The sequence below is a fragment of the Komagataeibacter ossonobensis genome, assembly GCF_057359305.1.
Window position 1 is genome coordinate 1 of the sequence record NZ_JBXAYQ010000016.1, and the last position, 56,686, is coordinate 56,686.

55 protein-coding genes, 1 tRNA gene, 1 pseudogene and 1 riboswitch (1 of these 58 cut by a window edge) are annotated in these 56,686 nt (G+C 61.8%); of the genes and pseudogenes, 26 read left to right on the top strand and 31 right to left on the bottom strand.

From position 1 onward, the window contains the following. The first annotated feature begins 50 nt into the window (after positions 1–50). On the top strand, positions 51–656 hold the full coding sequence (locus AC1RQ9_RS10335; protein WP_193732771.1) for a DUF1643 domain-containing protein: 606 nt from the start codon (positions 51–53) through the stop codon (positions 654–656). Positions 657–698: 42 nt separating this feature from the next. On the opposite strand, the gene AC1RQ9_RS10340 is transcribed toward AC1RQ9_RS10335, so the two are convergent. Continuing rightward, the gene (locus tag AC1RQ9_RS10340) at positions 699–1,394 is read right to left on the bottom strand and encodes an SDR family NAD(P)-dependent oxidoreductase (protein WP_193732772.1); all 696 of its coding nucleotides are present in this window, start codon (positions 1,392–1,394) and stop codon (positions 699–701) included. Between the two features lie 206 nt (positions 1,395–1,600). Further along, complete coding sequence (gene dinB / locus AC1RQ9_RS10345) at positions 1,601–2,644, bottom strand: DNA polymerase IV (RefSeq protein ID WP_485986802.1); 1,044 nt, start codon at positions 2,642–2,644, stop codon at positions 1,601–1,603. Positions 2,645–2,650: 6 nt separating this feature from the next. Between dinB and AC1RQ9_RS10350 the strand changes: the two genes are divergently transcribed. The 4 genes from AC1RQ9_RS10350 to AC1RQ9_RS10365 all read left to right on the top strand — a co-directional run bounded on the left by AC1RQ9_RS10350 (position 2,651) and on the right by AC1RQ9_RS10365 (position 4,978). Further along, positions 2,651–2,794: a hypothetical protein gene (locus AC1RQ9_RS10350; protein ID WP_485986803.1), complete on the top strand. Its 144-nt coding sequence runs from the start codon at positions 2,651–2,653 to the stop codon at positions 2,792–2,794. A 307-nt stretch (positions 2,795–3,101) separates the two neighbouring features. Beyond that, on the top strand, positions 3,102–3,791 hold the full coding sequence (locus AC1RQ9_RS10355; RefSeq protein WP_193732774.1) for a YfdX family protein: 690 nt from the start codon (positions 3,102–3,104) through the stop codon (positions 3,789–3,791). A 109-nt stretch (positions 3,792–3,900) separates the two neighbouring features. Beyond that, complete coding sequence (locus tag AC1RQ9_RS10360; protein ID WP_485986855.1) at positions 3,901–4,512, top strand: hypothetical protein; 612 nt, start codon at positions 3,901–3,903, stop codon at positions 4,510–4,512. A gap of 223 nt (positions 4,513–4,735) precedes the next feature. Further along, the gene (locus AC1RQ9_RS10365; RefSeq protein WP_193732775.1) at positions 4,736–4,978 is read left to right on the top strand and encodes a hypothetical protein; all 243 of its coding nucleotides are present in this window, start codon (positions 4,736–4,738) and stop codon (positions 4,976–4,978) included. Between the two features lie 43 nt (positions 4,979–5,021). Here AC1RQ9_RS10365 and AC1RQ9_RS10370 read toward each other — a convergent pair whose 3' ends face one another. The 19 genes from AC1RQ9_RS10370 to secA all read right to left on the bottom strand — a co-directional run bounded on the left by AC1RQ9_RS10370 (position 5,022) and on the right by secA (position 24,922). Then, positions 5,022–5,468 carry a hypothetical protein gene (locus AC1RQ9_RS10370; protein WP_485986805.1) on the bottom strand — a complete coding sequence of 149 codons (447 nt, stop codon included), beginning with the start codon at positions 5,466–5,468 and terminating at the stop codon, positions 5,022–5,024. 309 nt (positions 5,469–5,777) lie between these two features. Continuing rightward, on the bottom strand, positions 5,778–6,503 hold the full coding sequence (locus AC1RQ9_RS10375; protein ID WP_485986806.1) for a response regulator transcription factor: 726 nt from the start codon (positions 6,501–6,503) through the stop codon (positions 5,778–5,780). A 138-nt stretch (positions 6,504–6,641) separates the two neighbouring features. Then, positions 6,642–7,445: a bifunctional hydroxymethylpyrimidine kinase/phosphomethylpyrimidine kinase gene (gene thiD / locus AC1RQ9_RS10380; RefSeq protein WP_485986807.1), complete on the bottom strand. Its 804-nt coding sequence runs from the start codon at positions 7,443–7,445 to the stop codon at positions 6,642–6,644. 3 nt (positions 7,446–7,448) lie between these two features. Then, complete coding sequence (gene glmM, locus AC1RQ9_RS10385) at positions 7,449–8,807, bottom strand: phosphoglucosamine mutase (RefSeq protein ID WP_193732782.1); 1,359 nt, start codon at positions 8,805–8,807, stop codon at positions 7,449–7,451. A 51-nt stretch (positions 8,808–8,858) separates the two neighbouring features. Next, on the bottom strand, positions 8,859–9,896 hold the full coding sequence (gene folP, locus AC1RQ9_RS10390) for a dihydropteroate synthase (RefSeq protein WP_485986856.1): 1,038 nt from the start codon (positions 9,894–9,896) through the stop codon (positions 8,859–8,861). 232 nt (positions 9,897–10,128) lie between these two features. Then, complete coding sequence (gene ftsH, locus AC1RQ9_RS10395) at positions 10,129–12,069, bottom strand: ATP-dependent zinc metalloprotease FtsH (RefSeq protein ID WP_193732786.1); 1,941 nt, start codon at positions 12,067–12,069, stop codon at positions 10,129–10,131. 144 nt (positions 12,070–12,213) lie between these two features. Further along, positions 12,214–13,476 (bottom strand): tRNA lysidine(34) synthetase TilS, encoded by a 1,263-nt coding sequence (gene tilS / locus AC1RQ9_RS10400; protein WP_485986809.1) that lies wholly within the window; start codon positions 13,474–13,476, stop codon positions 12,214–12,216. Between the two features lie 17 nt (positions 13,477–13,493). Beyond that, positions 13,494–14,228, bottom strand: a complete 735-nt coding sequence (locus tag AC1RQ9_RS10405) for a tol-pal system YbgF family protein (RefSeq protein ID WP_485986811.1) — start codon at positions 14,226–14,228, stop codon at positions 13,494–13,496. Positions 14,229–14,339: 111 nt separating this feature from the next. Next, a complete protein-coding gene (pal, locus tag AC1RQ9_RS10410) occupies positions 14,340–14,810 on the bottom strand; it encodes a peptidoglycan-associated lipoprotein Pal (protein ID WP_141261093.1) in 471 nt (156 codons plus the stop codon). Positions 14,811–15,057: 247 nt separating this feature from the next. Beyond that, the gene (gene tolB / locus AC1RQ9_RS10415; protein WP_485986812.1) at positions 15,058–16,422 is read right to left on the bottom strand and encodes a Tol-Pal system beta propeller repeat protein TolB; all 1,365 of its coding nucleotides are present in this window, start codon (positions 16,420–16,422) and stop codon (positions 15,058–15,060) included. A gap of 30 nt (positions 16,423–16,452) precedes the next feature. Then, positions 16,453–17,445 carry an energy transducer TonB gene (locus AC1RQ9_RS10420; RefSeq protein ID WP_485986813.1) on the bottom strand — a complete coding sequence of 331 codons (993 nt, stop codon included), beginning with the start codon at positions 17,443–17,445 and terminating at the stop codon, positions 16,453–16,455. A gap of 30 nt (positions 17,446–17,475) precedes the next feature. Beyond that, positions 17,476–17,910, bottom strand: coding sequence for a protein TolR (gene tolR / locus AC1RQ9_RS10425; RefSeq protein WP_193732791.1), 435 nt, complete (start codon positions 17,908–17,910; stop codon positions 17,476–17,478). 2 nt (positions 17,911–17,912) lie between these two features. Continuing rightward, the gene (gene tolQ, locus AC1RQ9_RS10430) at positions 17,913–18,578 is read right to left on the bottom strand and encodes a protein TolQ (protein WP_227672621.1); all 666 of its coding nucleotides are present in this window, start codon (positions 18,576–18,578) and stop codon (positions 17,913–17,915) included. A gap of 201 nt (positions 18,579–18,779) precedes the next feature. Continuing rightward, positions 18,780–19,199: a YbgC/FadM family acyl-CoA thioesterase gene (locus AC1RQ9_RS10435; protein WP_010509098.1), complete on the bottom strand. Its 420-nt coding sequence runs from the start codon at positions 19,197–19,199 to the stop codon at positions 18,780–18,782. After that, a complete protein-coding gene (ruvB, locus tag AC1RQ9_RS10440) occupies positions 19,200–20,246 on the bottom strand; it encodes a Holliday junction branch migration DNA helicase RuvB (protein WP_193732793.1) in 1,047 nt (348 codons plus the stop codon). Further along, positions 20,243–20,863: a Holliday junction branch migration protein RuvA gene (gene ruvA / locus AC1RQ9_RS10445; protein ID WP_193732794.1), complete on the bottom strand. Its 621-nt coding sequence runs from the start codon at positions 20,861–20,863 to the stop codon at positions 20,243–20,245. The genes ruvB and ruvA overlap by 4 nt, the downstream gene beginning before the upstream one ends. Then, positions 20,860–21,366, bottom strand: coding sequence for a crossover junction endodeoxyribonuclease RuvC (gene ruvC, locus AC1RQ9_RS10450; RefSeq protein ID WP_193732795.1), 507 nt, complete (start codon positions 21,364–21,366; stop codon positions 20,860–20,862). The genes ruvA and ruvC overlap by 4 nt, the downstream gene beginning before the upstream one ends. A gap of 8 nt (positions 21,367–21,374) precedes the next feature. Further along, on the bottom strand, positions 21,375–22,124 hold the full coding sequence (locus tag AC1RQ9_RS10455; protein ID WP_485986816.1) for a YebC/PmpR family DNA-binding transcriptional regulator: 750 nt from the start codon (positions 22,122–22,124) through the stop codon (positions 21,375–21,377). A 56-nt stretch (positions 22,125–22,180) separates the two neighbouring features. Further along, entirely contained in the window at positions 22,181–24,922 is a 2,742-nt protein-coding gene (gene secA / locus AC1RQ9_RS10460) for a preprotein translocase subunit SecA (protein ID WP_485986817.1), read from the bottom strand. Positions 24,923–25,205: 283 nt separating this feature from the next. Here secA and AC1RQ9_RS10465 point away from each other — a divergent pair, with 283 nt between their 5' ends. The 11 genes from AC1RQ9_RS10465 to AC1RQ9_RS10515 all read left to right on the top strand — a co-directional run bounded on the left by AC1RQ9_RS10465 (position 25,206) and on the right by AC1RQ9_RS10515 (position 37,119). Next, positions 25,206–26,087 (top strand): peptidylprolyl isomerase, encoded by an 882-nt coding sequence (locus tag AC1RQ9_RS10465; RefSeq protein ID WP_193732797.1) that lies wholly within the window; start codon positions 25,206–25,208, stop codon positions 26,085–26,087. 106 nt (positions 26,088–26,193) lie between these two features. Next, on the top strand, positions 26,194–27,429 hold the full coding sequence (argJ, locus tag AC1RQ9_RS10470; protein WP_485986818.1) for a bifunctional glutamate N-acetyltransferase/amino-acid acetyltransferase ArgJ: 1,236 nt from the start codon (positions 26,194–26,196) through the stop codon (positions 27,427–27,429). A gap of 115 nt (positions 27,430–27,544) precedes the next feature. Further along, positions 27,545–28,138, top strand: a complete 594-nt coding sequence (locus tag AC1RQ9_RS10475) for an RDD family protein (protein ID WP_193732799.1) — start codon at positions 27,545–27,547, stop codon at positions 28,136–28,138. 191 nt (positions 28,139–28,329) lie between these two features. Beyond that, positions 28,330–30,888 carry a mechanosensitive ion channel family protein gene (locus tag AC1RQ9_RS10480; RefSeq protein WP_485986820.1) on the top strand — a complete coding sequence of 853 codons (2,559 nt, stop codon included), beginning with the start codon at positions 28,330–28,332 and terminating at the stop codon, positions 30,886–30,888. After that, the gene (locus AC1RQ9_RS10485) at positions 30,881–31,615 is read left to right on the top strand and encodes a 2OG-Fe dioxygenase family protein (RefSeq protein WP_485986822.1); all 735 of its coding nucleotides are present in this window, start codon (positions 30,881–30,883) and stop codon (positions 31,613–31,615) included. Before AC1RQ9_RS10480 ends, AC1RQ9_RS10485 begins: the two co-directional genes overlap by 8 nt. Continuing rightward, a complete protein-coding gene (locus AC1RQ9_RS10490; protein WP_485986824.1) occupies positions 31,612–32,685 on the top strand; it encodes a hypothetical protein in 1,074 nt (357 codons plus the stop codon). The genes AC1RQ9_RS10485 and AC1RQ9_RS10490 overlap by 4 nt, the downstream gene beginning before the upstream one ends. A gap of 205 nt (positions 32,686–32,890) precedes the next feature. After that, positions 32,891–34,027, top strand: a complete 1,137-nt coding sequence (locus tag AC1RQ9_RS10495; protein ID WP_485986826.1) for an MlaE family ABC transporter permease — start codon at positions 32,891–32,893, stop codon at positions 34,025–34,027. Positions 34,028–34,032: 5 nt separating this feature from the next. Further along, complete coding sequence (locus tag AC1RQ9_RS10500) at positions 34,033–34,845, top strand: ABC transporter ATP-binding protein (protein WP_193732805.1); 813 nt, start codon at positions 34,033–34,035, stop codon at positions 34,843–34,845. Beyond that, entirely contained in the window at positions 34,845–35,810 is a 966-nt protein-coding gene (locus tag AC1RQ9_RS10505; protein ID WP_485986829.1) for an MlaD family protein, read from the top strand. Before AC1RQ9_RS10500 ends, AC1RQ9_RS10505 begins: the two co-directional genes overlap by 1 nt. After that, positions 35,807–36,484 (top strand): PqiC family protein, encoded by a 678-nt coding sequence (locus tag AC1RQ9_RS10510; RefSeq protein WP_193732807.1) that lies wholly within the window; start codon positions 35,807–35,809, stop codon positions 36,482–36,484. Before AC1RQ9_RS10505 ends, AC1RQ9_RS10510 begins: the two co-directional genes overlap by 4 nt. A 134-nt stretch (positions 36,485–36,618) precedes the next feature. Continuing rightward, a complete protein-coding gene (locus tag AC1RQ9_RS10515; protein WP_485986830.1) occupies positions 36,619–37,119 on the top strand; it encodes a hypothetical protein in 501 nt (166 codons plus the stop codon). A gap of 57 nt (positions 37,120–37,176) precedes the next feature. Here AC1RQ9_RS10515 and AC1RQ9_RS10520 read toward each other — a convergent pair. After that, positions 37,177–37,250 (bottom strand) — tRNA-Gly (locus tag AC1RQ9_RS10520). 111 nt (positions 37,251–37,361) lie between these two features. Continuing rightward, a riboswitch (SAM riboswitch) is annotated at positions 37,362–37,442 on the top strand. A 127-nt stretch (positions 37,443–37,569) separates the two neighbouring features. On the opposite strand from AC1RQ9_RS10520, the gene metZ reads away from it, so the two are divergent. The 3 genes from metZ to folE all read left to right on the top strand — a co-directional run bounded on the left by metZ (position 37,570) and on the right by folE (position 39,930). Then, positions 37,570–38,772 (top strand): O-succinylhomoserine sulfhydrylase, encoded by a 1,203-nt coding sequence (metZ, locus tag AC1RQ9_RS10525; RefSeq protein WP_485986831.1) that lies wholly within the window; start codon positions 37,570–37,572, stop codon positions 38,770–38,772. A gap of 84 nt (positions 38,773–38,856) precedes the next feature. Further along, positions 38,857–39,267, top strand: coding sequence for a Co2+/Mg2+ efflux protein ApaG (gene apaG, locus AC1RQ9_RS10530; protein ID WP_193732839.1), 411 nt, complete (start codon positions 38,857–38,859; stop codon positions 39,265–39,267). Between the two features lie 57 nt (positions 39,268–39,324). Next, positions 39,325–39,930, top strand: coding sequence for a GTP cyclohydrolase I FolE (gene folE / locus AC1RQ9_RS10535; protein ID WP_010509068.1), 606 nt, complete (start codon positions 39,325–39,327; stop codon positions 39,928–39,930). A gap of 75 nt (positions 39,931–40,005) precedes the next feature. On the opposite strand, the gene AC1RQ9_RS10540 is transcribed toward folE, so the two are convergent. Both AC1RQ9_RS10540 and moaB read right to left on the bottom strand, forming a co-directional pair. Beyond that, the gene (locus tag AC1RQ9_RS10540) at positions 40,006–40,581 is read right to left on the bottom strand and encodes a DJ-1/PfpI family protein (protein WP_193732809.1); all 576 of its coding nucleotides are present in this window, start codon (positions 40,579–40,581) and stop codon (positions 40,006–40,008) included. A gap of 25 nt (positions 40,582–40,606) precedes the next feature. After that, positions 40,607–41,161 (bottom strand): molybdenum cofactor biosynthesis protein B, encoded by a 555-nt coding sequence (gene moaB / locus AC1RQ9_RS10545; protein WP_485986832.1) that lies wholly within the window; start codon positions 41,159–41,161, stop codon positions 40,607–40,609. Between the two features lie 262 nt (positions 41,162–41,423). On the opposite strand from moaB, the gene AC1RQ9_RS10550 reads away from it, so the two are divergent. The 3 genes from AC1RQ9_RS10550 to AC1RQ9_RS10560 all read left to right on the top strand — a co-directional run bounded on the left by AC1RQ9_RS10550 (position 41,424) and on the right by AC1RQ9_RS10560 (position 44,394). Next, positions 41,424–42,902 (top strand): carbohydrate porin, encoded by a 1,479-nt coding sequence (locus AC1RQ9_RS10550; protein WP_193732811.1) that lies wholly within the window; start codon positions 41,424–41,426, stop codon positions 42,900–42,902. A 45-nt stretch (positions 42,903–42,947) separates the two neighbouring features. Further along, on the top strand, positions 42,948–43,931 hold the full coding sequence (locus tag AC1RQ9_RS10555) for a phosphotransferase enzyme family protein (protein WP_485986834.1): 984 nt from the start codon (positions 42,948–42,950) through the stop codon (positions 43,929–43,931). Between the two features lie 277 nt (positions 43,932–44,208). After that, entirely contained in the window at positions 44,209–44,394 is a 186-nt protein-coding gene (locus AC1RQ9_RS10560; RefSeq protein ID WP_485986835.1) for a hypothetical protein, read from the top strand. 57 nt (positions 44,395–44,451) lie between these two features. Here the strand turns inward: AC1RQ9_RS10560 and AC1RQ9_RS10565 are convergent, their stop codons facing one another. From AC1RQ9_RS10565 to budA, 5 genes and pseudogenes are all read right to left on the bottom strand, one after another. Continuing rightward, positions 44,452–44,886, bottom strand: a complete 435-nt coding sequence (locus AC1RQ9_RS10565) for an NUDIX hydrolase (protein ID WP_485986836.1) — start codon at positions 44,884–44,886, stop codon at positions 44,452–44,454. Positions 44,887–45,108: 222 nt separating this feature from the next. Beyond that, positions 45,109–46,803, bottom strand: coding sequence for an alpha-keto acid decarboxylase family protein (locus AC1RQ9_RS10570; protein WP_485986837.1), 1,695 nt, complete (start codon positions 46,801–46,803; stop codon positions 45,109–45,111). 139 nt (positions 46,804–46,942) lie between these two features. Continuing rightward, positions 46,943–48,676 carry a D-lactate dehydrogenase gene (gene dld, locus AC1RQ9_RS10575; protein WP_485986838.1) on the bottom strand — a complete coding sequence of 578 codons (1,734 nt, stop codon included), beginning with the start codon at positions 48,674–48,676 and terminating at the stop codon, positions 46,943–46,945. Positions 48,677–48,880: 204 nt separating this feature from the next. Further along, positions 48,881–50,366 (bottom strand): annotated as a pseudogene (locus AC1RQ9_RS10580) (thiamine pyrophosphate-dependent enzyme). Positions 50,367–50,445: 79 nt separating this feature from the next. Continuing rightward, positions 50,446–51,249 carry an acetolactate decarboxylase gene (budA, locus tag AC1RQ9_RS10585; protein ID WP_485986839.1) on the bottom strand — a complete coding sequence of 268 codons (804 nt, stop codon included), beginning with the start codon at positions 51,247–51,249 and terminating at the stop codon, positions 50,446–50,448. A 239-nt stretch (positions 51,250–51,488) separates the two neighbouring features. Here budA and AC1RQ9_RS10590 point away from each other — a divergent pair, with 239 nt between their 5' ends. Next, entirely contained in the window at positions 51,489–51,893 is a 405-nt protein-coding gene (locus tag AC1RQ9_RS10590) for a hypothetical protein (protein WP_485986841.1), read from the top strand. Positions 51,894–51,938: 45 nt separating this feature from the next. On the opposite strand, the gene AC1RQ9_RS10595 is transcribed toward AC1RQ9_RS10590, so the two are convergent. Continuing rightward, entirely contained in the window at positions 51,939–52,268 is a 330-nt protein-coding gene (locus tag AC1RQ9_RS10595; protein ID WP_485986842.1) for a chaperone modulator CbpM, read from the bottom strand. After that, positions 52,265–53,206, bottom strand: coding sequence for a DnaJ C-terminal domain-containing protein (locus AC1RQ9_RS10600; protein ID WP_485986843.1), 942 nt, complete (start codon positions 53,204–53,206; stop codon positions 52,265–52,267). Before AC1RQ9_RS10600 ends, AC1RQ9_RS10595 begins: the two co-directional genes overlap by 4 nt. 281 nt (positions 53,207–53,487) lie before the next feature. Here AC1RQ9_RS10600 and AC1RQ9_RS10605 point away from each other — a divergent pair, with 281 nt between their 5' ends. The 3 genes from AC1RQ9_RS10605 to AC1RQ9_RS10615 form a co-directional block, all read left to right on the top strand. Beyond that, positions 53,488–55,254: a Na+/H+ antiporter gene (locus AC1RQ9_RS10605; RefSeq protein WP_485986844.1), complete on the top strand. Its 1,767-nt coding sequence runs from the start codon at positions 53,488–53,490 to the stop codon at positions 55,252–55,254. A gap of 64 nt (positions 55,255–55,318) precedes the next feature. Next, positions 55,319–55,675: a hypothetical protein gene (locus AC1RQ9_RS10610; RefSeq protein WP_485986845.1), complete on the top strand. Its 357-nt coding sequence runs from the start codon at positions 55,319–55,321 to the stop codon at positions 55,673–55,675. 143 nt (positions 55,676–55,818) lie between these two features. Next, on the top strand, positions 55,819–56,686 hold the 5' portion of the coding sequence (locus AC1RQ9_RS10615; protein WP_485986857.1) for a DUF2272 domain-containing protein. Its footprint extends 26 nt past the window's final position; only the first 868 of its 894 coding nucleotides appear in the window; its start codon is at positions 55,819–55,821; its stop codon lies beyond the right edge, outside the window.

Consider the following 56,686-nt stretch of genomic DNA (forward strand, 5'->3'; position numbering starts at 1 on the left):
AAAAAGGCGGCATTCTTTTTATCCGATGACATGATGCATGGTCGCATGGGATGGACCTTCACGCGGCCATGCGTATGAATACGGGCATGGATACCAAGCCGTCCTCCACCCACCATGTGGGATCTTCCCGTCCGCTACGCCTGGCCGATGATGTGGTCAGCCATGCCGTCTATGGCGGCCCGGACAGATGCTACCGCTATGAACTGACGCGCACGTGGAATGCGGATCGCCCCGCTGTCATGTGGCTGATGATGAACCCGTCGGTCGCGACCGAGGACGGGGATGACCGCACCGTGGCCAAATGCCAGCGTTATGCCCGCGCATGGGGCTACGGCACGCTGCTGGTGGGCAACACGTTCGCCTATCGCTGCACCGACCAGAAACGCCTGACGGAAGTGCCCGACCCGGTTGGTCCCGATAATGACCGCCACCTGCTGGACATGGCGCGCCGGGCCGATCTGGTGATTGCCGCCTACGGCTCCCCCCAGATCAGGAGCCTGCTGCCACGCGGGCCGGAAGTGGTGCGGATGCTCCAGCAGCATGGCATTACCGTCAGCGCCATGCGCCTGAGCCGCCGTTCGGACCGGCCGGAACACCCGTTATACCTGCCCGCCGACCTGCGCCCTGAACCCCTGCCCGCCTATCCACCCGCCTGAACATCCCGAAGGGCATGCGGCGGGCAGTGGCAGGCCGGCCGGTCAGAAGCTTTCTTCCGCCCGGCAGTTGACCGGCACTTCGGAAATGCTGACCTCGTTGGGGGATGTGACAAGGAAATGGGCAATGCGGCCGATTTCCTCTGGCGGGGTCATTTTCAGGTCTGGCATCATACCGGCCACCATATCCGTCTTGACGAATCCGGGGCAGATGACGGTGGAACGGATGCCATGGTCAAAACCTGCGTGGCGGATGGCGTGCGCCAGCGCCAGCGACCCGAATTTGGACACGGCATAGGCCCCCGAATCCGCATCATAAACCCGCTTGCTAGACAGTGAGCCGATAACGATCACCCGTCCCTGCCCACAGGCCACCAGCTGGTCCCACGCGGCGGCCACAAGCCTGCGGGGGCTTTTGATATGGACTTCCAGCATGTCGTCCATATCACGTTCGGAAATGTCGATGACGCTTTTCCACGTGCCAATGCCCGCATTGGCCACAACGGCATCAATCCGTCCGAAGCGGGCCTGTGTTTCCTTTACCCATGCCGCTTCGGTCATGGCATCAAGTGCGTCATAGCTGGAAACCAGCACACGTTCCCCATCCGCCCACGCGGGCATGTGGGGGGTGCGCATGCCAAGGCTGACGCACCAGCCTTCATCATGAAATTTGCGGGCGATGGCGGCCCCCATGCCACGCGCGGCACCTGAAACCATAATGACCCGTCGGGACTCTACCATTTAGGTTTTTCCTGCATCCTGTTTGTTATCGATACAGGTTCCATCCTTTCACATGATGAACGATCTGACGAATTCATATGCATTACGCAATGAACGCGAAGCCGTCATTCCCTTAAGTAAATAAAAGTTTTGGGTGTCATCTTTGTTCAAAAAAGGCGACGTTCTTTGAAGCTTTTTAAAAAGAGCTTCATCAAAAAACTTCTTTATTATCCGAACAACGCCAGTTGCCGGGGCGCAGGCTGCGTATTGCGCGCACGCAGTCCCGATACGGTAATGCCCAGCAGTCTTATGCCCCGTGGCGGGGGAAAGCACGGGGCCAGCAGCGCCTGCGCGCGATCTGTCAGGTCGGTCGTATCCCGCACCGGTTCCGCAGCCGTGCGCCCGCGCACAATCTGGCGGAAATCGTTGTATTTCACCTTTATGGTCACGGTAACACCCGTCAGGCTGCGGGCAGTGCAGCGGTCCCAGACCCGTGCCGACAGGTCTGCTACAATATTGCATGCCGCAGGCCAGTCATGGATATCGGCTTCGAACGTTTTTTCAGCCCCTACCGAACGGCGCGGGCGGTTGACCTCGACAGGACGTTCATCAATTCCGCGCGCAATGCCGTAATAGAAATCTGCCGCCTTGCCAAAATGCCGCAGCAGGCGGGACAGTGGCTGCTGACGCAGATCCAGCCCCGTGCGAATGCCCAGCGCATGCATCCGCGCCGCCGTGGCCGGGCCGATGCCGTGGAATTCCTCCACCGGCAGCGCTGCTACAAAATCAGCACCCATGCGCGGCGTTATGACAAACTGCCCGTCCGGTTTGCGATAATCCGATGCCAGCTTGGCCAGGAATTTATTGTAGGACACGCCTGCGGATGCGGTCAGGCCCGTCTCTTCGCGAATAAGGTCACGAATGGCCTGCGCAATCGCCGTGGCGGATGGATAGGGCTGCAAGGGATGCGTGACATCCAGATAGGCTTCATCAAGTGAAAGCGGCTGGATAAGCGGGGTAAAACGCGAAAAAATGTCATGAACCTGTGCCGAGACCGCACGATAGACATCAAAGCGTGGTGGTACGAACAGCAGGTCGGGACATTTACGCAGCGCGGTCACGGATGGCATGGCCGAACGGACACCGAAACGGCGGGCTTCGTAACTGGCGGCGGCAACCACGCCACGGCGGCCCACGCCCCCTACCGCAAGGGGCCTGCCCCGCAGGGCGGGATCATCGCGCTGTTCAACCGAGGCATAGAATGCATCCATGTCCACATGGATGATACGGCGGTAATCTGGCTGCTGCGTCACGGCGCACCACAGGCCCGGCAGCAGGGCGTGCCGCGCGCGACCACGCCCCGATGGGGCATGGTCGGCGCGACATTACGGCAGATCAGCCGTTGCACTTCTTCTTCTTAAGGAAATACGCGATAACACCGGCAATCGCGCCAAGAACCAGGATGCCCTTGAGGCAAGGGGACTTGGAAGGGCACTTGGTTGTACATTCAGACATAATTCATTCCTTGATAGACAGGTCCGTTCCAGACCGGAACGGCACTGTATTCATACTAACGCATGGCTGAAACATGACCATACCGCATTTTTACATGATTGCGCCCGGTCAGGCCTGACATGCGAAGACAGGGCAGCGGCATTGCGTTGCTACATCTTTTGTTACATCTGGCGCCGCGCGATGATGCAATGACAGAGACCGGAGATATGAACCATGAAGAAATTTGCCTTACTGCCCGCCGCCGCCCTGGTGATGGGATCCGCGCTGGGTGTTGCCCATGCCGCCCCTTCCAACGGCCGTGCCGTCAACCGTGACTTCGCCAAGCTGTCGGCTGATGGCAGCCGCGCGTTTGACGATATCGCCATGGCCCGCACCGCGCTGGCCAATAACGACCCCGCCGGTGCGGCCAAACTGCTGACCGACGCCAACAATGCCCTGACCCGCGCCAAGAGTGACAACAAGGTGTTCATGAAGGCTGAAGCCCAGCTGACCCCGCCCAAGAAGGCACCGGCCGGCGCGCCCGCACCCTCCGCCTCGGCTTCCACCCAGCCTGTCGCATGGCTGCCGGTTGATGGCGAATATATCGTGACCGAAGACCTTGAACCCACATCCACCAAGGGTTCGGCCGTGGCGTCCGCCAATACCAGCCTGAACAAGGGCCAGACCGCACAGGCGGCACAGAACCTGCAGATCGCGGCCGTGGACGTCGACTTCGTCCTGGCCATCGCCCCGCTGGATCTGAGCGCAAGCGATGTCTACCGTGCATCCAACCTGCTGGCAGGCAAGGACACAAAGGGGGCTGACAGCGCACTGCAGGAAGCCCAGAACAGCATCCGCTTCGTATCCGAAGACATGGTCGGTTCCCCTGCGGGCCAGGGTAGCGGCAAGAAATCCGCCCACTGATACGCGGTCGTTTCCGGTCGTTTTCATGCATCGCATGCTTACGTCACATGCTGCTTCCCTGACCGGGAAGCAGCATCGCCTGCCTGACCGGCCGCGGGCCGCCTGGCGCATCGCCGCATATGTCGGCCTGGCCTGTGCCGCCCTGTCGGCCCGGCCCGCATGGGCAGGTGGCGAAATCGAACTGTGCCTGCAACAACACGCGGTCGAAAATGCCTTTGTGCAGGATGCCCCGGCGCGGGGTCCGGTCCATGTGCCCGCGGGTACGGCACTCAGTTATGCCGGGCATGCCTTCGGGCCAGCATCTGATCCGCTGGATCGTGCCCATGCCGCCCCGGACGGGGATGGATGGCGCAATATCCCGCCTGCGGAAGAAACCCGCCGCCGGCAGCTGCAGATGGAAGATATCGGGGGGGATGGCGATTATCACCGTCCGCAGGCAGCCCTTATGACCACGACGGCGGTGACCCTGTCCCATGCCCATCCCTGCGCGCGCGTTGGTGCGACGGCCCTGCTGTCCGATGACTGGACATGGACAATGGATACCATTCCGGCCCGTCCCGACATGTATTTTCAGGTCTATGGCACGGTCACCAATAACCAGCTTGACCCGACATTCAACAATGATGCCGACCCGTTCCAGTGGACCGCAGCCCACGGCGGCCTGAACGCCATTGTTACCCAGACCATTGACCAGTCACTGACCCTGCGTTCAGGGGGATAGGTGTTACGCGAATTTAAATAATATACTGCCTTATACTCTGGCTGTCCTGAACCGTTCCTTAACCGATGCCATATGCCCCATCCGGGCCGTTGCATTCAGTTACCGAAAGGATGGATGACCGAAGAGGGTGGCGTAACATAACATGCATGCTAAATGTTGCTTTAACAGCACTTCTGACAGGTTGAACAACCTTGGCAGCCGATGGGAAAGTATGGAGAACGGGATGGCCCTCTATCAGTCCGCACAGTTTGTTGATACGTGGACCGATCCTGAATTCGACAAGATCCATCCCCCCCGCACCGTGGCACCCCATTCCGGCATTTACCGCTGTGTTGGCTGTGGCGTGGAAATTGCCGCAAGCGAAGGACATCTCCTGCCCCCCGCCCACGCCCATCCACACCGGCTGGGCACACGGGAAGCGTGGCAGATGATAGTCTATGCCGACCACCGTCCCAAACTGGTGTGAGCCGTTACTGATCGGGTGCGGTACATGGATGTACCGCCACCTCTTACCACCAGCCACCGCCCCACGGGCCGCCCCAGCCGCCACCCCAGCCCCACATGCCCCAGTTCCATGAGGCATCCTGATACATGTCAGCTGTCATCTGCTGCTGATCCGCCAGGTTCTGGGCCTGTACATAGGACATGTAGCGTCCATAGGCCGCCTGGTTACCCACATACAGGCAATTGCATACCTTGGGATCGGAATAGACATACAGCATGTGATCCCCGAACGATTTCTGAAGAAACCGGTTGGCGGGAAGTTTCTGCAACATTTCCTGACGTTCCGGCGTATTGGCCGGACGTGCAACGAACCCTGCCGCGGCAAGGCTGTTTTCCTTGTCCACGATCTGGTCATGCACGCTTTCACACGCAGTCAGGCCACCTGCCGCCGCGACCAGCAATACGCCGCCAGTATATAGGTGCCTGAACCTTTTCCGGTGTCCCATCGACATTCTGCCTGTTTCCATCCTGTTAATTTCCGCATCCTGTCCCATGCGTGGAACGGAATAAAGATGTGACAGAAAAAACATATGCATTATTCCGACCGACTTTGATTTATCTCATGTCCGGGGATGGAATACCAATGCAATAACAGCAGGGCGATGGGGGCATCGCATATCGAATCATCACTTTAAAACTCAGGCAGGCTTACCATATGGTAGCCTGCCTTTTTTTACCTGTTACCAAGTATTCCCTGTAATCCATGTCTTTTTCAAGGCATGGAGTGCCAGTATCCTCGCCAGACGTCAACCGGGATACAATCAGAAAACGGCGACCTGCGCCTTGGTCCGTTCAGGGGGGATGGCAAGCGGGCTGCCATCATCACGCAGGACATAACCCTGTCCCCATACGGTGGCGATAAGCTGCCCTGCGCCGGCGACCTGCAGTTTCTTGCGCAGCTTGCAGATGAAGACGTCAATGATCTTCATTTCCGGTTCATCCATGCCGCCGTACAGGTGGTTCAGGAAGGCATCCTTGGTCAGCACCATGCCCTTGCGCAGCAGCAATAGCTCCAGGATCATGTATTCCTTGCCGGTCAGATGCACGTTCTGGCCGTGTACCGTCACTTCGCGGCTATCCAGGCTCAGTTCAAGCGCCCCCGCGCGCAGCGTGGGTTCGCTATATCCCTTTGATCGCCGGATGACCGCCTGCATCCGTGCGGTCAGTTCCATGGATTCGTAGGGACGTGTCACATAATCGTCCGCACCGATGGAAAATGCCTTCACCTTGGCCATAGGAGTCCGCTCTTCCGACAGGATCAGCACCGGAGTCGGTACACGTGCGGCCCGGCTGATACGCAGGACTTCATACCCATCCACATCAGGCAGCCGGACATCAATGACGGCAAGGTCGTAATTATACGATTTCAGCATTCCCAATGCATCATGTCCCGTATCGACATGATCTACCGTAAAGCCACCTTTTTCCATATGCCGGGTGGTCTCTTCGGCTTTTCGTGCAACAGGCTCAACAAGCAAAATCCGCATATCGACCATCCAGTAGATATTTAACAGTGCAACTACCTATAGGTGCATTGTAATTCCGGGACAACCTAAAGTTGATAATATATTACCGCCCTGTTATAATCTTTATGAATTAATATCATTTATTTCATTAATTAAGCATTAAGGCGCCCACGTCGCCATTCCAGCCGTATGGTCCAGTGGCCCCGCCCCGCTACCATAACCGGGCGCCCCGGCAATCGCCTTATGTACATATGCGCGTGCCCGCATCACCGCATCACGCAGGGACATGCCCTGCCCCAGACCGGTCGCAATCGCACTGGCCAGCGTGCAACCGGTACCGTGCGTATGCCGGGTATGGATGCGGCGGGTCATGAATTCTTCCGCCACGCCACCGCGTTCCAGCAGCACATCCACCAGTTCGTCGCCTTCCATATGCCCGCCCTTGAGCAGTACGGCACGCGGCCCCAGCGCCAGCAGGTCATGTGCTGCGGCAACCATTTCCTCCCGGTTCCCGATCCGCCGACCCAGCAGGGCCTCGGCTTCGGGCAGATTTGGGGTCAGGACGGATGCAAGTGGCAACAACCGGGATTTCAGGGAGGACAGCGCACTATCCTGCAATAATGCAGCCCCTCCCTTCGCCACCATAACCGGGTCAAGGACATAGGGAATATCGACGGATGTTATCAGCACGCCGGCGATTGCTTCGATCACTTCCGGGCGGTCCAGCATGCCACTTTTGAACGCATCCACGCCAAGGTCATCCATGACACAGCGCATCTGGGCAATGACGAAGGCGGGCGATACCGGCATCACCTCATGCACGCCCAGCGTATTCTGCGCGGTCAGCGCCGTCACGGCGGTCATGGCGAAACCACCCAGCATGGTGACGGTCTTGATATCCGCCTGGATACCGGCCCCGCCCCCGCTGTCGCTGCCAGCCATGATCAGGATACGTCCATTCATGGATCAGCCTGCCATCTGGATCGCGTTGATCGCGTCGCACATGTCCTCGACCACTTCTTTCACCAACAGTTCATCTTCCGCTTCCGCCATCACGCGCACCAGCGGTTCCGTCCCGCTTTCACGCAGCAGCAGCCGCCCGCGGTCCCCCAGGCGTTTTTCCGCGGCCTTGCGGGCTTCATGCACCTGCGGGTCCTGCAACGGGCTTTTCCCGGCAAAGCGGACATTCTGCAAAAGCTGGGGATAGGGCTTGAACATGCGGCAGACCGCACTGGCGGGGCGACCGGATTCCACCACTTCCGCCAGGACCTGCAGGGCGGCGATCAGTCCGTCGCCCGTGGTGGCGAAATCGGACAGGACCATGTGTCCTGACTGCTCGCCCCCGATATTCGCACCCAGTTCGCGCATCTTTTCCACGACATAGCGATCACCCACCGCCGTGCGGACCAGTTCCAGCCCCTGTGTTTCCAGATAGCGTTCCAGCCCCATGTTGGACATGACCGTGGCCACGATATACCGGCTGGACAGTCGTCCCTGCCGCGCCCATGACTTGGAAATCAGGGCAAGGATCTGGTCGCCATCAATCAGGCGGCCCTTTTCATCGGAAATCAGCACCCGGTCCGCATCCCCATCCAGGGCAATGCCGATATCCGCCCGGTGCCGCAGCACGGCGGCGCACAGGGCTTCGGGGCGGGTGGACCCGCAACCTTCATTGATGTTGATGCCATCCGGGTCGCACCCGATCCGCACGACCTCAGCCCCCAGTTCCCACAATGCCGTCGGCGCGACACGATAGGCCGCGCCATTGGCGCAGTCGATCACGATACGCAGCCCATCCAGCCGCAATCCACGCGGAAAGGAGGATTTGGCATTTTCCACATACCGTCCCGCCGCATCATTCAGGCGGGACGCCCGACCGATCTGGTCCGGGGCCGCCAGCATATGGGTCAGGTCGGAATTCATCGCCGCCTCGATCCCGGCTTCCGTCTCATCCGACAGCTTGAATCCATCCGGGCCGAACAGTTTGATGCCGTTATCACCATACGGATTGTGCGATGCCGAAATCATGACCCCCAGATCCGCGCGCAGCGAACGGGTCAGCATGGCAATGGCGGGTGTCGGCATCGGCCCCACCAGCGTCACATCCATGCCTGCCGACAGAAAGCCGGACACCAGCGCGCATTCGATCATGTAACCCGACAGGCGCGTATCCTTGCCCAGCAGCACGCTGTGGCGGTGCGTTCCCTGAATGAAGCGGAGACCGGCTGCCTGTCCCAACTTCTGCGCCACTTCGACCGTCATGGGAAAACGGTTGGCAGTGCCCCGAATTCCATCAGTGCCGAACAGCTTTCTTGTTTTTACCATTACTGGGGATCTCCGGATGCATTCAGGTCGTACATCGACCTACCTTACCTGTCAGTGTCGATCCAGCCCCTGGCTGACCCGCATGGCCTGCATCATCGCCGTAACATTGTGAACACGTAGCACAGTACCTGCAAAAACCAGTCCCGGCAGGCTGGCGGCAATGGTGGCCGGATCACGACGGGCGGCATCTGGCTGGGCACAGATTTCACCCAGCATGCGCTTGCGTGAAACACCCAGTACCACCCGGCAGCCCAGATTGGCCAGTAATGGCAGACGGGCCAGTAGGTCCAGGTTGCCCTCCACCGTCTTGGCAAAGCCGATGCCAGGGTCAACCAGTATGCGTGCCCTGTCGATGCCGGCAGCCACCGCTTCATCCACCCTGTGCGCCAGTTCGCGCACTACATCCACCGCAACATCATCATAGGCCGTATGGTCGTGCATGGTTGCAGGCGTACCCCGCATATGCATGAGCATGACCGGGCAGCCATGCCGCGCCACCACCCCGCGCGCCGCCGGATCATATGTCAGGGCCGAGACATCATTGATGATATTGGCCCCGGCTCCCAGTGCATGATCCATGACCATGCCCTGTCGTGTATCAATGGACAGGTACAGGTCATCGAATGCAGAATTTTCCCGCACCGCACGGATAACCGGCCCGATACGACGCCATTCTTCTTCCGCCGTTACCGGCGGGGCACCGGGACGGGTACTCTCACCACCAATATCAACAATCCGGCATCCGGCCGCATACATCGCCCCTATGGCATCCAGCGCAGGCGCGGCACGGTAATGCCGCCCCCCATCGCTGAAGCTGTCGGGCGTGACATTGATGATTCCCATAACCTGCGGGCCAGGTGGCAGACCGGCATCAGGAAATGGCGCGCCAACCCGATCTGCAGCCTGTACCCATTGCGCGGGAATGGCACAGGCAGACACGATACGCCCGTCTTCCCCCCCGCCCCACAACCGCGCCAGCGTATAGGCTGACGGCCCACCCGCCAGCCAGCGGGCCAGGCCGGCCGTTACAGCCTGCAGGGCGGCAGGGCCATGCAGCAGGGCGAGGGGCTCAATCAACCAGTCTTTCATCGTCATCTGTCTCAGCGGGTATCCTGAAAACGGTCCATGAAAAACGTCCTGCAAAAGCTGTTTTTCCAGAACGTTTCGGGGAACGCTGCCTTTTTGAAAAAGGTGGCACCCAAAAGCTTTTATTACTTTCCTATCAAGAAATTATTTTAAAATAATTTCTTATGATTCAAATACAAATATGGCGGGATAGCCATAGGCTACCCCGCCATATTTTACATCCGGATCAGCTATCCTAGCCAGCCGGTGCGGTACCAACGCCACCGCCACCTTCCGGCGCAGGCAAAGGCGCCACCGGGGCCGAGGGCGCCGAAGGCGGCACGGACGGACGCCGGTTTTCCGGCATCGGATCGTCAACCACCACGCGCTCGATCTTCTCGCCACGCAGCACCTGCCGGATTTCTTCACCCGTCAGGGTTTCATATTCCAGCAGGGCGGCACCCAGACGATGCAGCTGGTCAATATGTTCCAGCAGCAGGCTGCGGGCACGGTCGTAGGCAGCGTCGATCAGCTTGCGGACTTCATTATCGATCTCACGGGCTGTTTCCTCCGACACGTTCTTGTTCTGCGTGACGCTGTGACCAAGGAACACTTCCTGCCCGTTGCCACCATAGGCCACCATGCCGAGCTTTTCGCTCATGCCCCATTCAGTCACCATGCGACGGGCTACATCGGTCGCCATCTTGATGTCACCCGACGCCCCGGTGGAGACATTGTCCGGGCCAAAGATGATTTCCTCCGCCGCACGCCCGCCCATGGCCAGCGTCAGCTTGCCAATGCACCATGACCGGCTTTCGGAATAACGATCCTTTTCCGGCAGGCTCATCACCATGCCCAGCGCACGGCCGCGCGGAATGATGGTCGCCTTATGCACCGGATCGGAACCGGGGGTCAGGATGCCGACAAGGGCATGGCCACCTTCATGATAGGCGGTCATCTTCTTTTCATCTTCGGTCATGACCAGAGACCGGCGCTCGGCCCCCATCATCACCTTGTCCTTGGCGTTCTCGAATTCCAGCATGGCGACAGTACGCTTGCCAAGACGGGCAGCCATAAGGGCTGCTTCATTGACAAGGTTGGCCAGATCGGCACCGGAGAAGCCGGGTGTGCCACGGGCGATCACCTTGGGGTCCACATCGGATGCCAGCGGCACCTTGCGCATATGGACACGCAGGATCTTTTCACGGCCTGCCACATCGGGGTTGGGCACCACGACCTGACGGTCAAAACGGCCGGGACGCAGCAGGGCGGGATCAAGTACGTCGGGACGGTTGGTCGCGGCAATCAGGATCACGCCCTCATTGCTGTCAAACCCGTCCATCTCGACAAGCATCTGGTTCAGGGTCTGCTCGCGCTCATCATTTCCACCACCAAGGCCCGCGCCACGATGGCGGCCAACGGCGTCGATTTCGTCGATGAAGATGATGCACGGTGCGGCCTTCTTGCCCTGTTCGAACATGTCACGCACGCGGGATGCACCCACACCCACGAACATTTCCACGAAGTCGGAACCGGAAATGGTGAAGAACGGCACGTTTGCCTCACCCGCAATGGCACGCGCCAGCAGCGTCTTACCCGTGCCGGGGGGGCCGACCAGCAGCACGCCCTTGGGGATCTTGCCGCCCAGACGGGTAAACTTCTGCGGATCGCGCAGGAAGTCGACAATTTCCTGCAGTTCGCCCTTGGCTTCATCAATGCCCGCCACGTCGTCAAACGTCACACGACCCTGCTTTTCGGTCAGCATCCGTGCGCGCGACTTGCCAAAGCCCATGGCGCGCCCGCCACCAGACTGCATCTGGCGCATGATAAAGATCCACGCACCGACCATAAGCAGCAGCGGCGCATAGTTGATCAGGTAACGCAGGAAGGGGTTGGTGTCGCTTTCCAGCGGCTTGGCCGCGACCTCGACGCCCTTTTCCGTCAGGCGGGAAATCAGGGTCGGGTCCTGTGGCGCGTACGTGTCGAACGAGGTGCCATCCGTCAGCGTGCCGGTAATGTTATGTTCCTGCACCACGACAGACCGGACATGCCCGCTGTTCACGTCTCCGATGAAATCGGAATATGCCAGTTGCTGCGATGCGTGCTGCACGCTTCCCGGCTGGAAAACGTTAAACAGCAGCAGCAACAGGACGATGATGATAACCCACAGGGCCAGGTTACGGCCGAAATTGTTCATCTTGCCTACTGTTCCATCCGCTGGCCCCTTCGCCATCACCCCACGCGGGCAGACGAACAGACGCCACGTTCACTACGTCCTATCATACATAGGACGATCAAGGGACATTCACACCCCCAATCCGCCACCTTTTATGACAATGGATCAGTAAGGTCCGTCATCGGGCGCATAAAACATGGCTCCGGGCAGTACGGGATGGGGTGGCTGGTTCACAAAAACCGCATTGGCCACGCAATCCTGCGTGCGCAGCCCCATATGCGGAACGGCCATGACCCGCCCATCATGCCACAACGCGGGCAGCGTACGCAACACGCGTGCGGGCCAGACTGAACGCGACCGGCCAGCAGGCCACCATGATGCCACGGCACCCGCCGCCCCCATCATCCACCCCGGCGGCAGGGGCTGCGTCCGCAGCACGAACCGTCGGTCCCATACACCGCCCGCACGAGCAGGCATGGGGGGAGCAAGCGCTGATTCCTCGCGCGCGACAATCCATTGCTCATCACGCCACGGGATGATGGCCGCCCCCGCCAAGGTCGCAGGCCGGGGCGCATGGACCAGCCGTCCGACGGCCTCACGCCCCGGTGGATAATCCCGTCCGCCAATCACGCGGATCAGGGCGGAAAGCAGTCTTGCAGGCGCCAGCCCCGCAGGCAGCACCACCCATCCCCCACAATGAAACCGTGCATGGGCCGCAAGCCATTGCGCATCCGCCGCATCATGCGCCATGCGCGCCGCCCCCGCATTACGGGCCGCGGCCAGCAACCCCGTGACCTGAGCCCCATCATGGGCCAGCGCCTGCCGCGCGCGCGCGCGTTCCGTACGCAGGTCATGGTTTGATGGATCTTCCACCCATGCCGCCCCCGCCGCGCGAACGGTGGCATACAGGGCGGACTTGGCAACCCCCAGCAATGGCCGGACAATGCGTACATCAGCCACGGGCATCGCTGTTGCCATGGCCGCCAGCCCGTCATCACCACTGGCGGCGCGCCTGCGCATCATGACCGTTTCCGCCTGATCCCCCGCATGATGGGCCACCAGCAAGTCCAGCGCCCCAATTTCCCGACAGGCCGCAAACAGGGCCTGATAGCGCATGCGCCGGGCACGTTCCGCCATGCGGGGACCGCGTTCCAGTCCCGTCAGGGTCAGCAGGCGACCGGGAATACCAAGTGTGGACAGCCGGGTCAGGGTCTGCATGGCTTCGGATCGGGATTCGGCACGCAGGCCATGATCGACCACCAGCGCCACCACGTCACGTCGCCATTGCCGCGCAAGGATGGCCAGCGCCATGCTGTCCGCCCCCCCCGATACGGCAATCGCCACCGGCACGCCCTGACCCGGCCATGGGCCAAGGGACGCCATCACGGTGGCAAAACGTGACGGATTGACCGGTTTAGCCGAAAGCACCAGCGCCCTTTCGCCGGTCAGCTACACTTGGCGCGTTTACGGTAGACCTGTTCGGCGGATTTGATACGGGCGGCGGGTTCAGGAAATTCGCTGGAAAGCTTGTCCAGCGCCTGACAGGCTGATGCCTTGTCATTCAGCGCCACAAGCGTCGCCGCCACCCCCAGCAGGGCACTGGGCGCACGCTGCCCATGCGGCGCGCGATTATAGGCGTCATAATAGGCCAGCGCCGACTGACGGTACTGTTTCTGTCCCGCCAGCGACTGGGCCAGCAGGTACTGGGCATCCACCTGTCGGGGGGATTTGGGTCCGGACAGGACCTGCTGCGCATCAGTTTGCGCCGTGGCGTAATCCTGTTTCAGCAATGCGTCATTGCCGGCCTTCAGCACATCATCCGGCGTGCGCTTGGCTGCCGGCGCGGCTGCAGCGGCAGCAGGCGGGGCAAGGGTGCTGGAACCCGTGCCGCCGCCATGGCCATGCTGCATGGCGAAGTCCATGTCACCGATCTGCTTGCTCAGGGTGGCATTCTGCTGCTGTACCTGATTGGTCAGCTGGTCGATCTGCCCACGCATTTCCCGCGTCTGTTCTTCCAGCGCGTTTACACGGTCAAGCAGTTGCAGGGTCAGGGTATTGTCACCGGCAGCCTGCGCAAGCCCCATGCCCGCCAGCGAAATCCCACCGGCCAGCATGCCTACCTGGCCCCACCGTCGGCACAGGAAGGGGACCGAAAGGAAACATGACATCACAGACTGCATGGACCAAACCCTTTGAAACACAAGACATGCATACCTAAAACAAAACCGGCCGAGCGATAAGCGCCCGGCCGGTTCCATAACTGTCACGCCATCGAAAGCGTGGGCAGAAACTTACTGTACCGCCGTGATGGCGTTACGGTTCTGGGCCCAGGATGCTTCGTCATCGCCAACAGCGGTCGGACGGTCCTTACCATAGGAAATGGTGGTGATGCGCGATGCATCGACACCCTTTGCCACCAGGTAGTCATGTGCTGCATTCGCACGACGCTCACCCAGCGCAATGTTGTATTCTTCCGTGCCACGGTCATCGCAGTTACCGGCGATCTGCACGTGCACCTGCGGGTACTTGGCCAGCCAGGCAGCCTGCTTGTCCAGCGTCGCCTTCGCGTCGCTCGACAGCGTGTTCTGGTTCAGGGCGAACAGCACTCGGTCACCTGCGGTTGCAACCAGGTCAGCCTCGCTGCCCGGGGCCGGGCCGACCTGCTGCGTGGCGGCGCCCGTGTTCACGTTCTTGTTCGCATGATCGGAACAGGCAGCGAGAAAAAGGGCCATGCCGGCCGCACCAAGAAGCTTCAGTTTCATTACTTTTGATCCTGGATCGGTTTCATTTCTTGAAACCATTTGTTGAATTTCCGGATTTAAATATAGAACGGTCCCGAGTCTCGTTGCGCCCTGCCAAACAAACTGTCAAACAGAAACTCGCGATCGCTGGAAACCGCAACCAACATAGATGTAAAACCCGGCCACAGTCAATGTTGGACAAACACATACCCGCCATTTGCTAAATGATTAGGTATCGGAATATTATCTGCCCAACGTATTGAAAGAATTACTTATTCAGCGGCGACCATGTCGGATCGGACGCGCTGCCCGCCGGCAATGCCCGTTCATGGAAGCCGGTAATGTCAATTGTACTGATCCCTGTTGCAAATCCGGCACCATTGCTGCCCGCCGAACTCTGGCGGCAGAAAGCCAGTACGCGGCCATTGGGGCAGAATGTCGGGCTTTCCACCGTAAAGCCCTGCGTCAGGATCCGCTCCCCCGTTCCGTCAGGCGCCATGACTCCCAGCGAGAAGCTGCCATTGGCAATGCGCGAAAACGCAATCAGGTCGCCACGGGGGGACCAGACCGGGGATCCGTAATGCCCATGGCCATAGGAAATCCGTTTCGCATCACCGCCGGCAGCACTCATGATATAAAGCTGCGGCGAACCGCCACGGTCGGAGTTGAAGACGATCTGCGACCCGTCGGGACTGTAGGACGGACTGGTGTCAATCGCTCCGGATGACGTGATCTGCCGCCGCGCCATCGTCGCCAGATCCACCGTATAGATGTCCGACCCGCCACCACGCGTGACCGACAGGACCACGGAACGCCCGTCCGGGGAAAAACGGGGGGCAAAGGAAATACCCGAGAAGTCGCCCAGCAGTCTCTGCTGTCCGGTATTCAGGTTGAACAGGTAAACACGCGGCCTGTAGTTGGCATAGGACATGAATGCCAGTTCACTATTTGCCGGGTTGAAGCGCGGCGTCAGCGTCAGCCACTGCCCGTTGGTCAGGTAGCGGCTGTCCGCCCCGTCCTGATCCATGATGGCCAGACGGGTGGTCTGGTGCGCGCGCGGGCCGGAACGGGCGATATAGGCAATGCGGGAATTGAAATAGCCCTGCTCACCCAGCAGGCGGCCATAGATCACATCGGCAATTACATGCGCGATGCGACGCCAGTCCTGGGCCGCCGCGGTATAGGCCGTGCCCTGGATCTGCTTGCCGGTCACGACATCCCACAGGCGGAATTCCACCCGCAGGCTACCACCCTGGTCCATGACCTTGCCGGTCACGGCCGCGCGCGCGCCCATGGACTTGTAGCTGCCGAAATCGGGCGTGCCCTGCGGCATGCTGGCGCTGATGGGACGGAACAGGCCGCAATTCGCCAGATCAGCGGAAATTACATCCGTGATCTGCTGCGCGACACCACTACCCAGCGAGGGCAGGACAATGGGAATGGGGGCGGTGCGGGCCTGGTCCACCGTAATTTCGGCATCGCCCGCCTGCGCATGGGCGGCACCGGCGGCAAACAGCGGCGTGGCCATCAGGCCACCGGCCACACCCGCCCCCATGAAACCGCGACGGCCGAAAGCCGCGGCCAGCCGGTCGGCATCATCATCTGGAATCAATGGCTTTACGCTTGACGTCATTTTCATCTCCCCGTCTTCGTCCCCCTGTTCTCAGGGACGGAATACGAATTTCAGTTGCCGGGTCTGGCCCAGAAGGTTCTGCGGAATGGGCAGTTTGGCACAGGTGGGGCTAAGCACCGCATCACGCGCACGTTCCGCCAGTGCGCGATAGGACGGGTCCGACGCCATCTGCGCCTGCGTCTGGGGGGCGAATTCCACCAGGCGCGCCGTACCCGTCTCATCTACCGTCACAACCAGATGCGCCACGAACTGGGCATAATTACGCGCAGCCGTATCTTCCGAATAACAGCGGCGGACGGAATTGCCGATCGCCTTCTGCTGCGTTGCATTCAGCGCACTGGTGATGTCCCCGTCCGGCGTCCCGCCGCCATCCGGCGCACCGCCCTGCTGCGGGTTGGGTCGCGCCTTGGGCGGATGGGTCTGCTTCTGGTCCGCGCGGAATGCATCCAGCGTGGCCAGCAGGGAATGCGTATCAGGCACGTGCTTCTTCGCCTCATTAGGCTGCGTCGTGCTTGACTTCTCCTGCACCTTGGGTGCGGCCGTCGGGTCTGGCTGGGCTGAAGGCGGCACAGGGGCGTGGGCCTGTGCCGGGGCAGCCTTGGCTGGCGTGGGCGGCAGCTTCACCGCATCGGGTGAGGGCTGCTGTTCACGCGGTGGCGTTGGCGCGTCGGGCACGGGCCTGGGCGCCTGCTGCGGTGGCGGCATGGGCGGCGGCGGCGGTGGCGGCGGGGCCGCTTCCTCATTGGGTGCCTTTTCGGGCGGGGTGGGCGCGGGCGGCGCCTCCTGCCTGACCGGCGCAGGCGCGGGGGCGGGCTTGGGTGCCGGCTTGTCGCCCTTGTGCGGGGTGGACGTGCCGGTATCGGCCGCGAATTCCATCTCGATCGTGGGCGGCGGTGGCGGCTCCTTAGGAACCGGCACCGGCATCCGCAGCAGCACGGCAAGCAGCAGTGCGACATGCAGCCCGCCCGACACAATGACGGAACGCCGCATGAGGATACGTTCGGAACGACGCGGTGGCACCACGATCAGACGGCTCCCGGTATCAGGTTCAGCTTAATGGCCGCCGGGCGGCTGCTGCGCCAGCAACGCCACGTGCGTAAAGCCACCTGCCGTGATCTGGCCCATGATCTGCATCACCCGGCCGTAGTCAATGTGGGAATCCCCGCGCACGAAAATGCGGTGTTCACGGTCATTCTGGGCCGCCGCCCTGAGCTGGTCCACCAGCTGGTCGGGTGAGACGGGTTCATCACCCAGATACAGGTCGCCATTGGACCGGATCGAGACGGTAATCGGCTTGGTATCGGTATTGACCGGGGCGGCATCCGTCTTGGGCAGGTCCACGTTCACGCCGCTGGTCATCATGGGTGCCGTCACCATGAAGATGATGAGCAGCACAAGCATCACGTCAACCAGGGGGGTGACGTTGATTTCCGCCATGGGCCGCCGCTTGCGCCGGCGTCCGCGCAGGTCGCTCAGGCTTGCCCCCATGATCACGCACCCCTTTCTTCGGACTGGCGTGACAGGATGGCGGCGAATTCGGTGCCGAAGGCATCCAGCCGGTCTTCGAACACACTCATGCTGTTGCTGATCACGTTATAGGCGATCACCGCCGGGATGGCCGTGACAAGGCCGATGGCAGTCGCGAACAGGGCTTCCGAAATACCAGGGGCCACGACGGACAGGTTGGTATTGTGCATCGCCGCGATCGAGCCGAAGGCATGCATGATGCCCCACACCGTGCCGAACAGGCCGATGAACGGCGCCACCGGCCCGATGGTGGCCAGGAAGATGATCCACCGGTTCAGGCGGTCCATTTCACGCGTGATGGTGATGGCCATGGCGCGGTTGACGCGATCCTGCACCCCTCCATGCACCAGGTCGATGCCGGCAATGCGCGATGAACGTCGCCATTCCCCCATGGCGGCACCGAATACGGCGGCCATCGGGTGCACGGGCTTCGCGCCATCGGATTCATACAGGTCATCAAGGCTGCCGCCGGCCCAGAAGCGTTCCTCAAAATCATTCGCCTGCCGGTTGATCCGGCGGACAGTCGTGAATTTGTCGAAGATGATTGCCCACACAATCACACTGCAGGTCACCAGGCCAATCATTACCAGCTTAACGACAATCGACGCGTGCATGAACAACGCCCACATCGACAGATCACCTGCTGCAGCGCCCAGATTCGCCGCGTTAACCGCTTGGTCCAAATATACCTCCTGCCCACCTTGACCGTTCGCACAAACACGAAACTTGCCCCTTTAGCAAGTCACGGCCAACCCGCTTTCCGCACAGCCTTGCGTCCCGGTCAACCCATGGCACGAAAAGCACATGCAGACTGCATGTCTCCGTCTGGCTCAGGCCACGAGTTCGCGTAAAAGATCACGCCATCGCGGCGGAAATCGGGCAGCACGCCCATCCTGCGCGCGAACGCAGGCCAGACGGACATCCAGCGATCCGCACCCCAGACCCCCATTCCCATCCACGCGATGGAAATCCTGCATGAGCCGGCAGCTTGCCGCCCCGAGGTCCGTCAGGCGAGTCGTGATGCGCACGATGTCATCCAGCCGCAGTGGCGCGCGGTAGTCGATGGCGGCATGCCGCACCACGAAGGCCAGACCGTAATCGGCCAGCAGGTCGGACGCCGCCTGCCCCTGTGCGCGGATGGCTTCCGTGCGGGCGCGTTCCGCCAGCGCAAGGTAGCGGGCGTGATAGACGACGCCCCCCGCATCCGTATCCTCGTAATAGATACGGAAATCGATATTATGTTCCACCATTCAGTCATCCCCCAGCAGGTCACCCTGTCCGGGCGTGCGGGCGGGGGGCTGCAGCCCGAGATGGCGCCAGCCCCGTTCGCCCAGCATGCGCCCCCGGCTTGTCCGTAGCACAAGCCCTTCCTGAATCAGGTAAGGCTCGATCACATCCTCGAGCGTATCGCGCGCTTCGGCCAGGGCGGCCGCCAGCGTTTCAACCCCCACAGGACCGCCATGGTGGTATTCCGCGATGCGGCGCAGGTAGCGGCGGTCCATGCCATCCAGCCCCATCGAATCGACTTCCAGACGCGACAGCGCGGCATCGGCCAGCACCCGGTCCACCGGCCCGCTGCCCGCGCGCGCCACGGCGGCGAAATCTCGCACCCGGCGCAGCAGCCTGCCCGCGATACGCGGCGTACCACGCGAACGGCGGGCGATTTCCTCCGCCCCTTCCGGTGTCAGGTCGAATTCCAGCTTGCGTGCACCGCGCGTCACGATCTGGCACAGTTCTTCCGGGGTATAGAACACCAGCCGCAGCGGAATGCCGAACCGGTCCCGCAGCGGGGTGGCCAGCAGGCCCGCGCGCGTGGTGGCAGCCACCAGCGTAAAGGGGGACAGGTCGATGCGCACCGAACGCGCGGCGGGCCCTTCGCCAATAATCAGGTCAAGCTGGAAATCCTCCATCGCCGGGTACAGCACTTCCTCAATGGAAGGGTGCAGGCGGTGGATTTCATCAATGAACAGCACGTCGCGCGGCTGCAGGTTGGTCAGGATCGCGGCCAGATCCCCCGCGCGCTGGATCACCGGCCCCGATGTGGCGCGGAAGCCGACGCCCAGTTCACGCGCCACGATCTGCGCCAGCGTGGTCTTGCCCAGTCCCGGCGGTCCATGCAGCAGCACATGGTCCAAGGCATCGCCGCGCTGCCGTGCGGCGGCGATGAAGATGGCCAGGTTTTCGCGGCTGGCCTTCTGGCCGGTAAAATCATCCAGCGTCTGGGGCCGGAGCGAACCTTCGTTGCCGTCTTCCTCCCCCCGTCGGGCGTCGATCTCGCGCTCGGGCTGTTCGCTCATCGGGCCAGTTCCTTCAGCGCATCACGGATCACGACATCCAGATCGGCCTTGCCATCCATCCGGTCAATGACCCGTTCCACCACCGGCTGCGCTTCCGCCCGGCGGAAGCCAAGCCCGGACAGCGCCAGCAGCGCATCCGCCGCGATGCTGCGTTGCGTCGGCACGGTAATGGTTACACCCGGCATCACATTGCCCGCGGGTGCGCCCGTGGGCATGCCTTCACATTTGTCACGCAGTTCGGTCACGATACGCTGGGCCAGACGCGCGCCCACGCCCCCCGCGCGGGTCAGCATGGTCTTGTCGCCCCCGCCAATGGCCACCATCAGGTCAGGTGGCGGCAGGACGGACAGGATGGCCAGCGCCACCTTCGCCCCTACCCCCTGCACGGTCGTCAGCAGGCGGAACCATGAACGCTCCGACGCCTCGGCAAAGCCATACAGCAGGATGGCGTCTTCACGCACCACGGTTTCCACCAGCACCATGGCCAGTTCCGGCGGCTGCGGCAGGACGGCCAGCGTGCGGCTGGAGGCCTGCACCAGATAGCCGACGCCGTTTACGTCAATCACGCAGCGATCCGCTTCCACCTGCGCCAGCAGGCCACGCAGCTGCGCGATCATGCCATCCTCGTCGCATTGGCGATATGGGCGGCGCTGGCACGATGGTGGGCATGGCATATGGCCACCGCCAGCGCATCCGCCGCATCCGCACGCTTGAGCAATGCCGTGGGCAGGATACGGCGGACCATCATGCTGACCTGTTCCTTTGTCGCCGCCCCGGTGCCGACCACGGCGCGCTTGACCGTCTTTGCCCCGTATTCGGATACGGGAATATCCAGCAGCATCGGCACCAGCAGCCCCACGCCACGGGCATAGCCCAGCTTCAGCGTCGCAGACCCGTTGCGGTTGACGTAGGTTTCCTCCACCGCCGCTTCATCGGGGGCAAAGTTGCGGGCCAGTTCCAGCAGCGCATCATGCAGGTGGCGCAGGCGTTCGGGCACACTCAGGGCCGAATCGGTGGCGATCACACCATCGGCCACGTGGCTCAGCCGGTTGCCCTGCGCCGTCACGACCCCCCAGCCGGTAAAACGCAGGCCGGGATCAATGCCAAGGATGCGGACCACCGGCCGGATCAGGCCGACAGCTTTTCGGCCACGTCGTCCGGCACGTCGAAATTGGCGTATACCGCCTGCACGTCGTCATGGTCTTCCAGCGTGTCGATCAGCTTGAACACGCTGCGCGCCTTGTCCTCATCCAGCTCGACCGTATTGCCTGGCCGCCAGTCGAGCTTGGCCGAAGCGGGTTCGCCAAAACGGGTTTCCAGCGCGTCGCGCACGGCAAAGAAGGATTCGACCGGGCAGCTCACTTCATGCATGCCGTCCACGGTCTCGACATTCTCGGCACCGGCTTCAAGGCCGGCTTCAATCAGGTCATCCTCGCTCGCCGCATCCAGCGGATAGGTGATCACGCCCAGACGGGTGAACATGAAGGACACCGAATTCGTCTCGCCCAGCGAACCGCCATGCTTGGAAAACGCCGCACGGACATCGGACGCCGTGCGGTTGCGGTTATCCGTCAGCCCTTCCACGATCACGGCCACGCCGGCCGGGCCGTAACCTTCGTAACGGACTTCCGTGTAATCATCACCACCGCCAGCGCCCGATGCCTTCTTGATCGCGCGTTCGACCGTGTCCTTGGGCATGTTGACTTCACGTGCGGCCGAAATCGCAGCCCGCAGGCGCGGATTCATGGCCGGGTCGGGCATGCCCTCACGCGTGGCCACGGTAATTTCACGAATGACCTTGGCAAACTGCTTGGCCCGCTTGGCGTCCTGCGCGCCCTTGCGGTGCATGATGTTCTTGAATTGGGAATGACCCGCCATCGTTCGTCCCTGATCCTGTTTCGTCTATCGTTCTTGGCTTGCCCGGAGGCGGCTGGTCAGACCAGCCGCCCGTGGCAGTGCTTGTATTTCTTGCCCGACCCGCAGGGGCAGGGCGCATTGCGCGAGACCTCGCCCCAGCTGGACGGGTCATCGGGCATGACCGCGGCCCCGCCAATGGGCGTCGCCATGGATGGGTCCGGCTGGCGGCCCGTCGCATCGGGCATGAGACCCGGTCCCGGCTCATTCTCCAGCCCCGGCACTTCGGGGTCGGAATGGATTTCCGCAACACCGGCAAAGGGGTTGTCGATCGGCGGTGGCGCCATTTCCACCCGTGCCATGGTCGACGTCACGCGCACCCGCAGGTGGTCCAGCATGGCGTGGAACAGCTCGAACGCCTCATGCTTGAACTCGTTCAGCGGGTCCTTCTGGCCATAGGCGCGCAGCCCGATGCCCTGACGCAGCTGGTCCAGCGCAAGAAGATGTTCCTTCCATACCGCATCGAACGTGGTCAGCAGCACCTGCTTTTCAACATAGCGCATGACGGACGGGCCGAAATTGGCAGCCCGGCTGGCCTGTGACTGCGCGGCCGCCTGCTCGATCCGTTCGGCAACGACCGTGCCGTCCACGCCATCTTCCTTCGCCCATTCCGCAATCGGCAGGGTCAGGTTCAGCGTGGTCTGCACATCCTGCGCCAGTTCATCCTTCAGCCACTGTTCGGGGAAGGATTTTTCGGGAATGCGCCGGGCCACCATGTCGTGGATCACGTCTTCACGCATTTCGGTGATGATGGGGGAGACATCCTCCGCCGCCATGTATTCCCGGCGCTGGGCATAGACTTCCTTGCGCTGGTCATTCATCACGTCATCGTATTTGAGCGTGTTCTTGCGCATGTCGAAGTTGCGGGCCTCGACCTTCTTCTGCGCACGCTCCAGGGCCTTGTTGATCCAGGGATGGACGATGGCCTCCCCTTCCTTCAGGCCCAGCTTCTGCAGCATGTTGCCCATGCGGTCGGTACCGAAGATGCGCATGAGGTCATCTTCAAGCGAGATGAAGAAGCGCGAATTGCCCGGATCGCCCTGACGCCCCGCACGGCCGCGCAGCTGGTTATCGATACGGCGGCTTTCGTGCCGTTCGGTACCGATGACATACAGGCCACCCGCCTTGCGTACGATATCGTGGTCGCGGGCCACGCTCTCGCGCAGTTCCTGCTCGCTGCGGGCATGTTCTTCGGGATCCTCGATCCCGGCAAGGCGCTGGTGGATCAGCATGTCCACATTGCCACCCAGCTTGATGTCCGTGCCACGCCCGGCCATGTTGGTGGCGATGGTGATGGCGCCGGGTGCGCCGGCCTGCGCCACGATCTCGGCCTCGAGTTCATGGAAGCGGGCATTGAGCACGTTGTGCTGGATACCGTGCTGGCGCAGCAGGGAGGAGAGGTACTCGCTCTTCTCGATCGACGTCGTGCCCACCAGCACCGGCTGGCCGGATGTCTTGCTGATGTCCTTGATCAGGCTGGCGACCGCTTCGTATTTCTCCCGTGCGGTCAGGTAGACCTCGTCATCGTCGTCCTTGCGCGCGACGGGCAGGTTGGTCGGGATCTCGATCACGTCGAGCTTGTAAATATCAGCGAATTCGTCCGCTTCCGTCATGGCCGTGCCGGTCATGCCGGACAGGCGGGGATACATGCGGAAGTAGTTCTGGAACGTGATCGAGGCCAGGGTCTGGTTTTCCTGCTGGACCTCGACATGTTCCTTGGCTTCCAGCGCCTGATGCAGGCCGTCCGAATACCGGCGGCCTTCCATCATGCGGCCGGTGAACTCGTCAATGATCACCACCTTGCCGCCGCGCACGATGTAATCGACATCGCGGGTGAACAGCGTATGCGCGCGCAGCGACTGCTGCACGTGGTGGATCACTGCCACGTTGTTGCTGTCATACAGGCCGCCTTCGTGCAGCACGCCCGCGCCACGCAGCAGTTCCTCGACCTGCTCCGCGCCCTTTTCCGTCAGGATGACAGAGCGGAATTTCTCATCCTTCTCGTACGCTTCCGGGTCGGCCACCAGGGCGACCATTACCTCATCCACCGCGCGGTACAGGTCGGAACTGTCCTCGGCGGGGCCGGAAATGATGAGCGGGGTGCGCGCCTCATCAATCAGGATCGAATCGACTTCATCGACAATGGCGTGGTGGAAGGGCCGCTGGACCATGTCCTCCACGCGGTACTTCATGTTGTCGCGCAGGTAGTCGAAGCCGAATTCGTTGTTGGTGCCGTAGGTTATGTCGGCACGGTAGGCGGCGCGGCGTTCATCCTCGGGCATGTTGGGCACGACCACCCCCACGCTCAGCCCCAGGAATTCATACAGCTTGCCCATCTGGTCGGCATCGCGGCTGGCGAGGTAGTCGTTGACGGTCACGACATGCACGCCCTCGCCCGCCAGCGCGCTGAGATAGACGGCAAGCGTCGCGACAAGGGTCTTGCCCTCACCGGTGCGCATTTCCGCAATCTTGCCATCATGCAGGACCATGCCACCAATCAGCTGTACATCGAAATGCCGCATGCCCAGCACGCGCTTCGAGGCCTCGCGGCAGACGGCGAAGGCTTCGGGCAGCAGGGTATCCAGCGTTTCGCCCCTGGCAAGGCGTTCACGGAATTCGGGCGTCTTGGCCGCAAGGGCCGCATCGTCCAGCGCCTGGACCTGGGGCTCAAGCGCGTTGATCGCGGGCACGCGCCGCTGGTACGATTTCAGCGCCCGGTCATTGGCGGTTCCGAACAGGGCGCGGGCAATACTGGCGAACATGAAGACCTTCCCGGAATGGCATTCCCGCACGCCCGCGACGGACCGGCGGGGGCGGGGGCAGGCTTGGCGGATAAAATTCTCGCGCGGAGACATGAGATAGGACCCACGCCGCCAACGGTCAACCGATGGACCGCAGCGCCATGGCAAAAGCGGGGGAAAACGGCCATATCGCATCCGGCCCTTGCAGGCTGGGCCGCCCTTCGTCATGATGCCTGCCGAACGCGTTCATAACTAGGGTTTTTTGCACATGCGGACTATCAGTCCGGCAAAGGCTGTCGCAACGATGGCCCTGCTTGCTTCCTCTTTCATTGTCCCTCCTGCATTCGCGGCGTCACCCGCCCCGGCGCCCGCCCCCGCGGCGGCCAAGCCGGGCGCGCCTGCGACAGCGGACCAGAATCCGCTCCTCGCCACGGTGAACGGGCAGGACATCCGCCTCAATGACGTGCGGCAGGCCATGGCCACGATGCCCGAGCAGCTGCGCAAGCTGCCCGACAACATCATCGTGCCGATCCTGCTCAACCAGCTTGTGGACCAGCGCGCCATCCAGGTCGCGGCCGCCAAGGCCGGGCTGGACAAGCAGCCCGACGTCCAGCAGCAGATGCAGCAGGCCGCACAGAATGCGCTGCAGAATGCCTATCTGTCGGCACAGGTCGCGCCCACGCTGACCGATGATGCGGTCAAGGCGTATTACGACAAGAACTACGCCAACAAGCCGGGTGCGGAAGAAATCCACGCCCGCCACATCCTGGTGCAGACCGAGGCCGAGGCCAACGACGTCATCAAGCAGCTCAAGGCCGGGGCCGACTTTGGCCAGCTGGCCACCAAGCTGTCCAAGGACCCCGGATCGGCCAAGCAGAATGGCGGCGATCTTGGCTGGTTCAAGAAGGGTGACATGCTGCCGACCTTCTGGGATGCGGCATCGGCCATGCAGCCCAACACCTTCAGCCAGACCCCGGTTCACACCCAGTACGGCTGGCACGTGATCCAGGTGCTGGGCAAGCGCACCGCGCCGACGCCCACGCTGGAGGCAACCCGCGACCAGATCCGCCAGAAGCTGATCCAGGAAGGCGTGCAGAAGGCTGTCAGCAACGCCCTGTCGCAGGTCAAGGTCGTGCGCTTCGGCCCGGACGGCAAGCCGCTGCCTGACCAGCCCGCGGCCCACTGATCTAATGGTTATGGCGCGGGCGGGCATGCAGCCATGTTCCCGTCCGCGCCCTCAAGATCATATTCATTCCCTGTTTCCCGCTGTCATCCGAGGATCCTGACCGACCATGGCCCATGCCCTGCCCGTCTCCCCCCTTGCCCGGCCAATGCCTGAGCTTCCGCCCGTGGCGGGCGTGCGTTTTGGTGCAACGGCAGCGGGCATCCGTTACAAGGGACGCACCGATCTGGTGATGGCGGAATTCGCGCCGGGCACGACGGTGGCAGGTGTCTATACCCGCAGCAAGTGCCCCGGCGCGCCGGTGGACTGGTGCCGCGCCGCGATGGCCGATGGCCGTGCGCGCGCACTGGTGGTCAATGCGGGCAACGCCAATGTCTTTACCGGCCGCGCGGGCTTCGAGGCGACGCAGGCCAATGCGGCGGATGCGGCGCGACTGGTCAATTGCGCGGCGAGCGAGGTCTTCCTCGCCTCCACTGGCGTGATCGGTGAAATCCTGCCCTACCAGAAGATTTCAGCCGCCCTGCCCGGCCTGTACGCCACCCTGTCCGATGACGGGTGGGCGGATGCCGCCCGTGGCATCATGACCACCGACACCTTTCCCAAGGCCGCGACCCGCACGGCGCGCATTGGCGACACGACGATCCGCATCCAGGGCATTGTCAAGGGTAGCGGCATGGTCGCGCCGGACATGGCGACCCTGCTGGGCTTCATCGCGACCGATGCGAAACTGCCTGCCAGCGTGATCCAGTCCCTGCTGACCGATGGGGTCAACCGCAGCTTCAACTGCATTACGGTGGATTCGGATACCTCCACCTCCGACATGATCCTGCTGTTCGCGACGGGGCAGGCCGGCAATGCGGAAATCGGGGATGCGCAGTCGCCGCATCTGGTGGATTTCCGTGATGCACTCGATTCCCTTCTGCTGGAACTGGCCCTGCTGGTCATCCGCGACGGGGAAGGTGTGACGAAGATGATGCACATCACCGTCACCGGTGCGGTATCCGACGAATCAGCCCATCGTGTGGCCATGGCCGTGGCCAATTCCCCACTGGTCAAGACCGCCGTGGCGGGGGAAGACGCCAACTGGGGCCGCGTCGTCATGGCGGTGGGCAAATGTGGCGAACCCGCCAACCGCGATACGCTGTCGGTCGGCATTGGCGGGACATGGATTGCCCAGAATGGCACCGTCGTGCCCGATTATGATGAAACCCCCGTTGTCGCGCACATGCGCGGGCAGGAAATCGAGATCGCCATCGACCTGGGACTGGGCAACGGCACGGCGCAGGCATGGGGCTGTGACCTGACGCACGGTTACATCGACATCAACGGGTCCTATCGCAGCTAGGCCATGACGGGCGCCTGATTTCGGACGCCCGCTTTTTTCCTGTTCCGTTGCGCACGCAGCGATGGCATTGCTGTGCGGGTATACCCATCACGTCTGCCAGACAGGAACAGCCTGCATGACAAACCCGTTTTTCCGCCCTGCCTCCACCCCACAGGACGTCTGGACCTATGGGGGGTTCTGGATCCGGGTCGTGGCCTATGTGATCGATTCCGTCGTGCTGTGGGCGGTCCTTGGCCTGCTGGGCATGCTGCTGGTGCCGCCCAGCCTTTCGATCTCGATATTCGACCCGCAATCGACGGGGGGCAGCGGGGGGGATTACCGCATCTCCTATATCCAGCCCGCGGACTACACCATCCTGTCCAGCACGCCCCACCTGCACTGGAACGGCAACGGGCTGTTTGAACTGATCACCCTGCTGCTGCCCGCCGCGTATTATATCGTGTTCGAGGCGTCATCCCTGCAGGCCACGCCGGGCAAGATCATGTGCAGCATGCGCGTGACCGACCTGTATGGTAACCGCATCACGCTACTGCGCGCGGCGGGGCGGTATTTCGGCAAATACCTGTCGGCGCTGATCTGCGGGGTGGGTTTCCTCATGGTCATGTGGACGCAGCGCAAGCAGGGGCTGCATGACATCCTGGCGGGAACCTGCGTGATCCGCCGCGAGGCCCGTGCCGCCGCCCCGCCCCCGCCGCAATGGGGCGGCTGACACAAAAAAACATGACAAAAATGCAACCTTCTCGCCTCTGCCGGCCTTGTATTCTGATATTGAATATTTTTCCCGCAGCATGACGGTCCGCCCCGCGCAGGAATGCGCGCGGGCGTTTTGGTGTTACGGCGGGATCCTGACGCTGCGCTGCGCCAGGTTTCCTGATTTTTTCAAGGAGGTGAACAATCGGCATGTCGGCCCATTACGCGACAACGGTCCATTCCGCCCCAACCCGGTCCAGACGGGGCGGTATCCTGACATTGCTGGCGGCCTTCATGCTGGCGCTGCTGCCATGGGTCATGTCGGCCCGCGCGGCGGACACCGACACAGCCCCGCAGGGCATAACCAGCCAGCAGGCGCAGCAGGTCCTGTCGGTCATGAACGACCCGCAGAAGCGCGCGGAATTCACCCGTACCCTTGATGCCATCGCCAAGGGACTGCCCGCGCCCAAGCCGGCCCCCGCCGCCGCAGCCCCAGCGAAAAAAGCCGCCGCCCCCGCCGATGTGTCGCTTGAACCCGACAGCATCAGCAGCGAAACCATGAACGAACTGACCCACATACGCGATATGGCGTTGCAGCAGGGCCAGAACTTCATGGGGCTGTTCAAGGACCTGGCCTTTGTGGGCCGGTGGGTCCACTCTATCCTGTCCAATACGGATTCGCGCCGGATCCTGCTGGATGCGATGGGTCGCGCCAGCATCATCTTCATCCTGGCCCTTGTTGCCGAACGCGCGCTGTCCATCGCCATGCGCAAGCCGCTGGCCGGTGTCACCGCGCGCGCGGTGGCGACCGAGCAGCGCCTGAACCAGCGCCTGAAGCGCGAAGACCAGGCGGATCAGGACCAGCCTGCCCCGCCACCCGCCTCCACCGCTGATGCACAGGCTGAACAGCAGACCGAACAGGCCCGCCAGAACGATGACCGCCAGCAGCATGAAACGCTGCGCATCATCACGCGTATTCCCTATTCACTGCTGCACCTGCTGATCAAGCTGCTGCCGGTCGCCCTGTTCTGCGGGCTGGGTTATGGCGCGTCCGCGCTGTTTACCTCCACCCATCAGGCCGCGATGGTCACCATCACGCTGACGAACGCCTACGTAATCGCGCGCGTGATCTACCTGCTGCTTGAAACGGTATTCGTGCCGCATTCCCCCACCATCCGCCTGTGCAGCGCGTCGGATGCAACGGCGCGCATGGTCACGCGGTGGTGGAACTTCCTTGTCGCGGCCCCTTCCATCGTGGTCTGCCTGTCCACGCTGGGTGGCGTGTTCGACATGCCCGCCCGTGGCACGGAAGCCATCATCCGTGCCGTGGTGCTGATCGAACATATCCTGATCGCGATCTTCATCTGGCGCATCCGCCACCATGTGGGCGCGGCACTGCAGCCATCGGCCCGCCTGCGTGAAAAGCCGTTCTGGATCTTCGTGGGCAAGATGGTCCGCTTCTGGTGGATCCCGGCCATGTTCTTCGACCTTGCGCTGTGGCTGGTCTGGGCGACCCAGATCCGTGGCGGCTATGCCTGGATCCTGCGCACGCTGTCGCTGACCATCGTGGTCATCCTTGGCGCACGACTGCTGTCCGTGCTGGCCTTCAGCGTGCAGAACAAGATCTTCCACGTGCCTGATGCGACCGAAAAGCGCTATCCCGGCCTGCAGGCGCGCGTGGACTATTACTACCCCATCGCGCGGCGTGCGCTGTCGGTGCTGCTGACATTCGTGACCATCGTGCTGCTGCTGCAGTCATGGGGCCTGCCGGCCATCCGCTTCTTCGTGCATGGGTCGCTGGGCACCAAGATCGTGGGCGCCATGCTGACGATCATGATCGCCTACACCATCGCCATCGTGGTGTGGGAAGTGGCCAACGCCACGCTGCAGAACCAGATCACCCGGTTCGAGACATCGGACCAGGCATCCCGCGCGACACGCCTGCGCACGGTGCTGCCGATCATCCGCACGGTGCTGCTGACCTTCATCATCATCATCGTGACCGTGACCACGCTGTCGCAGATCGGCATCAACGTCGCCCCGCTGCTGACCGGTGCGGGCATCATGGGTGCCGCCATCGCCTTCGGTTCGCAGAGTCTGGTCAAGGACTTCATCACCGGCTTCTTCATGCTGGTGGAAAATGCGATGCAGGTGGGTGACTGGGTGACCGCAGGCAGTGTCGCGGGCACGGTGGAACACCTGTCGATCCGCACCCTGCGGCTGCGCGCGGTGAACGGGGACCTGCACATCATCCCGTTCTCCTCCGTGACGTCGATCGCCAATACCTCGCGCGATTACAACCTTGTGGTGGTCAGCTTCATGCTGGACCTGTCGGAAGACCCGCACCGTGTCGCGGCGATCCTGAAGGATGAGCTGTCGCTCATGCGCAAGGATCCGGTCTATGGTCCGCTGATCAAGTCCGACTTCTCGTTCCTGGGTGTCGAGCAGGCGGACGGGAACGGGGCCAAGTTCCTTGGTTCCATCCGCACGGCACCAGGGGCGAAGTGGAAGGTCTATCGTGAATACTACAGCCGTCTGGGCGCACGCATGGTGAAGGAAAAGGTCGCGTTCCCGATCCCGACCTCGCTCAACCTGCTGGCCAATGGGCCGAGCGGCACGCTGCGCATGAACATGGAGGAAGACCCGGCCAAGCTACTGGCCGCACGCGCGGCGCAGCCCGACGCACCGGAACCGGCCGCCCCGAAGGCACAGGTCGATGGCGACGGGCAGCAGGCCGGCCCCAAGGGCAACGAACCCTCCCATGGCTGACGGTACGCCCACGCTGCTGGCGCGGCTGGAATTGCCGCTGCGCACGGATGGCTACGCCTTCGTGCCAGCGGGGGACATGCGCCCCCTGCTGGAACAGTACGGGCTGCGGGACTGGGCCAGCTTCGCCGCCAGCTGGAACCGGCTGGGGCTGGACCGCTACATGGCGGATGGCGGGCGTTACCGCCGCCGCCGCCATGCGACCTTCGCCATCAGCGATGACGGCATCCAGCGCAAGAAACACCAGCCCCATTACCAGAGCCGCGACTACAACGAACTCAATGGCGGGATCGAACGCTGGTTCCGCGCGGTGGAGCCGGAAGTGGGCGCGCACCCCGCACTGCGCGCCATCCTGCGGCTCATGCACCGGATCGTCACCGATATGACCGATCCGGCCAGCATGCCCGATACCTGGCATACCGAAATCCATCAGTTCCGGATCGAGGCGCTGGATGACAGTCCCGGCCAGCCCACACCGGAAGGGCTGCACCGCGATGGCGTCGACTGGGTCATGGTCGTGATGATCCGGCGCGAGAACGTCATGTCGGGCGAAACCGCGATCCATGACCTGCAGCGCACCATGGTGGGCAGTTTCATGCTGGACGTGCCGCTGGATACGGCGGTGGTCAATGACAACCGCGTCTATCACGGGGTGACGGCGGTCAGGCCCCTTGACCCCACACGACCGGCCTATCGTGACGTACTGGTCGTGACATTCCGCCATCAATGACGCAGGCACGGTCCGGGGCGTGGAAGCATTTCTGCATGCTTGCGCTGGGGACCATGCTGGCGCTGGGCGGCGGGCTTTACCTGTTCATCGTAACGGTTGACCCGTGGGACGTGCTACCCCTTTCCCCCCGCCTGCCCCGCATTCCCATTACATCCAACGCCCGTTACACCATGCCCGCGCTGGCCCGTAACACGCGCTTCGATTCCGTCATGCTGGGCACATCCACCAGCAGGCTGATCCAGCCCGCCGTGATGGACCGCGCACTGGGCACGCATTTCGTGAACATGTCCATGAACAGCGCCAGTCCGTGGGAACAGGCCCGCGAACTTGACACCTTCCTGCGCGCCCATCCCTCCCCGCGCATTGTCATGATCGACGTGGACGCCGCCTGGTGCCATGAACGCCCCGGCAGCCTGACATCCCCCAACCGACCGTGGCCGGAATGGATGTACGGCCACCCTGCCTGGACCGGCTACCTACACATGGCCAGCCTGTACGCCCTGCAGGAAGCCGCCAACCAGTTCCTGTGGCTGGTGGGGCTGAAGGCACAGCGTTTCGGTCTGGATGGCTATACCAGCTTTGTCCCGCCCGATGACCAATATGACAGGCTGCAGGGGCGGGTGCAGGCCGCATTCGACCACTGGGCGCCACCTGACAACACCCCGGCACCGCCCGGCATGGCCGGGACACCGCCAGCCACCATGGCGCTGCTGGATTCAATGGTCGGACGCATGCCTGCTTCCACCATCCGTATCCTGTGGTTTCCGCCCGCATCCGCTTTCCTGCACGGGATGGCGGGTGGCATCGCGTCAACCCGGCTGCAGGCATGCAGGCTGGGGGTGGAAAGGATCGCGGCCCACAGGCCCAACGTGATCGCCCTTGATTTCAACCATGACAGCCCATTGACGGAAAACCGCGATAATTTCTGGGATCCTCTGCATTACCGGATCCCGGTGGCCCGGCGGCTGATGGCCGATATCACGGCTGTCGTGCTGGGAAAGCCGGTTGCCGATCCATCGCTGGACAGGCTGCATGACCTGCGTGACGGATCCGGCACGGACCGGCAATGACCCAAAGCCATGCGCTGCCATCGCGGAACCTCCACACCGGCGGGGCTTGTGCCGGGCGGGTCATCTGGTATGGAAAACAGAATATCATGAGGTGCCCGCCATACGCATGCGCGACACAGTCATGTAACGTGGACGGGGATCATTTTGTGCATGCCGCCCCCGTGACCGGGCAGGCAAGGTTGCGGCACTGAGGTTGGAGAGGCTGGTGAATACGTCCGTCAATGGTGCGCCGCAATGGCATCTTCAGCCCGAGGCGAACCGGACCCTTATCACGCTGTCAGGGGACTGGATTGCACAGGAAGGACGTACACCCGCCTTTCCCGCCGGGGCGCTGAAGGATGTGCCGCATGACGAGCCGGTCGAATTCAGCACGGACCAGCTGGGCAGATGGGATACCTCGCTGATCAGCTTCCTGTGGGAACTCAAGCGCAGCGCGCGTGAAGCCCATGTGAACGTCGATACCAACACCCTGCCGGAATCCGCGCACAAGCTGCTGGATCTGCTGCCGGAAATCCCGCCCGAACCGACACCGCCCCCGCCCCACCATTTCGCCCCGGTGGCGGCGGTGGGACAGTTCACCCTTGATACCCTGAACGAAGTCGGCTGCGTCAGCGAAATGGGGACGGCCGCAGCCCGTGGTGGCCTGGCCTCGCTGGTCGGGCGCGGGATGATGCGTACCGTCGATCTCATGTCCGACCTGAATGCGGCGGGGCCTGCGGCGCTGCTGATCGTGGGCGTGGTGAATTTTCTGGTCGGCGCGATCCTTGCCTTCGTCGGTTCGGTGGAACTGCATAAATTCGCGGCCGACATCTATGTCGCAAGCCTTGTGGCCATTGCCATGGTGCGTGAGATGTCCGCCGTAATGACCGCCATCATCATGGCCGGGCGCACCGGCGGCGCGTATGCCGCGCGCATTTCCACCATGCAGGCCAATGAAGAAATCGACGCGCTGCAGGTATTCGGCATTCCGGTTTCCAGTTACCTGATCCTGCCTTCGGTGCTGGCACTCGCCTTTACCATGCCGCTGCTTTACCTGTACGGCTGCCTGATCGGCATGCTGGGCGGATTTTTCGTATCCTACATCATGCTGGACGTATCGCCGCTGGGCTACTTCCACGAAACGATCCAGGCGCTGCCGCTGGACCAGTTCACCTTCGGCTTCATCAAGAGCTTCGTATTCGGCACCTTTGTCGGCCTGACCAGCTGCCGCATCGGGCTGAAGGCCGGGCGCAGCGCCGCTGACGTGGGCATTGCCGCGACCAAGGCCGTGGTCGTGGGCATTGTGGGCGTGATCGCCCTTGATGCGGTCTTCGCGGTTATCGCCAATGTCATCGGGATCTGATCGCCATGAATGATACGAACACCCAGATGCCCTCCACCGATGACCGTCCGGTGATGATTTCCGTCGATGACGTGACACTGGCCTTCGGCAGCAAGGTGATCCAGCACGACGTGTCCTTCCGCGTGAAGCGGGGGAGTATCTTTGCGGTCATGGGCGGATCGGGCTGCGGCAAGAGCACCCTGCTCAAGAGCATGATCGGCCTGCTGCGCCCCACCCATGGCACCTACCTGGTGGAAAAGGACAATTACTGGGCCGGTGACGATGCCAGCCGCGTGCATATCGGGCGGCGTTTCGGTGTCCTGTTCCAGAGTGGCGCGCTGTGGAGTTCCATGACCGTGGGCGAAAACGTCGCCCTGCCCATGCAGATGTTCACCAAACTGAAACCGGACGTGATCCGCCAGCTTGTGGAACTCAAGCTGGGGCTGGTGGGCATGCTGCACGCCATTGACCAGTATCCGTCCGAACTGAGTGGCGGCATGCGCAAGCGTGCGGGCCTTGCTCGCGCCATGTCGCTGGACCCCGATATCCTGTTTTTCGATGAGCCTTCCGCCGGACTGGACCCGATCACATCCGCCCGGCTGGATGAACTGATCCTGAACCTGCGCGACGGGCTGGGGGCGACGATCATCATCGTCAGCCATGAACTGTCCAGCCTGTTCCATATCGCCGATGACGGCATCTTCCTTGATGCCGACCAGAAAACCGCCATTGCCCACGGCTCGCCACGCTGGCTGCGCGACCACTGCACCGACCCGATGGTCCATGCCTTCATGCACCGTGAACAGCTGGACAGTTCCAGCCCTGCTGGAAACGGGTAATGCCAATGCCCGGCAGGCAGACGCTGATCGGTTCAGCCGTGCTGGGGGTTGCGGCCATTGCGCTCGTCATACTGGGCGTAAAGGGATCGCTGCCCCTGCCCGGCCGCACCAGCGAAGCACTGGTGATTTTTGAAAGCCCGACCAACGGGCTGGACATCGGTTCCCCCGTCAATTTCCGGGGCGTGCCGGTGGGTGCTGTCGAACGTATTACGGTCAAGGTCGATCCGGCCAGTCATCATACCTACATGCCGGTCTATATCCTGTTCGATCCCAACCATGCGCCTGGACGCAGCGATCTGCCGCCGCTGCCCGAACTGATCAGTAACGGCCTGCGGGCGGAAATGACACTGCACAGCCTTGTCACCGGGCAGACCGAACTTGACCTGGACATGGACCCCAAGACGCCGGTGCGGCTGCATCCTGGCCTGGTGGATACGGACCTGACGGAAATACCGATGGGGCAGACGGCGCTGCAGCAGATGGAGACCATGCTGATGGCGACCTCCGTCCAGCAGCTGCACCATGACCTGCAGACCGCGATGGCCAGTATCCGCAAGCTGGCGGAAGACATGAACCGTGACCTGCCGGGCATGATCGCCAGCATCCGCACGACATCGGCGCGCAGTGAAGGGGCGGTGTCCCAGATCCGTTCAGCCATTGCGGATGTGGAAAACCGTGCCAGCATCACCATCAACAAGCTGGACAGGCTGATCGCCACCAACAGCCAGCAGTTCGCGGCACGACGGGCGGAGCTGCTGGTGCTGATTGCCAATACCCGCCAGACCATGGCACAGGCGCATGAAACCCTTGCCAGCCTGCGTACGCTGACTGACCCGCAATCCCGTGACAGGCTCAATCTGGACGATACGATGCGTGATATTATGGAAGCAGGCTACGGGCTGCGCGGATTCGCCAATGAAGTCGAAAGTAATCCGCAACTTCTGCTGATGGGACGCAATAAATGAAAACGCGCCAGCCCGCCGTCTCCCTTTCACGTCTGTATCCGGCCCTGCGGGCAAGTGGCGGATTACTGCTGTCGGCGGCCATGCTGTCGGCCTGTTCCTCGGCCCCGGTACGCTTCTATACCCTTGGCGCGCCCGCCGTGGCCGTGGGCGCGGAAAGCACCGCCACCCAGCCCATCACGGACAGCACGCCCGTGATCGAGGTCGAACGCGCGCGCATGCCCGATTACCTGGACAGCCAGGACATCATGGTGCGTAACGGCCACGAAATCGAACGCAGCGGGCTGGGCCGCTGGGCCAGCCGCCTGTCGGTGGGGGCTACCGATCTGATCACCGCGCGGCTGGCACAGAAATGGCCGAACCTGTTCGTAACCGACCAGAGCCAGCCTGACCGGCCGACATGGCGGCTGCAGCTCAATATCAGCCGCCTTGATGTCAGCCGCGACGGCAAATCCGCGCTGAATGCGGACTGGGCCATCATTCCGGAGGATTCGCACGCCTCCATCCTGCGTAACCGCACCACCATCGTCATGGATGGCAATACGGGCAGCAACGCCAACATTGCCAAGGTCACCGAAAGCCTGCTGAACGAACTGAGCGACCGGATCGAGGCAAGCTGGCCCAGCACGACGGCACCGCAGACCGCCATGACCTTCCATCGCCATACCAAAGGCTGATCCTGTCCCGGCCTGACTGGCCTGCGGGCATGGAAAACGGGTCGCGGCACCTGGACCGGCCCGTACGGATGGGGAACCTTTCGGCATGAAAGGCATTGGGTGCGCAACCCTGTCCAACCTGCCGGAGTATCGTCATGCCCCCATTTTTCCATGTCCTGCGCGGGACCGCCTTTGTCGCCAGCCTGTCTGTCGCGCTGGGGTTGGCGGCTGGCATGGCAGCGGAAAGCGGGCCGGTCATCCTGGCACAGCATCCCGGCACCGAACTGGACCGGCAGGCCCGCAGGCTGATGGCCCAGGACCTTCATGACGCCGCAAACCAGCGTGAACAGCCCGTACTGCTGACCGGGTCGGGCCTGTTATCGGACAGCCCACGCCGCATGGCGCTGTTTGTGCAGTTGCAATCTGCCAGCCTGTGCGGATCGGCGGGGTGTTCCACGTCCGTTTATCTGCCTGACGGGCATAAATGGAGTCTGGTGCTGGATTCCGTCAGCGGGCCGATCACCATTACCCAGCAGGTGCATGACAACATGCATGACCTGCTGGTTGATGAGACGGATCGCTGGATCTGGAACGGCACGACCTACATCGATACGCAGGCAACACCCGAACCGGCGCCCGTGGCGACAGGCCAGTAGGCGACCGCTACATCCTGTGCGAGGGGTCCGGTGGAGATGGAATTTCCGGGGAAAGAATGGAGCGGGTGAAGGGAATCGAACCCTCGTATGCAGCTTGGGAAGCTGCCGTTCTACCATTGAACTACACCCGCATGCGGGCCTTCTATACTGCACAACCCTGACGGATGCAATCACCCCCGCCATACGGGTGGCAGTTGACGCACCCTGCCCTGATCCGCAATAACCATTGATGTCTGGCCTGCCTGCCGGACCCTCGTGATTTGATACGGCCGGCTTGCGGCGAGGTAAAACATACGCGCTAAAGAGGCCTGATCCCGCCTGCAAGGGCGCGGGCATCATGGTTTCCACGGTCGTGAACCGCCTTTTGGGGGAATGGGCCGCCGGAACAGACCGGCGCTGGCCTCTGCCCGTATTCACGCCCATCCCCGTTCACAGGAATTGCCATCTGCCATGACTGACCAGCCTGATCCCAAATCCTTTCGTCCCGCCACCCGCCTGATCAACGCGGGCCTTGAGCGCACGCCCTATGGCGAAACCAGCGAGGCGATGTTCCTGACCTCCGGCTTTGTCTATGACAGCGCGGAACAGGCCGAAGGTACCTTTACGGGCGATGTCTCGCATTACCAGTATTCGCGCTTTGGCAACCCTACCACGTCCAACCTTGAACGCCGCCTGTGTGACCTTGAAGGGGCGGAAGCCTGCGTCCTGACGGCAACGGGCATGGGCGCGGTCTCATCCGCCCTGCTGGCGCAGGTGCGTGCGGGCGACCGGGTCGTAGCGTCGCGCGCGCTATTCGGGTCGTGCCACTGGATCGTGGCCGAACTGCTGCCGCGCTACGGTGTGGAAACCATATTCGTTGATGGTGCCGACATGGCGGCATGGAAGGATGCGCTGAGCAAGCCCACGCGCGCCGTGCTGCTGGAAAGCCCGTCCAACCCGATGCTGGATGTGCTGGATATCCGCATGATCTGCGATCTGGCGCACAAGGCCGGGGCGACGGTTGTGGTGGATAACGTGTTCGCAACCCCGCTGTACCAGAAGCCGCTCGAACTGGGGGCCGACGTGGTGGTGTATTCGTGCACCAAGCATATCGACGGACAGGGCCGCGTACTGGGTGGCGCGGTGCTGGGCAATGCCAAATGGATTGACGAGGTCCTGCGCCCCTTCACCCGCAATACCGGCAACAGCCTGTCCCCCTTCAACGCCTGGGTCATGCTGAAAAGCATCGAAACGCTGGGCCTGCGCGTGAACGCCATGACGCAGAATGCCGCAAAGGTGGCGGACTTCCTGGCGGAAGCACCCGGTATCGCCCGGGTCTTCTACCCCGGCCGCAAGGACCACCCGCAGTACGAACTGGCGAAAAAGCAGATGTCCGCGGGTTCCACGCTGGTGGCGTTTGAGGTCGAGGGTGGCAAGGAAGGGGCGTTCGCCTTCATGAACGCGCTGCGCCTGATCTCGATTTCCAACAATCTTGGCGATGCGCGATCCCTTGTCACGCATCCGGCCACGACCACCCATATGAAGCTGGCGCCCGAAGAACGTGCCCGCCTTGGCATTACCGACGGGGCGATCCGCTTTTCCGTCGGACTGGAAGATGCCGACGACCTGATTGACGACCTCAAGCGCGGCATCGCGGCGCTGGCCAACCGGTAAGCAAGGAGCAGTCCCGTCATGAGCAAGAACAGGCCTTTCCCTCCCCCCGGTGGGGAAGGAGCGGAATCCCCGCTGGGCGAGACAATGGACAATACCCCCTGTTTCGAGGCGACGACCGATAACGTGCGCGTGGTTGTCCAGACCTTCTGGCTGGATGACCAGTCGGAACCGGACGAACACCGTTATGTATGGGCGTACCGGATCCGGATCGAAAACCACGGCACGGAACAGATCCAGCTGCTGCGCCGCAGCTGGCGCATCGTGGACGGGAAGGGACGGATCGACCGGGTGGAAGGCGACGGCGTGGTGGGGGAACAGCCCCTTATCGACGCCGCCGCCAGTTTCGAATACATGTCCGGGGCCGCCCTTGAAACGCCAACCGGCTTCATGGGGGGCATGTACCACATGATCCGCCCCGCCAGCCGGCAGCATTTCGATGTCAGCATTCCCGTATTCAGCCTGGACAGCCCGCATCACCCGACCGTCCTCCACTGAATTTTCCCTCTGCGGCGTGTCCGTGCCGGACACGCCCATGCAACAAGAACCAACAGCATGACTCCCATCGATTCCCGCCCCTCCCGCACGGAAGCAGAGGAAGCCGTCCGCACCCTGCTGCGCTGGGCGGGTGAAGATCCCGACCGCGAGGGACTGCGTGATACGCCCCAGCGCGTCATAAAATCCTATGACGAATTCTTCTGCGGCTATGCGGAAGATCCGGTCGACCTGTTGCGCCGTACCTTTTCCGAAGTCGATGATTATGACGAGATGGTGCTGCTGCGCGATATCCGCGTGGAAAGCCATTGCGAACACCATATGGTGCCCATCATCGGTGTGGCCCACGTGGCCTACCTGCCGCGCAAGCGGGTGGTGGGAATTTCCAAGCTGGCCCGCGTGGTGGACGCCTATGCCAGGCGTTTCCAGATCCAGGAACGGCTGACGGCCCAGATCGCCAATACCATAAACGAGGAACTGCAGCCCTATGGCGTGGGTGTTGTGATCGAGGCATCGCACCAGTGCATGACCACGCGCGGCGTGCATCGTCCCGGGGTGTCGATGGTCACCAGCCGCATGCTGGGCACCTTCCGCACCAATTCGGATACGCGGCGCGAATTCCTGTCGATACTCAACCGTCCGGCCATGAACAGCAGCGGTATCTGACTGATAAAAAATAAAAGTTTTTGGGTGCCGCCTTTTTTCAAAAAGGCGGCATTCTTCTGTATCAATTACAAAACGCTATAGGGTGACTTTTGCCCCCAGCACGGCAATGAACTGCGCAAGCCATGCCGGGTGGGCGGGCCATGCGGGCGCCGTGACCAGCTTCCCATCGGTAATCGCGGCATCCAGCGCGATATCGGCATAGATGCCATCCGCCAGTTCCACTTCCGGGCGACAGGCGGGATAGGCTGAAACCTTCCGTCCCGCAATGATACGCGCTGCGGCCAGAAGCTGGCCTGCGTGGCAGATCGCGGCAATCGGCCGGTCGGCAAAGGCGCGGACCAGTTCGATCACCCGCGCGTCCAGCCGCAAATATTCCGGCGCCCGCCCACCAGGCAGGACAAGGCCCGCGTAATCAGCGTGGCTGATGTCATCAAACGTCGCATTCAGCGCAAAACGGTGGCCCGGCTTTTCGCTATAGGTCTGGGCACCTTCAAAATCATGGATGGCGGTCAGGACATGCTCGCCCTTCTTACGGCCCGGGCAGACCGCATCCACGCGATAACCCAGCATGGTCAGGGCCTGATAGGGCACCATAACCTCATAATCCTCGACATAATCGCCAGCCAGCAGCAGCAGCCTTGGTGCGCTCATTATCCGCTTCCTTCCCGTTATCCGGTCAGTCGTGATGGTCGTCCTGGGACAGGTGTTCACGCAGCCGGGGCATGAGTTCGACAAAATTGCAGGGCACATGCCGGCTGTCGAGCTGCCAGACCAGTATGTCGTCCCACCCGTCCTTCACCGCGCCCGATGATCCGGGCAGTGCGAACAGATAGGTCCCGTTCGCAACCCCGGCCAGTGCGCGTGACTGGATCGTGGACGTACCGATTTTCTGGTAGGACAGCATGCGGAACAGTTCCCCGAAACCTTCGATCCGTTTTTCGATCACTTTATCGAAAGCCTCTGGCGTGACATCGCGGCCTGTCACCCCCGTGCCGCCCGTCGAAATGACGACATCCACCTGCGGGTCCGCCACCCATCCCGACAGGGTGGTGGCAAGGCGCCCGACATCATCGGGCACGATGGCGCGCGCGGCCACGACATGGCCTGCCGCGGTGATGCGCGCGGCCAATATATCACCGGATCTGTCCGTTTCCGGCGTGCGGGTGTCGGATACCGTCAGCACCGCGATGCGGACAGGCAGGAAGGTTTTTTTCATATCAAGTCGCGACATGGGACCATGTTCACCATTCCCGCGCCATGGCGTCAACGGGCATCGCGGCAGGGGTATGCGCCACCATTCCGACAGGGAAATAATGAGTAATATGTGAGAACAAACACAAAGTTCTGATGTATTTGTGCATTGCACAAAAAAACATATGCATGAATAGTAACATTCTATATAAATCTATTGATATAACAAAAAAAAATCCTTTACCGTTATTTTACAAAACATTAGTTTTTACATAATTCCCCTGCCAAGGTTTATATTCGGCATGAAATATGCTATCGATACGCGGATGACCAGAACGTTCCTCCGATTTTTTATACCGCTATCCCTGCTTCTTCTTGCGTTTTTCACCCAGAGTGAGACCGCATCGGCACAGGCCATTCCCGGCGAAGGGCAGGGTGTGATCGGCTCCCAGCCCAGCCTGAACGTCAATTCACGACGTAATGTTCCTGTGAACGATCCGGGATCGTTTTTCAGCGCGCCCTACGGGAACCAGCATTTTTTCGGGGACTGGGCCGGACTTCAGCCCTTCCTGCTGAAACACGGCGTGCATATCGAAGCCGACGTGCATGAAGAATTGGCAGGCAACTTCCGCGGCGGCGCCAAGCAGGGCGTGACCGATGCGGGGCAGGTCGGCGTGGAAATCGACATCGACTGGCACAAGCTGGCCGGTGCACCGAAGAATTTCTGGACACATACCATGATCGTGAACGGTCATGGCCGTAATGACAGTACGGACTACATTCACGATTCCCTTGCCGGCGTGCAGCAGATCTACGGTGCCCGTGGTAACGTGGTTGCCCATCTGGTGTACATGTATGCCGAACAGTCCCTGTTCCATAACCGGCTGGATATCAGCGCGGGCTGGATTCCGGTGGGCAGCTTCTTTGCTGCATCCCCGCTGTTCTGTGACTTCATGAACGTGTCGATATGCGGTAACCCCGCGCCGGGTAAATATGTGCCGGGCGGACGTGACTGGCCTTCAGGCAACCTGGGTGTCGTGGCCCGCGTCATGCCGACCGTCGATACCTACATCATGGCCAGTATGTTCGCCGTATCGCCGCATTCCTATAACGGTGGCATTTCGGGCTGGTCATGGGCACAGAGTGGCCTTGGCAAATTCTCCACCCCGGTGGAATTCGGCTGGCTGCCGGAATTCGGCCCCCACCACCTGGCCGGTCACTACAAGGCAGGCTACGGCTACGACAATTCCCAGTACAGCGACCTGTATCAGGACATCAACGGCAATTCCGCCGTGTTGACCGGCCGGCCATTCCGCAAGCAGTCGGGCGTCAGTACCGCATGGTTCCAGGCGGACCAGATGTTCATGCGCAATGGCGCGGGTCCGACCAACGGCTTGATCGCGCTTGCGGGCTTCATGTATACGTCGGGCAAGGTCTCGGCGATGAAATACCATGCATGGGCAGGCATGGTGGAAACCGGCGCGCGATGGGGCCGTCCGCTCGATACGGTGGGTGCGATGTTCCATTATTTCGAAATGAGCCGCGCATCCGTCCTGCAGCAGGAATCCTCGGTGCTGGCGGGCACGCCGTTCCTGACCAACCAGTGGGGCAAGGCATGGGGCATCCAGACGCATGAGGATGTGTACGAAGTATTCTACAACATCCATACCGCACGTGGCATGAGCTTCCAGCCGGACTTCCAGTATATCAACCGCCCTGGCGGCACCACGACCTATCATGATGCGGCGGTGATGGGCCTGCAGTTCAACTGCATCCTGTAACGCACCCTTCATCAAGGGGATTTCCCACGGTATGGGAGGCGGATCATGACCGATCCAGCCTTCCTTTACCGACAGGCCCATGCGGCGCTGGTCGATTATCGCCTGCCGGACGCGCGGGCGACGCTGCTTTCCATTTCAGAAAATGTCATTTTCCGGATCGATGCGGGCGATGGGCGACGTTATGCGCTGCGCCTGCACCGGCCCGGCTACCACAGCGCGCCCGAAATTCGCAGCGAACTGGCATGGCTTGATGCCCTTCATGCGGCGGGACTGGAAGTGCCCTTGCCCATCCCTGCCCATGACGGCATGCCCCTGCGCACCGTGCGGTGTGATGATGGCATAACGCGCCATGCGGTCCTGTTTGCATGGATGGATGGCACCGAACCCACACCGGACATCGATCCCGCAGCCTTTGACCGGCTGGGCCGCATCACCGCACGCCTGCATGGCCATAGCCGCCACTGGACACGCCCCGACGGGTTTATCCGCAAGGTCTGGACACCTGACACCATGACTGGTCCCCATGCGCTGTGGGGACGCTGGGAGACGGTGCCAGGCCTGACCGCACCGGCGCGCAGCCTGATTGCGGACTGCGTGCGGCAGGTTGATGCGCAACTGGCCAATTACGGCACGCAACCCCACCGATTCGGACTGATCCATGCCGACCTGCGGCTGGCCAATCTGCTGGTCAGCGGCACGCATACACGCCTGATCGACTTTGATGACTGCGGCATAAGCTGGTTCATGCAGGATCTTGCTGCGGCACTGAGTTTCCATGAAGACCACCCACATGCGTCCCGCTGGGTCGATCATTGGCTGCGCGGCTACAGCACGGCCGGCACCATTACGCGGGCGGATCTGGACATTCTGCCTGCCCTGGTCATCCAGCGCCGTATCCAGTTGCTGGCATGGACCGGCACACATCACGATACGCAGCAGGTCCGCAGCCTGGGCCCCGACTGGACCGACCGCACACTGGGATTATGCCATGCGTGGATACGAGGGCGACTGTTGCGCGATATCGGCTGAAATTGGCGGGAACGAGAGATAATTAGATATTTTTTTAATTCATCTTTGCGATGAACGTGCCCACATTACTTTTTAGAAACTTTTGTAATGTTGGGGACAGGATGCCGTTGGGTTGCATGGAATCAATTAAATGTGACTTACAGAATCGCATTTGCGGCGTGGTATGTCTTTTATGCCTCATTCCTGACATGTATGAACGTTAGGTAATGTGTCGTTCGGTTAACAACCCGATTCACCGGAGCCCGTCCCGTCCTTGGCACATAACGGAAAACCAGCAATGACCCCTGCAGTTGACACGATCACTTCGTCCCCGGCAGCATCCTCTGTCGTCGCCGCCGGGCTGTCCGTAGCCACTGATGAAATCCCGACCCGGTCGCAGACCACACGGATGATCTATTCCCGTCACCGCCGCGCCCTGCGCGATTATGCCCGCACGCTGAATATTCCGACCGACAACACCTGATCACCTGCACCGTGTGATCATTTGGCCGCACAACCAGCATACCGGCCACGATAAAAATCAAACTTTGATATTATTTTGTGCCGATCTTGCCTGAAGGGCCTTCAGCGCATGGCGGGTCGGTTCAGTCAGGTCAGCAGGTAACGCATCCAGTGCATACCACCGCGGACCTTCATGTTTCTCTGGTTCCATAAGGGTTGGCAGACCCTGCCACGACGTGACCAGATACACGGGCGAAATCCAGTGATACCCGGCATCGGCGTCCATCTGCTCCACAAGGCATAGCAGGTCACGGGCCTGAATGGTGATGCCCAGTTCCTCCGCAATTTCACGCTCCGTTCCGTGGGTCGTGGTTTCGTATGAATCCACCTTGCCCCCGGGCAGTCCCCAGCATCCGGCCTCTGGCTGTTTCAGGCGTCGCAGCAGCAGGATACGGCCCTTTTCATCCACAATGGCTGCCCCACATCCCACGCGTGGGCCGGTTATTGCTGTCATATTCTTACGTCTTCCTATTTTAAGAAATTTCTTCAAAAGAACCGGTTGATAATAAAATAATAAAAGTTTTTTGGTGCCCCTTTTTGCAAAAAAGGGCACCAAAAACTTCTTAATGATCTGCCGACTTTTAAAACAGCCTCTAAAAAATGCATCCCATACGACAAGGGGGCACCCGAAGGCACCCCCATATCATCCCGATACGGTCATTACGGCCGTTGGTAATCAGCGCGCGGCAGGCGGCCGGGCATTGGCGGTTGCAACGCGGCGACCCCACGAAATCAGATCGCTGGTGCAATCGTCACGATCGATCACGCATTCGATCAGGGTCGGACCTTCCTTATTCGCAACGGCTGCGGCAATGGCCTTTTCCATTTCAGCGCCAGTCGTGGCGCGGAAGCCCTTGCCATGACCATCTTCCGCATTGAACACGTTCATAAGCCCGGCATAATCCCAGTTCTTGACGTTATTGTACGGGCCATCATGAATCTGGACTTCGATGGTGTAACCACGGTTATTGATCAGGAAGATGATCACCGGCAGCTTCAGCCGCACCATCTGGGCCACTTCCTGCGCCGTCAGCTGAAATGACCCGTCACCAATCATGGCAATGATCCGGCGTTCCGGCGCGGCTACGGCATAACCGAAGGTAGCGGGCACGGACCAGCCAATGTGGCCCCACTGCATTTCCAGTTCCACGCGCGCGCCATGCGGCAGCTTCATCTGCATGGCGTTGAACCAGGAATCCCCGGTCTCGGCGATGACAGACGTGTCGGATGTCAGCAGGCCCTGGATCTGGCGGGCCATTTCGGCGCGGACCAGCGGCGCCTTGGGGTCGGCTGCGACCACCGGTGCTTCGGGGGATTTGATGCGGCGGTATTCAACCAGCGTCGCATCCTTTTTCGGCTGGCCCTTCAGCCGTTCGATCAGACCCTCGATCACGTCACGCAGGTGCACGCCGTCAAACGCCTTGCCACCGGCCGCGATATGCCGTCCGTCCATCAGCGCCACGTTGTCGCCCTTGGGCCACGCGGTCCAGCCAACGGTGGAATAATCATTGAACACCGGCGTCAGGCACAGCACGCCATCCGCCCAGTCAAAGATCTGCTGTGCGCCGGGGCTGCTGACATCCCCCCAGTATGTTCCGGCATAGGCCGGATGATCCTCGGGGAAGAAGCTTTTGGCGGCCGCCATGGAGGTCACGGCGCAACCCAGCGTATCAGCCAGGCGGATGGCTGCCTCCTCGCAACCTGCGGCACGCAGGCGGCTGCCCACCAGCATGATCGGCTTCTTGCGCGCGGCAATGAAGTCGGCCAGTTCGTCAATCGCCAGTTTCAGCGTTTCCGGGTCGGACGGCGCATCCGCCAGGATCGCGCCAACCGGGCCGGGACGCGGGCACGGCATGGGTGCGACGTTACACGCGATTTCGATATAGGCCGGCTTTTTTTCACGCAGCGCAGTGCGGATGGCATGGTCGATCAGCACAGGCGCATCCTCCGCCGACGTGATCGAGACCGCCGCACAGGTCAGGCGCCTGGCGATTTCAAGCTGATAGCCGTAATCCGGTGTACCAATGGTATGGTGCAGGATATGCCCGCTGCCATGATCGTTGGAATTGGGCGCGCCCGAAATCAGGATGACCGGCAGGTTTTCCGCATACGCGCCCCCAATGGCGTTCAGCGCCGACAGCGCCCCCACGCTGAAGGTGACAACAGCGGCACCCGCCCCGTTTGCACGGGCATAGCCTTCCGCGCTGAAACCACAATTCAGTTCATTACAGCAATAAACCTGCCGCAGGCCGTCAATTTCAAGAAGCTGGTCAAGCAGGACAAGATTATAGTCGCCCGCGACCGCGAAATGATCCTTGAGCCCGATCTGCGCCAGGCGTTCACCAAGGTAATGGCCAACTGTATACGTCATTATTTCGACTTTCCTTCCCTTGTGTGGGGGCGCGCAGTACCGCGCCCTTTCCCCATCTGGGGGGAACCACATGGATGGCCCGCAACCGGGCCATCATGCCGAAAGGACAGCAGGGGCGGCCGCATGTGCGGCCAGCGACTCACCCTACACTTTCGGCAACCCAGTTCCGGCGCTTGGTGGCCTGACCAATGCCCGGATTGAAACAGTTGCATGGATCAAGCTGGCGGTAATGCGCCAGCACGTCATCGGGTGCCGCATACAGGTGCCCGAAATTATGTTCCGCCGGGTACCGCGCGCCACGCCTGTCCAGCAGCGGCAGCATGCGGTGTTCCAGCGCCATGCAGTCATACCCTTTTTTGACCACGTAATCCTGATGCATCACGTGGCACAGGAAATGACCGTAGTACAGCTTGACGATGATCTCGTCATTGATGTCCCTGGGCAGCACCTCGAACCAGTTCTGGTCATTGCGGCGCAGGGCCACGTCCAGCGCCACGATGTTCTCGGTCGTGTCGGTATGGACGTTGCGGTACCGCACGGCGGCACCCGCGGCGGCAAAGCGGTGCAGGAACGCCTTCGATCCCTCATCGGGGGTGCATTCGAAGAAATCGCCCTCATGCGTCGCGAAATGGCTTTTCAGGAAATCCCGTGCCTCCTGCGCGCCCGATGCGCTGACCTTGAGCATGAGGTGATGCTCGAAGCGATCACGGTAGTCGCGCATGCGCGCGGGCAGGTGCTGCGGGAAGAAATGGCTCATGAACTGCATGAACCGGTCGCTGAAATGCTTGGGCAGGAAGCCGATCCGGTCCGCGATGCGGTCGAACGCATTCTTCATCGCAAACATGGCCGGCAGGCGCTTCGTGCCGATCATGCGGATGATGACGAACGTGTCCTTGCCGTATTTCTCGGCGATGTTGAATGCGTCGCGATGCAGGTATTCCCCCGCGATCGGCAGTTCGGCAAAGGATGACAGGATATGGCGGCGCACGTCTTCCAGCACATCGGTCTGGTTGGTGCCGATATAGAAGACGACGGGGTCCTTTTCCGCCTCGAACGTATCCAGACGCACGGCGAACAGCCCCAGCTTGCCCGCACAGCCAGCCCCTTCATGCAGGCGGCGCAGGTCGGCATTATAGCGGGCGGGTGTGTCGGCATTCACGTCACGCACATGCCGGGCATAATCATCATCATGCCCGCGGCCTGCGTTCCAGTTGATGCTGGATTCGGGGAAGTTGCCTTCCTCCGCCTGCTTCAGGATTTCCTCAGGGTTGCTGCCCAGTTCGATGCCGAGGTGGTTGACCAGCTGCAGTTCGCCCTTGTCCGACACCTGCGCGAACAGCGCCATGTCGGTATAGGCCGGGCCACGGCGCACCAACGCCCCACCGGAATTGTTGCTGACACCGCCGAACACTGACGCGCCGATGCACGACGACCCGATGACCGAATGCGGTTCACGCCCGATGGGCTTGAGCATGTTTTCAAGCTGGTCCAGCGTGGCGCCGGGCAGGCACACGACCTGCTTGCCTTCGCCAATCAGGTGGATCGCGCGCATGCGCATGCTGTGCACGATCACCACGTCACGGTCATAGGTATTGCCATCAGGCGTGGAGCCACCGGTCAGCCCGGTATTGGCCGCCTGCATGATCACGATCACGCCCGCCTTCACGCAGGCCTGCAGCACACGCCACTGTTCCACCAGCGAACCGGGCATGACCACCGCCAGCGCACGGCCCTCGCCAAAACGGAACCCCCGGCGGTACGGCAGGGTCGCCCCGTCTTCGGTCAGCACATGGTGGTGCCCCACGACCTGCTGAAGTTCCGTAACCAGTTGTGCGCCCGCAGTAGATGACATGTCCCGTGCCGCTTTCAGCATTTTATTTGTTCCCCAATCCCATTTTTGAACCTGCTGGCGGCCTGTGCTCGGGCCATGCCGCATTTCCAAAATGGCGTTTTACAGTCTGGCATGTTCCGCATCGGTCGACGTGCGCATAAAATGCCGACGTCACATGTCCAAACAGAACGGCCCGCTCGCCGGTCAGGGCGTGGCGGGCCGTTTTCCTCACGCATGTGGCCGGTTTTACGCGGCGGCCGACGTCTCGCCCAGTGTCGCCAGCGGCTTCATCAGCAGGTGATTCTGGGAATAGTCAACCGGCACCGAAATCACGACCGGGCCTTCGATTTTCATGGCTTCGCGCATTGCGCTGGCAATCCCGTCGGCGGACTGCACCGAAATGCCGTGCGCCCCGCAGGCACGCGCGAACATGGCGAAGTCGATCGGCCCGAATTCCACGCCGGAACCACGACCGTACTTCTTCTTTTCCTGCATCTCGACCATGTTGTAGGCCTGATCAACCCAGACCATGTGGATCAGGTTGCACTTCAGCCGCACTGCCGTTTCCAGTTCCATGCACGACATCATGAAGCCGCCATCGCCAGAAATGGAGATCACTTTCTGCGCCGGGTTGACCAGGCTTGCGGCAATGCCCCACGGCAGGCCGACACCCATGGTCTGCTGGCCATTGCTGATCAGCATCTGGCGTGCGCGGCAGCTTGCCCGCCTGTGCCGCAAGGGCGCGCACCGATGCGGCGATATCGCCAACCAGCTCAACCGCCGGGTCGTAATGCGTGTCCAGTTCGGCGGCCACGACATCAACATGGACGATCTTGCGACCGTTATCGACATTCCACAGCCACGGATCATATTCGATCGGGTTGTAGCCGATCGAGATCACCAGATCCGCCTCATGCAGCAACTGGTCGCCCGGCTGGTTGCGGAACAGGCCGACACGGCCGCCAAAACGGTCTGACAGGTCTTCCGACACCGCGCCCGCGGCCTGATAGGTGCCGATAACCGGCACGCCCGTGGTCGCGACCAGCGCGCGCACGGCGTCGGCCACATCGGGGCGGCTGGCCAGCAGGCCCAGCAGGATGACGGGACGCTGCGCCTTGCGCACCAGCGCCAGCGCCTCGTTCACGGCTTCAGCGGGGGCAGCACCGGCGGTGGGCACCTTGCGGCCCGACAGCACCTTGCCTTCGGCCGGCATGGACAGGATATCCATGGGCGTGCTGACGAAGGCCGCGCCCGGACGGCCACCTTCGGCAAAGCGCAGCGCGTTGGAAATGCATTCCGATACGGCGGCGGGAGATGTGATTTCCGCGCTGTATTTTGTAATCGGCTGGAACAGGGCAACGGTGTCCATGCTCTGGTGCGTAAGCTTCAGCCGGTCAGCCAGCTTCACCGCGCCACCAATGGCCAGCACCGGATCGCCTTCGGAATTGGCGGTGGCAAGCCCGGTCACGAAGTTGGATGCACCGGGGCCGGACGTGGCGATGGCAACACCCGCCTTGCCGGTCAGGCGGCCAATGCCACCGGCGATGAAGGCGGCGTTCTGTTCGTGCCGGGTCACCACCGTTTCAATGGGGCTGTCCACCAGCGCGTCAAACAGACGGTCCACCTTCGCACCGGGAATGCCGAATACGTGGGTCGTGCCGTGTGCGACCAGGTTGCGCACGATCATGTCCGCCCCGCACTCAGGCGCGGCAGGTTTGTTCTTGTCGGTCATTATTTCAGATATCCTGAACGGGTAGGCGCCGCAGCCAGGGCGCGGACGGTCAATCCAAGGGAGCGGGAGGGGAAACCCCTCAGCCGCCTTCAGCCACGCGAATGGCTTCGTGAATGTTTTCGGGGGACAGGTTGGCGCGTGCGAACTGTTCCGTGCGGGGCAGCTGGATTTCCACATCGGAAATCACGCCGACTTCCAGCTTGCCCTTCAGCACGCCGTAATCGGTCACATGGCCGCCGCGCCGCCCGTCTTCCGTCAGGAAGTGCAGATGGTAGCCCGCGACGTTCACGCCCTGCATGTAGCCCGGCGTGCGGAAGCCGAGCATGGTGCCGGTGGCGGCACCCAGCTGCATGGTCGGCTGGCGGGCCACCACTTCCAGCATGGGCGGATAGGGACGGCACTGGCAGAACACGGTGCGGGTCTCGACCCGTTCGAACATGCCGGTAAAGCGTACGGCGGCGAACAGGTTGGGGTTGTTGACAAGCTGGTCAACAATCGCCTCGAAGCCTTCCTTGTCCTGCGCCGTGTCGATCATGTATTCCTTCTCCGGGTTGAAGAAGGTGACACAGGCGAACGGAGTCTTGAGATCACCGGGCACGCGACCGGCCTGCCCGTCGGCACGGAACTGGTGGATCACGCTGTCATTGACGATCATCTCGCCATCCAGCCCGTTGAACGTGCCCAGCCCGAAATTGCCGTGCATCAGCAGTTCGTCAAGCGTGGTTTCCCCATCGTACACCGCGTCAAGCAGCGCGGCCATGGTGGACGTCTGGTACAGGCGGTTCATGCGCGGACGCACGCCGGTCGCATCCGCGGCGCTGGAGCGGGTGTCGACATCGCCTACCGAATAGCATTTCAGCTTCAAGACCTGAGTCTCCTGCATCGGGTGACAGCACGCACCTGGGCGCCGCACTTCCCGGTCATGTGTGATTGCCCAAGGATGGTGAAGCAGGCGGGTCCTTACGTCCAATATATATTCAAGGCGATTTCCATATATAAAAAATATGGAAAGGGATGGTCCTGTCCCGCCCTGTCTGGACTGGCGTGCAGCCCCCGCGCTTGCCCAAGGCAGCGCGTGCCTGCCATTGTGGCAGTCGAAATAAGATCAGGAAGACCGGATTGATGAAACCATTCCACATGGCACTTGCCGCACTGGCCCTGGGTGGCGTTATCGGGGGCAGCACGATCGCCCGCGCCGATGGCACGGACCCCAAGCCCCCGTATGGTCCGGGGGCCTATACCGGGGACTGGACGGCGCTGGGTCTCAAGCCCGTCACCATCAGCGCCAACAAGGCGCTTGGCCCGGCGGCCAGGCTGTACCTCCGCCTGCCCGACGCATTGGGCAAGATTACCGGCCTGACCGGGCGCACCATTGAAATGAAGGTTCAGGACGACACGTCGCTGCGATCGGTTGATGACAACCCGCGCGCGGTTTTCCGCCTGACATCCCCCAACGCCGCCGACCTGCAGATGCAGGGCACCAAGCCGGGCCAGAAACTGGACCTGCCGCTCAGCCGCGCGGATTAAGTGAAAAAATACCCCCATGCCGGTCCGGGCATGGGGGCCATACGATCAGTCATGCGTACTGGCAAGCAGGGCGCGCAGCCTGCTGCGCAGTTCGTTTTCACGCGGGATGCTCAGGGCCTCACGCAGGCGCAGCATCTGGCGCCGGGCGGCATAAAGCTGGTCCAGCAGCGACAGGACCACAGGCATCCCGTCCGCGTTGATCCCCATGTCATCGCGCAGTTCAAGGATCAGCCGGGCGCGGGCCTCGTCAATCTCACGGAACAGGTAGTGCCCGCGTCCGCCTTCCGGCCGTAGCCAGTCACTGTCGATCCAGCCCAGCACCTCGTCCTGTGGCACGTTGCCGATACGCATGCACAGGGTTTCGAGCGTGATCATGCCTTGTCCTTCCCAGGCTCCTTCGCCTCATCCGTCGTGCCTTTCAGGAAGGCTTCAAGGGCGGGGTCCACCTTGCCTATGGTCACGACCAGCTTGACATACAGGTTGCCCGCTTCCTGCTTGCCATGCGCCTTGACCCCGCGTCCGCGCAGGCGCAGCACGCTGCCACTGTCGGAATGGGGTGGGACGTTCATCTTTACCGATCCCGCGGGCGTGGGAATGGTGATGCTGCCACCCAGCACCGCCGTCTTCAGGTCCACCGGCAGCGACATGCGGATATCGTTGCCATCGCGGGTGTAGGTGCTGTCCGGGGTGACGGTAATGGTAATCAGCGCATCGCCGGCGGGGCCGCCCTGCACGCCCGGATCCCCCTTGCCACGCAGGCGCATGACCTGGCCATCGGTAATGCCGGCGGGGATCTTCACATCCAGTTGCGCCCCACCGGGCAGGGTGATGCGCGACGTGCCGCCATTGACGGAATCGAGGAAGCTGACGGTCAGCGCGTACTGCCGGTCAGCCCCCGGCTGCGGGCCCTGCGGCCTGCGACGGAACCCGCCGCCAAACCCGGCTCCACCACCCTGACCGAACATGGTGCCGAAAATATCGCCCAGATCATCTTCCGAAAACTGGCCGCCGCCGTAATTGAAGCCCTGCGCCCCTTCGGCATGATCGCGGTAGCCGCCACGGCCGCCACCAAACCCGTAACCCTTTTCCTGTCCGGCGGCGTCGATTTCGCCACGGTCGAAGCGGGCGCGCTGTTGCTCATCCGACAGCAGGGCATTGGCCGCGCCCACGGCCTTGAAGTTCTCTTCCGCCACCTTGTCGCCGGGGTTGAGGTCAGGATGGTACTTCTTGGCCAGCTTGCGATAGGCCTTGCGGATGTCATCCTGGCTTGCCGTGCGGGCGACGCCGAGTACTTCGTATGGATCCTTGCTCACTTAAAAATCATCCCTCCGTCGGAACATGCCAGCCCGGCCTGTGCCACGCCCGTTATCGTCCCGAACATCATGAATACGACCTTGCGGCCCCTCTTACCCCGATAATGGGAATTGGGGGGGACAGGGTCAATGAAATCAGGGGGAAATCTTTATTTCCTGCATGGCAGGCAGAAGAAAATAACAAAACGGAGACTTCGAAATAACATTTTTTGTATTTTTAATTAAAGGAAAAATGAAGTATTTGCCGATAACAATAGAAATATAAAAAAGACTCCCTGCAGATGCATGCCGTTTTCATCACCCTTGCATTACTGACCGTCACCGGGATCAGCAGCCTGATTTCACGTGTGGGGCGCATTCCCGTGCCGCTGCCCCTGATCCAGATCGGTGTGGGGGCGATTGCCGCTCTGGCGGGGCTGAATATCGGCTTCGACCCCGACATGTTCCTGCTGCTGTTCATCCCGCCGCTGCTATATGCCGATGCCTACCGCATGCCGATGCGCGAATTTGGTGAACTGCGGAACATCATCATCATGATGGCACTGGGACTGGTGGTCTTTACCACGCTGGCCTGTGGTTACTTCATCCACTGGCTGATCCCGCCCATCATGCTGCCCGCGGCCTTCGCGCTTGCCGCCGTCATGTCGCCCACCGACGCGGTATCGGTCGGCAGCATGATCGAAGGTGGCCGCGCACCTGCGCGCGTGGTGCATATCCTGCATGGGGAAGCGCTGCTGAACGACGCATCCGGCCTGGTATGCTTCAAATTCGCCGTGGCGGCGGCCATGACCGGGCTGTTTTCCTTCCAGCAGGCGCTGGGCAGCTTCATCTTCATGTCCACCGGCGGCATCCTGATCGGCATTGCCTGCGCATGGGCCGCCTGCCGGGCGGAACACCTGCTGCTGGTGCGCGGGTATGACGACCCGCCCACCCATATCACGCTAGCCATGATGCTGCCGTTCGGCATCTACCTGATTGCCGATGCTCTGCAGTGTTCGGGCATACTGGCCGCCGTGGCGGGGGGTATGACCGTCAAGTTCACCGGCGTGATGAACGAGGCCCGGACCGAGACACGCCTGAAGGCCACCACGGTGTGGGACATGGTGAACTTCACCTTCAATGCCGTGATCTTCCTGCTGCTGGGGCTGCAGCTGCCCGACCTGGTCAACGGGGGGGCCGCAATCGCGCGCGCAGGCGGCGTGTCGCCGTGGTTCCTGATCCTGGCCATCGGGGGGATCCAGCTCATGATGAGCCTGATCCGTTTCGCATGGATCTGGATTTCCATTTCCGCGCGGCGGCTTTTCGCCCATTTCCGCCATCGCAAGACCGTCATCCCGTCCATACGCACCGTGCTGCTGATGACGGTGGCAGGCACGCGCGGGGCGATCACGCTGGCGGCCGTGCTGTCGCTGCCGGTGGCGTCCCTGTCCGGGCCGGGCTTTCCGGGGCGTGACCTGCTGGTGACGCTGGCGGCGGGCGTCATCATCTGCTCGCTCCTGCTGGCCAGCCTTGCCATCCCGCCGCTGCTGCATGGCATGAACACGGATGAGGAAGATCCCACCCTACATGAACTGGACATGATGCGCATCGAACTGGCGCAGACCGCCATCGAGACCCTGCATGCCGAACAGGCGCTGCTGGCGCAGCAGGAAGTCGAGGAACTGCCCGATCACAAGGAATCGGCAGACCTGAAACAGGAAGCCATCGGCCGCCTTTTGCATGAATACCAGGACACCATACACAGGCTGGACAATTCCCGCGCGGCGGAAGCCAGCATCCGCGCCACCGCCATACGGGAAAAACGCGCAGAACTGGCGCTGCGCTTCCGTATCATCCGGCACATGCGCGAACGCCTGCACATGCGCGTGGTCCAGAAGCACATCAATGACGAAACCGAATGGACCATCAACCAGGAACTGGATTTCATTGAACAGGAACTCCAGATCGAGGCACGCTCCCTACCCCGCCCCGACGGTCTGCCCCACGCGAAACATGAAACCGCAATACAGCCCACAGGTGAATGCATGGCCGGGGCCGTGACCCACTGACACGGACGGCCTGCCTCCCTATACCCACGACACAACCGCGCATGACCTTTCAGGAGAGCCTGCCATGTCCCCCCTCCGCACCCTGTTTGCAGGACTATGCCTTGCCATGATCCTTGCACCCGGCGCCCGGGCCCGTTCGCATCATTTCAGCATGCCGCAGCACAACATCCATGCGAATTCACCCTATGGCCAGGTCAGGGGCTACATTGCCACCATGGATGAACATGACCCCCGCTACATGGCGGCCGATCAGAAATGTCAGACCAAGGCTTCGATGGGTGTCATTTCAACCGGAGCGACAGGCAACGCCACGGCCAGGGCTGGCGGCAACCATGTCCACTATTTCGCCGAATGCATGGTGTCCGCAGGCGCATGGCGCACCCGCTACACCAACAATACGGGCGACAGGTTTGATGACTGAATGGTGTGACGGATCGGTCAGGCGCCCCGTAACATCTGTCCGTCCGCACCTTTCCTGACCGCGCCGCGATACCGCCCCCCCCTTCCACCGGGGCGGCCCACCCCGTATGGAATAGGCACGCCGCCTGCAATGGAGTGCCGATGTTGCGCAAGTTAGCCCCCTTCCTGTCCCTGGCCTGCCTTGCCGCCTGTGCCCACGATCCGGGCCAGCATACCCGGCGCGCGACCACGCCGGTCGCGCAATACGCCACCGGGGCCGGGCCACTGGCGGTCAATACCCATGTGCCCGATTTCGCCACGCGCAATTATGAACCCTTTACCCGGCAGGACGTGGTGGCCATCGCCCTGCGCGAATGGCGGCTGTTTGGCCAGCCGGTCAGCGATGACGATCCCCTGCTGCGCCCCGAACCGACCACGCCGGTGGTCAAGCCCGAACGCACGCCCGGCCTGTGGCAGCGCGTGGGCGAATACTGGTGGATTGGCCAGGACCCGCAGGAAACCGAGATCGCATGGGACGGCAAGCATGATGCGGACGGCCACATAACCGATTTCGTGCATGATGGCCGCTTCGCCTGGTCGGCGGCGTTCATTTCCTATGTTATGCGGGTGGCGGGGGCGAATGACCGCTTTGCCTATTCTCCCAACCACGCCACCTATATCAACGCTGCCGCAAGCGGGCAGGAAAAGGGCGTCAAAGCGCGCAATCCCGCCCGTTATGCGCCAAAGCTGGGTGACCTGATCTGTGTGGGGCGCGGGGCCAGCAAGTCGGTGCGTTTTCGTGACCTGCCCACGCCACAGGGTTTTCCAGCCCATTGCGGCATCGTGGTGGCGGGTCCGCATGACGATGCGCCCTTTGACCATGAAATCAGCATTATCGGTGGCAACATAGACGACGCGGTCGCCCTGACCCACGTGCCGGTGGGGCGTGACGGGCGGCTGGCCGACCACAGTGGCAAAAGCCTCGACCCCCGCTATCCATGGTGCGTCGTGCTGCAGGTCCGCTACGATGCCG

What these genes read in the sequence shown, in the direction of transcription:
- AC1RQ9_RS10540 (WP_193732809.1), bottom strand. Translation starts at nt 40,581, where the DNA reads ATGAGCGCACCAAGGCTGCTGCTGCTGGCTGGCGATTATGTCGAGGAT.
- budA (WP_485986839.1), bottom strand. Translation starts at nt 51,249, where the DNA reads ATGCAGGAGACTCAGGTCTTGAAGCTGAAATGCTATTCGGTAGGCGAT.
- tolB (WP_485986812.1), bottom strand. Translation starts at nt 16,422, where the DNA reads ATGACGTCAAGCGTAAAGCCATTGATTCCAGATGATGATGCCGACCGG.
- folP (WP_485986856.1), bottom strand. Translation starts at nt 9,896, where the DNA reads ATGAAAGACTGGTTGATTGAGCCCCTCGCCCTGCTGCATGGCCCTGCC.
- glmM (WP_193732782.1), bottom strand. Translation starts at nt 8,807, where the DNA reads ATGGTAAAAACAAGAAAGCTGTTCGGCACTGATGGAATTCGGGGCACT.
- AC1RQ9_RS10505 (WP_485986829.1), top strand. Translation starts at nt 34,845, where the DNA reads ATGCCAATGCCCGGCAGGCAGACGCTGATCGGTTCAGCCGTGCTGGGG.
- dld (WP_485986838.1), bottom strand. Translation starts at nt 48,676, where the DNA reads ATGCTGAAAGCGGCACGGGACATGTCATCTACTGCGGGCGCACAACTG.
- AC1RQ9_RS10515 (WP_485986830.1), top strand. Translation starts at nt 36,619, where the DNA reads ATGCCCCCATTTTTCCATGTCCTGCGCGGGACCGCCTTTGTCGCCAGC.
- folE (WP_010509068.1), top strand. Translation starts at nt 39,325, where the DNA reads ATGACTCCCATCGATTCCCGCCCCTCCCGCACGGAAGCAGAGGAAGCC.
- AC1RQ9_RS10340 (WP_193732772.1), bottom strand. Translation starts at nt 1,394, where the DNA reads ATGGTAGAGTCCCGACGGGTCATTATGGTTTCAGGTGCCGCGCGTGGC.
- tolQ (WP_227672621.1), bottom strand. Translation starts at nt 18,578, where the DNA reads ATGTGGGCGTTGTTCATGCACGCGTCGATTGTCGTTAAGCTGGTAATG.
- AC1RQ9_RS10510 (WP_193732807.1), top strand. Translation starts at nt 35,807, where the DNA reads ATGAAAACGCGCCAGCCCGCCGTCTCCCTTTCACGTCTGTATCCGGCC.
- metZ (WP_485986831.1), top strand. Translation starts at nt 37,570, where the DNA reads ATGACTGACCAGCCTGATCCCAAATCCTTTCGTCCCGCCACCCGCCTG.
- apaG (WP_193732839.1), top strand. Translation starts at nt 38,857, where the DNA reads ATGGACAATACCCCCTGTTTCGAGGCGACGACCGATAACGTGCGCGTG.
- AC1RQ9_RS10500 (WP_193732805.1), top strand. Translation starts at nt 34,033, where the DNA reads ATGAATGATACGAACACCCAGATGCCCTCCACCGATGACCGTCCGGTG.
- AC1RQ9_RS10365 (WP_193732775.1), top strand. Translation starts at nt 4,736, where the DNA reads ATGGCCCTCTATCAGTCCGCACAGTTTGTTGATACGTGGACCGATCCT.
- AC1RQ9_RS10590 (WP_485986841.1), top strand. Translation starts at nt 51,489, where the DNA reads ATGAAACCATTCCACATGGCACTTGCCGCACTGGCCCTGGGTGGCGTT.
- AC1RQ9_RS10570 (WP_485986837.1), bottom strand. Translation starts at nt 46,803, where the DNA reads ATGACGTATACAGTTGGCCATTACCTTGGTGAACGCCTGGCGCAGATC.
- AC1RQ9_RS10560 (WP_485986835.1), top strand. Translation starts at nt 44,209, where the DNA reads ATGACCCCTGCAGTTGACACGATCACTTCGTCCCCGGCAGCATCCTCT.
- AC1RQ9_RS10370 (WP_485986805.1), bottom strand. Translation starts at nt 5,468, where the DNA reads ATGTCGATGGGACACCGGAAAAGGTTCAGGCACCTATATACTGGCGGC.
- thiD (WP_485986807.1), bottom strand. Translation starts at nt 7,445, where the DNA reads ATGAATGGACGTATCCTGATCATGGCTGGCAGCGACAGCGGGGGCGGG.
- AC1RQ9_RS10435 (WP_010509098.1), bottom strand. Translation starts at nt 19,199, where the DNA reads ATGGTGGAACATAATATCGATTTCCGTATCTATTACGAGGATACGGAT.
- ruvB (WP_193732793.1), bottom strand. Translation starts at nt 20,246, where the DNA reads ATGAGCGAACAGCCCGAGCGCGAGATCGACGCCCGACGGGGGGAGGAA.
- pal (WP_141261093.1), bottom strand. Translation starts at nt 14,810, where the DNA reads ATGAAACTGAAGCTTCTTGGTGCGGCCGGCATGGCCCTTTTTCTCGCT.
- AC1RQ9_RS10475 (WP_193732799.1), top strand. Translation starts at nt 27,545, where the DNA reads ATGACAAACCCGTTTTTCCGCCCTGCCTCCACCCCACAGGACGTCTGG.
- AC1RQ9_RS10350 (WP_485986803.1), top strand. Translation starts at nt 2,651, where the DNA reads ATGGATGATACGGCGGTAATCTGGCTGCTGCGTCACGGCGCACCACAG.
- AC1RQ9_RS10455 (WP_485986816.1), bottom strand. Translation starts at nt 22,124, where the DNA reads ATGGCGGGTCATTCCCAATTCAAGAACATCATGCACCGCAAGGGCGCG.
- dinB (WP_485986802.1), bottom strand. Translation starts at nt 2,644, where the DNA reads ATGGATGCATTCTATGCCTCGGTTGAACAGCGCGATGATCCCGCCCTG.
- tolR (WP_193732791.1), bottom strand. Translation starts at nt 17,910, where the DNA reads ATGGGGGCAAGCCTGAGCGACCTGCGCGGACGCCGGCGCAAGCGGCGG.
- AC1RQ9_RS10485 (WP_485986822.1), top strand. Translation starts at nt 30,881, where the DNA reads ATGGCTGACGGTACGCCCACGCTGCTGGCGCGGCTGGAATTGCCGCTG.
- AC1RQ9_RS10405 (WP_485986811.1), bottom strand. Translation starts at nt 14,228, where the DNA reads ATGCAGTCTGTGATGTCATGTTTCCTTTCGGTCCCCTTCCTGTGCCGA.
- AC1RQ9_RS10605 (WP_485986844.1), top strand. Translation starts at nt 53,488, where the DNA reads ATGCATGCCGTTTTCATCACCCTTGCATTACTGACCGTCACCGGGATC.
- AC1RQ9_RS10550 (WP_193732811.1), top strand. Translation starts at nt 41,424, where the DNA reads ATGAAATATGCTATCGATACGCGGATGACCAGAACGTTCCTCCGATTT.
- AC1RQ9_RS10490 (WP_485986824.1), top strand. Translation starts at nt 31,612, where the DNA reads ATGACGCAGGCACGGTCCGGGGCGTGGAAGCATTTCTGCATGCTTGCG.
- AC1RQ9_RS10610 (WP_485986845.1), top strand. Translation starts at nt 55,319, where the DNA reads ATGTCCCCCCTCCGCACCCTGTTTGCAGGACTATGCCTTGCCATGATC.
- AC1RQ9_RS10375 (WP_485986806.1), bottom strand. Translation starts at nt 6,503, where the DNA reads ATGCGGATTTTGCTTGTTGAGCCTGTTGCACGAAAAGCCGAAGAGACC.
- secA (WP_485986817.1), bottom strand. Translation starts at nt 24,922, where the DNA reads ATGTTCGCCAGTATTGCCCGCGCCCTGTTCGGAACCGCCAATGACCGG.
- AC1RQ9_RS10595 (WP_485986842.1), bottom strand. Translation starts at nt 52,268, where the DNA reads ATGATCACGCTCGAAACCCTGTGCATGCGTATCGGCAACGTGCCACAG.
- AC1RQ9_RS10465 (WP_193732797.1), top strand. Translation starts at nt 25,206, where the DNA reads ATGGCCCTGCTTGCTTCCTCTTTCATTGTCCCTCCTGCATTCGCGGCG.
- AC1RQ9_RS10555 (WP_485986834.1), top strand. Translation starts at nt 42,948, where the DNA reads ATGACCGATCCAGCCTTCCTTTACCGACAGGCCCATGCGGCGCTGGTC.
- ftsH (WP_193732786.1), bottom strand. Translation starts at nt 12,069, where the DNA reads ATGAACAATTTCGGCCGTAACCTGGCCCTGTGGGTTATCATCATCGTC.
- AC1RQ9_RS10335 (WP_193732771.1), top strand. Translation starts at nt 51, where the DNA reads ATGGACCTTCACGCGGCCATGCGTATGAATACGGGCATGGATACCAAG.
- AC1RQ9_RS10565 (WP_485986836.1), bottom strand. Translation starts at nt 44,886, where the DNA reads ATGACAGCAATAACCGGCCCACGCGTGGGATGTGGGGCAGCCATTGTG.
- moaB (WP_485986832.1), bottom strand. Translation starts at nt 41,161, where the DNA reads ATGTCGCGACTTGATATGAAAAAAACCTTCCTGCCTGTCCGCATCGCG.
- AC1RQ9_RS10355 (WP_193732774.1), top strand. Translation starts at nt 3,102, where the DNA reads ATGAAGAAATTTGCCTTACTGCCCGCCGCCGCCCTGGTGATGGGATCC.
- AC1RQ9_RS10480 (WP_485986820.1), top strand. Translation starts at nt 28,330, where the DNA reads ATGTCGGCCCATTACGCGACAACGGTCCATTCCGCCCCAACCCGGTCC.
- ruvA (WP_193732794.1), bottom strand. Translation starts at nt 20,863, where the DNA reads ATGATCGCGCAGCTGCGTGGCCTGCTGGCGCAGGTGGAAGCGGATCGC.
- argJ (WP_485986818.1), top strand. Translation starts at nt 26,194, where the DNA reads ATGGCCCATGCCCTGCCCGTCTCCCCCCTTGCCCGGCCAATGCCTGAG.